This window comes from Vibrio penaeicida (assembly GCF_019977755.1).
In the GTDB taxonomy this organism is placed as follows: Bacteria; Pseudomonadota; Gammaproteobacteria; order Enterobacterales; family Vibrionaceae; genus Vibrio; species Vibrio penaeicida.
The window spans coordinates 3,570,264-3,627,934 of record NZ_AP025144.1 but is presented as its reverse complement, the minus strand read 5'-3'; the positions used below and the strand labels follow the sequence as shown (position 1 = coordinate 3,627,934).

General features: G+C 44.5%; 52 protein-coding genes and 1 other RNA gene (2 of these 53 cut by a window edge). 42 read left to right on the top strand and 11 right to left on the bottom strand.

From position 1 onward, the window contains the following. The 5 genes from serA to zapA form a co-directional block, all read right to left on the bottom strand. Positions 1–334: the 5' portion of a phosphoglycerate dehydrogenase gene (serA, locus tag LDO37_RS16305; RefSeq protein ID WP_126608893.1), read on the bottom strand. It extends 896 nt beyond the left edge of the window; only the first 334 of its 1,230 coding nucleotides appear in the window; its start codon is at positions 332–334; the stop codon falls past the left edge of the window. Between the two features lie 254 nt (positions 335–588). Further along, positions 589–1,245, bottom strand: a complete 657-nt coding sequence (gene rpiA / locus LDO37_RS16300; protein ID WP_101112544.1) for a ribose-5-phosphate isomerase RpiA — start codon at positions 1,243–1,245, stop codon at positions 589–591. A 122-nt stretch (positions 1,246–1,367) separates the two neighbouring features. Continuing rightward, positions 1,368–1,991 carry a 5-formyltetrahydrofolate cyclo-ligase gene (locus tag LDO37_RS16295; protein ID WP_126608894.1) on the bottom strand — a complete coding sequence of 208 codons (624 nt, stop codon included), beginning with the start codon at positions 1,989–1,991 and terminating at the stop codon, positions 1,368–1,370. A 3-nt stretch (positions 1,992–1,994) separates the two neighbouring features. Further along, a non-coding RNA gene (gene ssrS, locus LDO37_RS16290) (6S RNA) lies at positions 1,995–2,178 on the bottom strand. A 4-nt stretch (positions 2,179–2,182) separates the two neighbouring features. After that, complete coding sequence (gene zapA / locus LDO37_RS16285) at positions 2,183–2,485, bottom strand: cell division protein ZapA (protein ID WP_101112543.1); 303 nt, start codon at positions 2,483–2,485, stop codon at positions 2,183–2,185. Positions 2,486–2,722: 237 nt separating this feature from the next. On the opposite strand from zapA, the gene LDO37_RS16280 reads away from it, so the two are divergent. Genes LDO37_RS16280 through LDO37_RS16270 form a run of 3 tightly spaced genes read left to right on the top strand, consistent with a single transcriptional unit; the run spans position 2,723 to position 5,700 of the window. Then, positions 2,723–3,292: a YecA/YgfB family protein gene (locus tag LDO37_RS16280; protein WP_126608895.1), complete on the top strand. Its 570-nt coding sequence runs from the start codon at positions 2,723–2,725 to the stop codon at positions 3,290–3,292. A gap of 13 nt (positions 3,293–3,305) precedes the next feature. Further along, positions 3,306–4,484, top strand: coding sequence for a 2-octaprenyl-6-methoxyphenyl hydroxylase (gene ubiH, locus LDO37_RS16275; protein WP_126608896.1), 1,179 nt, complete (start codon positions 3,306–3,308; stop codon positions 4,482–4,484). A gap of 1 nt (position 4,485) precedes the next feature. Continuing rightward, entirely contained in the window at positions 4,486–5,700 is a 1,215-nt protein-coding gene (locus LDO37_RS16270) for an FAD-dependent 2-octaprenylphenol hydroxylase (protein ID WP_126608897.1), read from the top strand. A gap of 98 nt (positions 5,701–5,798) precedes the next feature. On the opposite strand, the gene LDO37_RS16265 is transcribed toward LDO37_RS16270, so the two are convergent. From LDO37_RS16265 to ygfZ, 3 genes are all read right to left on the bottom strand, one after another. Beyond that, on the bottom strand, positions 5,799–6,005 hold the full coding sequence (locus LDO37_RS16265) for a DUF1107 domain-containing protein (RefSeq protein ID WP_126608898.1): 207 nt from the start codon (positions 6,003–6,005) through the stop codon (positions 5,799–5,801). Positions 6,006–6,544: 539 nt separating this feature from the next. Further along, entirely contained in the window at positions 6,545–7,042 is a 498-nt protein-coding gene (locus LDO37_RS16260; protein ID WP_126606207.1) for an aminoacyl-tRNA deacylase, read from the bottom strand. Next, positions 7,032–7,997, bottom strand: coding sequence for a tRNA-modifying protein YgfZ (ygfZ, locus tag LDO37_RS16255; RefSeq protein ID WP_126606206.1), 966 nt, complete (start codon positions 7,995–7,997; stop codon positions 7,032–7,034). Before ygfZ ends, LDO37_RS16260 begins: the two co-directional genes overlap by 11 nt. 241 nt (positions 7,998–8,238) lie before the next feature. Here ygfZ and LDO37_RS16250 point away from each other — a divergent pair, with 241 nt between their 5' ends. Together LDO37_RS16250 and LDO37_RS16245 are read left to right on the top strand one after the other, a co-directional pair. Further along, positions 8,239–8,499: an FAD assembly factor SdhE gene (locus LDO37_RS16250; protein WP_101112536.1), complete on the top strand. Its 261-nt coding sequence runs from the start codon at positions 8,239–8,241 to the stop codon at positions 8,497–8,499. Beyond that, the gene (locus LDO37_RS16245) at positions 8,471–8,890 is read left to right on the top strand and encodes a protein YgfX (RefSeq protein ID WP_317982682.1); all 420 of its coding nucleotides are present in this window, start codon (positions 8,471–8,473) and stop codon (positions 8,888–8,890) included. Before LDO37_RS16250 ends, LDO37_RS16245 begins: the two co-directional genes overlap by 29 nt. Positions 8,891–9,184: 294 nt before the next feature. Here the strand turns inward: LDO37_RS16245 and nadB are convergent, their stop codons facing one another. Then, positions 9,185–10,795, bottom strand: coding sequence for an L-aspartate oxidase (gene nadB / locus LDO37_RS16240; RefSeq protein ID WP_126606204.1), 1,611 nt, complete (start codon positions 10,793–10,795; stop codon positions 9,185–9,187). 319 nt (positions 10,796–11,114) lie between these two features. Here nadB and rpoE point away from each other — a divergent pair, with 319 nt between their 5' ends. From rpoE to LDO37_RS16170, 14 genes are all read left to right on the top strand, one after another. Then, a complete protein-coding gene (rpoE, locus tag LDO37_RS16235; protein WP_101112533.1) occupies positions 11,115–11,693 on the top strand; it encodes an RNA polymerase sigma factor RpoE in 579 nt (192 codons plus the stop codon). Between the two features lie 25 nt (positions 11,694–11,718). Further along, complete coding sequence (locus LDO37_RS16230; protein ID WP_101112532.1) at positions 11,719–12,336, top strand: RseA family anti-sigma factor; 618 nt, start codon at positions 11,719–11,721, stop codon at positions 12,334–12,336. Then, complete coding sequence (gene rseB, locus LDO37_RS16225) at positions 12,333–13,292, top strand: sigma-E factor regulatory protein RseB (RefSeq protein ID WP_101112531.1); 960 nt, start codon at positions 12,333–12,335, stop codon at positions 13,290–13,292. The genes LDO37_RS16230 and rseB overlap by 4 nt, the downstream gene beginning before the upstream one ends. 6 nt (positions 13,293–13,298) lie before the next feature. Then, positions 13,299–13,802 carry a SoxR reducing system RseC family protein gene (locus LDO37_RS16220; protein WP_101112530.1) on the top strand — a complete coding sequence of 168 codons (504 nt, stop codon included), beginning with the start codon at positions 13,299–13,301 and terminating at the stop codon, positions 13,800–13,802. Between the two features lie 92 nt (positions 13,803–13,894). Next, complete coding sequence (lepA, locus tag LDO37_RS16215) at positions 13,895–15,688, top strand: translation elongation factor 4 (RefSeq protein ID WP_126606203.1); 1,794 nt, start codon at positions 13,895–13,897, stop codon at positions 15,686–15,688. 95 nt (positions 15,689–15,783) lie between these two features. Continuing rightward, a complete protein-coding gene (gene lepB, locus LDO37_RS16210; RefSeq protein WP_126606202.1) occupies positions 15,784–16,689 on the top strand; it encodes a signal peptidase I in 906 nt (301 codons plus the stop codon). 10 nt (positions 16,690–16,699) lie between these two features. Beyond that, positions 16,700–17,377 (top strand): ribonuclease III, encoded by a 678-nt coding sequence (gene rnc / locus LDO37_RS16205; RefSeq protein WP_101112527.1) that lies wholly within the window; start codon positions 16,700–16,702, stop codon positions 17,375–17,377. Next, the gene (gene era / locus LDO37_RS16200) at positions 17,370–18,335 is read left to right on the top strand and encodes a GTPase Era (protein ID WP_126606201.1); all 966 of its coding nucleotides are present in this window, start codon (positions 17,370–17,372) and stop codon (positions 18,333–18,335) included. Before rnc ends, era begins: the two co-directional genes overlap by 8 nt. 141 nt (positions 18,336–18,476) lie before the next feature. Then, a complete protein-coding gene (gene recO, locus LDO37_RS16195) occupies positions 18,477–19,205 on the top strand; it encodes a DNA repair protein RecO (protein WP_126606200.1) in 729 nt (242 codons plus the stop codon). Further along, entirely contained in the window at positions 19,202–19,933 is a 732-nt protein-coding gene (gene pdxJ / locus LDO37_RS16190; protein ID WP_101112524.1) for a pyridoxine 5'-phosphate synthase, read from the top strand. Before recO ends, pdxJ begins: the two co-directional genes overlap by 4 nt. A gap of 77 nt (positions 19,934–20,010) precedes the next feature. Continuing rightward, entirely contained in the window at positions 20,011–20,391 is a 381-nt protein-coding gene (acpS, locus tag LDO37_RS16185; RefSeq protein WP_126606199.1) for a holo-ACP synthase, read from the top strand. A 75-nt stretch (positions 20,392–20,466) separates the two neighbouring features. Beyond that, complete coding sequence (locus LDO37_RS16180; protein ID WP_126606198.1) at positions 20,467–21,717, top strand: hypothetical protein; 1,251 nt, start codon at positions 20,467–20,469, stop codon at positions 21,715–21,717. 8 nt (positions 21,718–21,725) lie between these two features. Continuing rightward, a complete protein-coding gene (locus LDO37_RS16175; RefSeq protein WP_126606197.1) occupies positions 21,726–22,136 on the top strand; it encodes a hypothetical protein in 411 nt (136 codons plus the stop codon). Positions 22,137–22,257: 121 nt separating this feature from the next. Continuing rightward, on the top strand, positions 22,258–23,727 hold the full coding sequence (locus LDO37_RS16170) for a sensor domain-containing diguanylate cyclase (protein ID WP_221768491.1): 1,470 nt from the start codon (positions 22,258–22,260) through the stop codon (positions 23,725–23,727). Positions 23,728–23,799: 72 nt separating this feature from the next. Here LDO37_RS16170 and barA read toward each other — a convergent pair whose 3' ends face one another. Continuing rightward, positions 23,800–26,583 carry a two-component sensor histidine kinase BarA gene (barA, locus tag LDO37_RS16165; protein WP_126606195.1) on the bottom strand — a complete coding sequence of 928 codons (2,784 nt, stop codon included), beginning with the start codon at positions 26,581–26,583 and terminating at the stop codon, positions 23,800–23,802. Positions 26,584–26,785: 202 nt separating this feature from the next. On the opposite strand from barA, the gene rlmD reads away from it, so the two are divergent. From rlmD to LDO37_RS16095, 14 genes are all read left to right on the top strand, one after another. Beyond that, the gene (gene rlmD / locus LDO37_RS16160) at positions 26,786–28,105 is read left to right on the top strand and encodes a 23S rRNA (uracil(1939)-C(5))-methyltransferase RlmD (protein ID WP_126606194.1); all 1,320 of its coding nucleotides are present in this window, start codon (positions 26,786–26,788) and stop codon (positions 28,103–28,105) included. Positions 28,106–28,233: 128 nt separating this feature from the next. Beyond that, entirely contained in the window at positions 28,234–30,453 is a 2,220-nt protein-coding gene (relA, locus tag LDO37_RS16155) for a GTP diphosphokinase (RefSeq protein WP_126606193.1), read from the top strand. A gap of 199 nt (positions 30,454–30,652) precedes the next feature. Continuing rightward, positions 30,653–31,459, top strand: coding sequence for a nucleoside triphosphate pyrophosphohydrolase (gene mazG / locus LDO37_RS16150; protein WP_126606192.1), 807 nt, complete (start codon positions 30,653–30,655; stop codon positions 31,457–31,459). Positions 31,460–31,674: 215 nt separating this feature from the next. Then, positions 31,675–33,315 (top strand): CTP synthase, encoded by a 1,641-nt coding sequence (locus tag LDO37_RS16145; protein WP_101112516.1) that lies wholly within the window; start codon positions 31,675–31,677, stop codon positions 33,313–33,315. 77 nt (positions 33,316–33,392) lie between these two features. After that, the gene (gene eno, locus LDO37_RS16140; RefSeq protein WP_126606191.1) at positions 33,393–34,694 is read left to right on the top strand and encodes a phosphopyruvate hydratase; all 1,302 of its coding nucleotides are present in this window, start codon (positions 33,393–33,395) and stop codon (positions 34,692–34,694) included. Positions 34,695–34,852: 158 nt separating this feature from the next. Then, positions 34,853–35,140 carry a cell division protein FtsB gene (ftsB, locus tag LDO37_RS16135; protein WP_101112514.1) on the top strand — a complete coding sequence of 96 codons (288 nt, stop codon included), beginning with the start codon at positions 34,853–34,855 and terminating at the stop codon, positions 35,138–35,140. A gap of 12 nt (positions 35,141–35,152) precedes the next feature. Next, on the top strand, positions 35,153–35,878 hold the full coding sequence (gene ispD, locus LDO37_RS16130) for a 2-C-methyl-D-erythritol 4-phosphate cytidylyltransferase (RefSeq protein WP_126606190.1): 726 nt from the start codon (positions 35,153–35,155) through the stop codon (positions 35,876–35,878). 10 nt (positions 35,879–35,888) lie between these two features. Next, positions 35,889–36,365, top strand: a complete 477-nt coding sequence (gene ispF, locus LDO37_RS16125; protein WP_104401358.1) for a 2-C-methyl-D-erythritol 2,4-cyclodiphosphate synthase — start codon at positions 35,889–35,891, stop codon at positions 36,363–36,365. A 3-nt stretch (positions 36,366–36,368) separates the two neighbouring features. Continuing rightward, positions 36,369–37,421, top strand: coding sequence for a tRNA pseudouridine(13) synthase TruD (gene truD, locus LDO37_RS16120; RefSeq protein WP_126606189.1), 1,053 nt, complete (start codon positions 36,369–36,371; stop codon positions 37,419–37,421). Between the two features lie 298 nt (positions 37,422–37,719). Beyond that, a complete protein-coding gene (surE, locus tag LDO37_RS16115) occupies positions 37,720–38,466 on the top strand; it encodes a 5'/3'-nucleotidase SurE (protein ID WP_126607371.1) in 747 nt (248 codons plus the stop codon). Continuing rightward, positions 38,467–39,093 (top strand): protein-L-isoaspartate(D-aspartate) O-methyltransferase, encoded by a 627-nt coding sequence (locus LDO37_RS16110; protein WP_101112509.1) that lies wholly within the window; start codon positions 38,467–38,469, stop codon positions 39,091–39,093. Positions 39,094–39,103: 10 nt separating this feature from the next. After that, the gene (locus LDO37_RS16105; protein ID WP_126607372.1) at positions 39,104–40,036 is read left to right on the top strand and encodes a peptidoglycan DD-metalloendopeptidase family protein; all 933 of its coding nucleotides are present in this window, start codon (positions 39,104–39,106) and stop codon (positions 40,034–40,036) included. A 59-nt stretch (positions 40,037–40,095) separates the two neighbouring features. Next, positions 40,096–41,082 (top strand): RNA polymerase sigma factor RpoS, encoded by a 987-nt coding sequence (gene rpoS, locus LDO37_RS16100; RefSeq protein WP_126607373.1) that lies wholly within the window; start codon positions 40,096–40,098, stop codon positions 41,080–41,082. A 190-nt stretch (positions 41,083–41,272) separates the two neighbouring features. Continuing rightward, positions 41,273–41,791, top strand: a complete 519-nt coding sequence (locus LDO37_RS16095) for a hypothetical protein (RefSeq protein ID WP_126607374.1) — start codon at positions 41,273–41,275, stop codon at positions 41,789–41,791. A 70-nt stretch (positions 41,792–41,861) separates the two neighbouring features. Here the strand turns inward: LDO37_RS16095 and mutS are convergent, their stop codons facing one another. Next, positions 41,862–44,393 (bottom strand): DNA mismatch repair protein MutS, encoded by a 2,532-nt coding sequence (gene mutS / locus LDO37_RS16090; RefSeq protein WP_126607375.1) that lies wholly within the window; start codon positions 44,391–44,393, stop codon positions 41,862–41,864. 377 nt (positions 44,394–44,770) lie between these two features. Here mutS and LDO37_RS16085 point away from each other — a divergent pair, with 377 nt between their 5' ends. The 9 genes from LDO37_RS16085 to alaS all read left to right on the top strand — a co-directional run. Further along, positions 44,771–45,415, top strand: a complete 645-nt coding sequence (locus tag LDO37_RS16085) for a DUF1449 domain-containing protein (protein ID WP_224055258.1) — start codon at positions 44,771–44,773, stop codon at positions 45,413–45,415. A gap of 30 nt (positions 45,416–45,445) precedes the next feature. After that, complete coding sequence (locus LDO37_RS16080; protein WP_126607284.1) at positions 45,446–47,599, top strand: flotillin family protein; 2,154 nt, start codon at positions 45,446–45,448, stop codon at positions 47,597–47,599. Between the two features lie 64 nt (positions 47,600–47,663). Continuing rightward, positions 47,664–52,535, top strand: a complete 4,872-nt coding sequence (locus LDO37_RS16075; RefSeq protein ID WP_126607283.1) for a DNA repair ATPase — start codon at positions 47,664–47,666, stop codon at positions 52,533–52,535. Continuing rightward, positions 52,536–53,246 (top strand): phospholipase D-like domain-containing protein, encoded by a 711-nt coding sequence (locus tag LDO37_RS16070; RefSeq protein ID WP_126607282.1) that lies wholly within the window; start codon positions 52,536–52,538, stop codon positions 53,244–53,246. Positions 53,247–53,267: 21 nt separating this feature from the next. Next, positions 53,268–54,320: a toxic anion resistance protein gene (locus LDO37_RS16065; RefSeq protein WP_399481249.1), complete on the top strand. Its 1,053-nt coding sequence runs from the start codon at positions 53,268–53,270 to the stop codon at positions 54,318–54,320. Between the two features lie 67 nt (positions 54,321–54,387). Beyond that, the gene (pncC, locus tag LDO37_RS16060; protein ID WP_126607280.1) at positions 54,388–54,891 is read left to right on the top strand and encodes a nicotinamide-nucleotide amidase; all 504 of its coding nucleotides are present in this window, start codon (positions 54,388–54,390) and stop codon (positions 54,889–54,891) included. A 371-nt stretch (positions 54,892–55,262) separates the two neighbouring features. Continuing rightward, positions 55,263–56,303, top strand: coding sequence for a recombinase RecA (gene recA, locus LDO37_RS16055; RefSeq protein WP_126607279.1), 1,041 nt, complete (start codon positions 55,263–55,265; stop codon positions 56,301–56,303). 113 nt (positions 56,304–56,416) lie between these two features. Further along, positions 56,417–56,878 (top strand): recombination regulator RecX, encoded by a 462-nt coding sequence (gene recX, locus LDO37_RS16050; RefSeq protein ID WP_126607278.1) that lies wholly within the window; start codon positions 56,417–56,419, stop codon positions 56,876–56,878. 255 nt (positions 56,879–57,133) lie between these two features. Next, on the top strand, positions 57,134–57,671 hold the start of the coding sequence (alaS, locus tag LDO37_RS16045) for an alanine--tRNA ligase (protein ID WP_126607277.1). Its footprint extends 2,045 nt past the window's final position; the window shows 538 of its 2,583 coding nt (coding positions 1–538); it begins with the start codon at positions 57,134–57,136; its stop codon lies beyond the right edge, outside the window.

The window sequence follows — 57,671 nt, the reverse complement described above, 5'->3', positions numbered from 1 at the left end:
CACTTCGAGTGTTGGAGAAAGGTGCGTTGAACACAGGAATACCGCGTTTTGCCGCAGCGCCAAGATCAACTTGGTTGGTTCCGATACAGAAACAACCGATAGCGACCAATTTTTCTGCCGCTTGGAATACTTTTTCAGAAAGGTTAGTACGGGAACGAATACCAATGAAGTGCACGTCTTTAACGGCTTCTAACAGATCTTCTTCCGCCATTGAGCCTTTTACATACTCGATGTTGCTGTAACCAGCCGCTTGAAAAACTTCAACTGAAGAAGGGTGAAGCCCCTCAAGAAGGAGAATTTTTATCTTATCTTTATCCAGTGATACTTTGGCCATTGATTATCGTCCTTAAACTTCGGGCTATAAGCTGAGTACAGAAGAGGTACGCAAACGTTTACCTTCTGTATATATTGAACAATAAAGTAACAAAAAATATTCGCTTTGGGTAAGAAAATTACGGAATAAGGCATAATTTCTTAAAGAAAAATAAGAGAAAACGGCACCTATAGGTACCGTTTGTAATCAAATGACGGAAATTAGTGCTAACCATCGCATAAAAATGCAATTATCGAATACTAAAATGTATGGTTTTACTCTTCGATTTTTGCACCATCAGGCGTGCCTGTAATCACGACATCTGCACCTCGGTGTGCGAACAGACCGACTGTCACGACACCCGCGATCGCATTGATTTTGTCTTCTAGATCTTTTGGATTTGTTATTTTTAATCCGTACACATCCAAAATCATGTTGCCATTGTCTGTTACCACACCTTCTCGATAAACCGGATCGCCGCCCAACTTGAGCAACTCTCTTGCAACGTAGGAGCGAGCCATAGGAATCACTTCCACTGGAAGTGGGAATTCGCCTAATACGTCTACGGCTTTTGTTCCGTCAACAATACACACAAATTTCTTTGAGATAGCGGCAACAATCTTTTCACGCGTCAGGGCTGCACCGCCGCCTTTGATCATTTCGCGACCTGGGTTAACTTCATCAGCGCCATCAACGTATACGTCTAGCTCGAATACGTCGTTGCATTCAAAGATTTCAATCTCAAGCTCTTGCAGCCTTTTAGTTGACGCTTCTGAAGAAGAAACAGCACCTTTAATCTCTTCTCTTATTGATCCAAGTGCATCGATGAAGTGATTGACGGTCGAACCCGTACCAACGCCAACAATGCTGCCCTTTTCAACATACTTCAGTGCGGCCCAGCCAGCGGCTTTTTTCATTTCATCTTGAGTCATGCCTTTCTCCAGAATTTAGGTGAACAAATTAAAGTCGCGCGATTATACCTGCAACTTATGTAAAGGTGCAGTGATCTGCGTGAATATATTGATGTCGGTTAGCTAACGCATTCATTTGTGACTTAACGAGGCTTTGTATCCCATTGCCATGTTTTTGAAGGGGTCACGATAGTTTGTAGAGGAATGTCCCAAGCTTCCACTGGAAGAAGAGGGACTTGCTGGCAATCATGAGCCAAGCCAATTGCCTGATTCCCTGATGTCGCTTCCCAAGACGCTAGGGTTCGATCGTAGTAACCCCCTCCCATACCAAGCCTTTGTCCTTGATCGTCAAACGCAACTAGTGGGGTATAGATAATATCAATTTCGTTAACAGGGACAATTTGAGACATTTTCAGCTTGGGCTCTGCAATCTTGTATTGATTGGCAATCATATCTGTCTTTGGTGTGTATTCTAAGAAAAGTAAGTGCCCGTTGGAGAAGGGGTGAAGCACGGGTAAGCAGACCTTTTTCCCCATGTTCCAGTACCATTCGATAACTGGTGTCAGGTCGAGCTCACCATCAACGGCAAGATATAATGCAACGGTGTTGGCATCGGTCGCGGCAGAGTGCTTTTTTAGTTGTGTCAGCAAACAATGAGAGGCTTCGATTTGTTTTGCATTGGAAAGGTCACGCCTTTTGCAGCGTATGTTCTTTCGGATGCATTGTCGCTGTTCAGCTGATGCTATTGAAGGTGTGAAAGATTTCATATGAGGAACCCCAGAGTGCCGTTGAGGATTGTGGCCCTTGAACCAGCTGGTTCAAGGCGGATCAGCAATGATAACCGTAGGCTTCTCGGTACGAGCCGAGCTTGCTCAATAGTTTTCAAGTACTAACCCTTAATTATTGCTTATCGGCTCAGGGACTTAAATCCGCTGACGCACACTCCAGGGTAAAACTTTTATTCGCGTCCTAGCTGTTTGAGCGCACCATCTAGTGACGCCGAGAGCAATTCCATTCGCTCTGTTATTTCTGTGGTTTGACCATGTACTTCTTGCTTAGATATTTGCAATTCGTAACAGATGTTCAAAGCAGCAATCGTTAATAGCTTTTCTGTATTGGTTACCTTAGTTCTTTCCGCCATTTCATTCAATCGCGTATTCAAATCTTCGGCGGCTTTTAGCAGTGACTCTTCTTGCCCAGGTGGACAATTCACTCGCGTAAGCTTCCCCAATATTTCAACTTCAACTGCTTGACTACTCATTACGGTACACTCTCGACCAAACCAAAGACAGGGAGTACAAGCTCACTTCTGTCAGGGAGGAAACTATAGGTAAACCGACCTTAAGATTCAAGCCCTTCCATCTTTGTTTCCTGATATTGCGGGACTAACTACACACGAAATCAACAAATTGAACACGCTATGTTCAGCTATACATTTTCGCTAAGCGCCTTAAGTGATAGGATTAGCCCAACTAACTTACATTATAGCGAATCCCTTATGAGTGAAGTGAATTATCCTGCTTTTCCGCAACTCGTTAATGAACTTAAGACAGCACAACTTGCGGTATCACCCGCTGAGTTACATGGCTTATTGACTGGAATGATAAGCGGCGGATTAGCGATTAACGACAACAGCTGGCAGCCTCTATTGTTTGATTACACAAATGATGGGTTAGGTTGGCCAATAAGCACTGTTGGTGTTGCTGAAAGCTTGCTAAAAGCAACATTAAGTGAGTTGGCAAATGATCAATTTGAATTGACGTTGATGTTATCGGAGTCGGATTCTGATTTGTTTGCTACCGCTGATGGGTTATCTGAATGGGTGAACCACTTTATTTCTGGTTTAGGGTTGGCCAATCAATCGATAAACAAAGCACCAGTCGATGTAAAAGAAGCGCTGGGTGATTTGGAAGAAATTTCTAAGTTGGGCATTGATGAAGAGGATGATCTAGAAGAGCAAGCCGATTTACTGGAGCAGGTGATCGAGCACGTTAAAGCGTGCGTATTTACGGTGCATGCAGAGTATGGCGTGAGACCGAGTGAAGACAAAAAGCCGACTATTCATTAAGTAGGAAAGCCTCATGACACAATATGATGTGGTCATTGCTGGTGGAGCAATGGCAGGTGCGACACTAGCATTGGCATTGAATCGACTGAGCAAGGGTACATTGTCTATTGCTGTTATTGAACCTTTTCAAGTCGAGCATACTCTCCATCCTGGCTTTGATTCTCGCTCTATTGCGCTTTCCCACGGCACTTCGTTGATACTGGAAAACGTCGGGCTCTGGGAGCAAATTCAGCCTTTTACGACCCCCATCGAGCATATTAACGTATCCGACAAAGGGCATGCCGGTTTAGCCGACATCACTAAGCAAGCTCTGAGTTTGAACGCGCTTGGGTATGTTGTTGAACTCGCGGATGTTGGGCGAGTTTATCAGTCGCTATTGGATAGAGCCGATAACATTGATTTTCTCTGCCCTGATTCCGTGAGTAATGTGTCGAGAGATAAAAATGCGGTGACGGTCACCCTGTCGTCAGGGGCTTCAATTGAAGCGAAACTGCTCGTGGCGGCAGATGGTGCGTTATCGCCATCTGCCCAGAATATTGGTTTACCGCTGCAAGAACACGACTTTGAGCAAGTTGCACTGATAGCGAATGTCTGTTTGTCCCAACCTCACCTTGGACGTGCGTTTGAACGATTTACTGAATCGGGACCTCTTGCATTACTGCCAATGTCTGACAATCGAATGTCATTGGTGTGGTGCTTACCCCCTGAAACAGTTGAGAATGTTGCCAAGCTTTCTAATGAGGAATTTCTTGCCAAATTACAGCAATGCTTTGGCTGGCGTTTGGGGCAATTCATAAAAGTTGGTGAGCGTACATCTTACCCTTTGCTATTGCGTTCCCGTGACCCCATCGTATCGCATCGATTTGCTGCTGTGGGTAACGCAGCGCAAACTTTGCATCCCATCGCTGGACAAGGATTCAACTTAGGTATTCGAGACGTAGCGACCCTTGCAGAGCAAATCTTAGTCAATATGGATGATCCCGGTCACTATAGCGTTCTCAGTGCTTATAGAAAGAGAAGAGAACAAGATCGAAAACGAACGATTGAACTGACGTCTGGTCTGGTTCATCTCTTTTCGAATGATTTTATTCCAATGAGAGTAGGTCGAAATATTGGACTGATGGGGTTTGAGGCTTTAGGTTCGATGAAAAGCCCTTTTTTGGCGAGAACACTTGGTATGGTAGAAAGATAATATGATGCAAAGTTTTGATATCGCCATCATTGGCGGTGGAATGGTAGGGCTAACGGTTGCAGCATTACTCCAAGACAGTGATTTAAGAATTGCTGTTGTTGAAGGGAAGCTTCCTGAAGAGCAGTTAAATGAACTGCCAGATGTTCGTGTCTCTGCATTAAGCCGGGCCAGTGAAAACATCCTCAAAAATGTTGGTGCATGGGCTGGTATTGAAGCTCGTCGGTCTTCGGTGTATGACGCAATGACGGTATGGGAGCAAGACAGTTTCGCGAAAATTGAGTTTTCAGCTTCAGAAATCCATCAAAAAGATCTAGGGCACATCGTTGAAAATAGAGTGATTCAGTTAGCTTTACTTGAGCAAGTTAAGAGCCAAGATAATGTCACGCTTTTCGCACCAGAACGATGTAAAGATGTGGTGATGGGAGAGACGGAAGCTTGGGTTACTTTAGAATCTGGTCAATCATTTACGACTAAGTTGTTGGTAGGGGCTGATGGTGCAAACTCTTGGCTACGTAATAAATCCGAAATTCCATTAACACATTGGGATTATGGTCATTCCGCTATTGTCGCAAACATCAAAACGGCAGAACCTCATGGCGGTGTGGCGCGGCAAATATTTACACCAGATGGACCTCTGGCATTTTTGCCTTTAGGCGAATCAGATCTTTGCTCTATTGTGTGGTCTATTGATCCGTTGAAAGCTGAACTGCTAATGGACTTGGATAGTGCCGAATTCAATAAAGCTCTAGCCACCGCTTTTGATGGGCAGCTTGGATTGTGTGAAGTGCAAGGAGAACGGCAAGCCTATCCCCTTAAGATGCGTTATGCGCGTGATTTTGTGCGTGATCGAATTGCGTTGGTCGGAGATGCTGCTCACACCATCCATCCATTGGCGGGACAAGGGGTAAACTTAGGTTTGCTCGATGCTGCTAGTTTGGCGCAAGAGATAGAGCGATTGTGGCAAAGTGGCGAGGATATCGGCCTAAGACGCAATTTACGTCCATTTGAGCGCTGGAGAAAAGCGGAAGCAGCAAAAATGATTGCTGCCATGCAAGGTTTTAAAGAACTATTTTCTGGTGAACATCCTGTCAAAAAATGGGTTCGAGGCGTTGGTTTGACAATAGGTAATACTGTACCGTTGGTCAAAAATGAGTTGATACAGCATGCTATGGGGTTGAAAGGAAATTTACCTGACGCGACCAAAGCGAAGCGCTAAGAAAATTACGTTGTAAAAAGCGAATCATTAAAAAGCTACAAGTATGAAAAAGGGTCGACAAGTCGACCCTTAAAAATTTCTTTTTACACATTCAATAATTATGCATGTGCACATCTTAACCGCATGATTTCTTGATTAATTTCTTTAACGGTTTTGAAATGTCGTTTCTCCGCTTTTTCAGGAAGAATTAACTTGCCATTATCGAATTCAAATTTCCCCACGCCATAAATATAAATCCTACCTTTAAACAACCGACTTACGTGTTTAGCTATCATACTTGGTGTATAGCGCTTAAACAGTCTCATACTTTTATCCTTATTATGTGTTGCGCCACGAATTATACGAAATTTCGTGTGTCAGTATTGTGACTGAACAGGGGTTAAATACAGCTTAACACTATGTTTTCAGCGTTTTGTGCCGCCCTTGGCATTTTGGTGATATAAACGTCTCATTGGTGTGACGCTCTCCTCATTTTATGCCGCTAGCCCCTGTAAATAATGCAGCAATACGGTGTCATGTTTTTATGATATTTATAAGAATAGACCATGTCAGAAATAAAAAAGTTTCATGAAAAAAAAGCCCGATATAAATATCGGGCGAATAGTCACAGATGCATTACACAAAAAGTGGATTTAACTGATTAATTCAGCGGATTCACTTTCCTTGTTAAATGAGGGCTTTAAGCTCAATTGAGCAAGGGGAACTCATAATAACAAGTAACATTTACACTACATTATAATTATCAGGATCACTATTTATTCATTTAAATAAGATAAAAATTCACTTGGTAAAATTATTAAATGTGATTAAGATCACCTGGCGGATGAAATTTGAGAGGGATTTATTAGTTTTGGATAGGGTTTTGACGCGAAATTTCACTGATCGTCGGTGAGGCTAGCTTCAAAAGGTCATCCAAATTAAGCTCAACCCCTGCCATATTAGACCCACTGCTGATGGTTACATGCTCTAATGAAATGATCTTCTTATCAAAAATAATGGGTATTGTCGTATCTAACAAAATAGGGGCGACACAGCCAATTGAATAGCCAGTCACAGATTCAACTTCCTGAGCGGATGCACAAGTGATTCGCCTAGAGCTCAATACAGCGCGTACTTTTCTAGGGTCGGCTTGATCATTGCCTGAGACGCATGCAAGTGCATAACGTCCCCCCATATCTTTGAGTAGAACGCATTTCACCATCATGCTTGGTGAAATCCCTCGTTGGCGGGCTGCATCTTCAATACTGATGGCTGGAGTTTTGTGAGGGAGCAAGTGAAAGGGCACTTGCTGCTCACTTAAGTATTGAGTAATACGAGTTTGTATTATCGGATTAGTCTTCATCTAAGGAATAAGGTAAAGGCAATATTGACCAAGTTGTGCCTTCTTGCCCTTTCACTCGAAGTTGTGTCCCTTCTTCAAGGTTGTTGGGCAAAATAATCAGCCCTTCAGCGGCACCGTCTTGATATTCAAATTGCGTGATTAGGTGACCAGCACCACGCCAATTTTCACCTACTGCACGCTCTATTTCTGCCTGCTCTGGAAGCGCCTCAAGAATATTGCCAGCTACACGGTACAGTGCTCGCTTATTCGTTCCTCTGTATTTCGCTCGTGCAACCATCTCCTGACCGGTATAGCAGCCTTTGGTAAAACTAATACCTCCCAAGGCTTGGAGGTTCATTGCCTGTGGAATATGTTGTGATTGCTCTTTCTCATCAACACGAGGAAGCGCTTCCACAATATCGTATTTATCCCATAGTGACTCATGAACCACGGCATCGCGTTGATCTTCAAATAAGCGTTCCGCGATCGATGACTCAAGCACCAATAACCAACGTTTATCACTTATACGAACGGCAGTACCACCGTCTATATCACGTACATTACTGCGTTCGTCATTGAGCGTGTCAATCCAACTTTCGGCATCCTTACCGCTAATACCAACCAGTACGTCAGCTCCTTCCTCGATGGTGACTTTAGAGAATACTGCGTACTTTTTAATCTCGGTGAGTTCAGTTGTCAGTGCACTTTTACGATGCACCATGGCATAACCTTCATTATGGTGGAACATGTTAAAAATACTCCACATTTTTCCCTTTGCATCACAATGAGCACCGTATGTCGACTCAGAAAGTTCTAATGAAACCACATCACACGTAACTTGACCTTGAAGGTACGACTTTTTGTCTTCGCCTACGAAAGTAATGGTGCCCCAAGAAGGAAGAGGGCAAATAGCGAATTCTGGTAACTCAGTCTGAGTGGATAGTGAGATGGAAGATAAGTTTTCAAGCCAATCCATTGTTTCTAAACCTTAAGAGATGTTTGATGTCAGTATGTTAATGCTATACCTAAGCAACCTCAAGGCGTTCGATGTTCACAACGAAGCAACTTTACTTTCTATACTTTTCATTAGCAGAGAGGAAGTTGACGTTGGTTAATCTAAATGACGAGAGCAAATCACACTCTGTGACTCGCATAATAGCTGTAGGGTAGTGAGATTGATACACTGCCCCCACAAAGGAGTCATCAAAGGAATAATAATGTACACCGCCGAAGAAAAAGCCCGAATTAAATGGGCATGTCGCCGTGGGATGTTAGAACTTGACGTAGTTATCATGCCATTTTTTGAAGAGCAATTTGAAAGCTTGTCGGAACAAGAACAAAAAGATTTTGTTTCTCTTCTTGAGTGTGATGATCCTGATTTATTTACTTGGATTATGGGACACGGAAGGAGTGACAATTTGAGTCATGCATCTATGATAGACAAAGTCGTTGCATACAACCTCAGCAAAGTTCGCTAATTTAAAATTATCCCTCAGTGCCCGGCTATGTCAGCTCTTTGTTCTGGCAACACTTAGTTGGGCACTTGCTGCTTCTCCAGCTCCAATTGCCCTAACGCTATTTGTGTTCACAGCAATTCTAATTCCTTTGCTATCTAAATTCATACAGCCTTCTTCTGAAATCTTACTGGCATGGAGCGAGAGTGGTGAGTTCAGAATCAATCAAGAAAAGAAGACATTGGATCGCGCTTGGTTAGAATGTTCTGCTTTGGTGACGTTACTCGTTTTTGATGACAAATCGAGACTATTGGTCTGGCGAGATGCCTGTTCTGACAAAGAATATCGAGCGTTACTCCGCCATTTACGTTGGCAAAAAGGCAATAAAAAAGAGCACTCAACAAGTGCTCTTTAAATGTATACCCAAGTGACCTCAAGATGCTTGGTTCAGCGAGAATTAATAGGCTTTCAGGCAAGGCATCGGCTTGAAGATCTAGAAGTCTAAATCAAGAGTCGGTAACGCAGCATGAAAGCCTATTAAACTCGCCCTTGGGAGCACATATTCTGTACCACTTCATCGTCAAAGAACTTGGAAAGGACCTGTCATTACGCTGCGTTCTTTTCCTTGAATTGGACCAGAATATGCTGCTCTGAATCCTACATCTTGAGGCCACTTGGGTATATTCATTCCACCGAAAAATAGTAAAAACTAAAACTTTTCGGGGATCAAAATAGTCGGTCCGCTATTTTCAGCCAATTCTGGATAATCCAATGTGTAATGTAGACCACGGCTTTCTTTTCGTTCCATAGCACAACGAACCATGAGCTCTGCTACTTGCAGTAGGTTACGAAGCTCTAAAAGGTTATTGGATACACGGAAATTACTGTAATACTCATGAGTTTCTTGTTGCAGCAATTGGATGCGGCGCAATGCGCGCTCTAATCGCTTATCGGTTCGTACAATTCCCATGTAGTCCCACATAAACAAACGCAACTCGTGCCAGTTATGTTGAATCACAACTTCTTCATCTGAACAAAGAACTTGGCTTTCATCCCATTCAGGTAAGGATCCCGCCAGTTCAGCATCACTAATTTTGCTAATGATGTCATCCGCAGCAGAGCGTGCATACACGACACATTCGAGAAGAGAATTAGAGGCCATTCGGTTTGCGCCGTGCAGGCCGGTATAGCTTACTTCGCCTATTGCATAAAGATGGTTTAAGTCCGTGACACCTTGTTGATCAACCATGACACCACCACAAGTGTAGTGGGCGGCTGGGACTATGGGGATCGGCTCTTTAGTCATGTCGATGCCAAGGTCTTTCAGGCGCATATCAATGGTTGGAAAGTGTTTCGTGACAAATTCAGGGTCTTTATGGCTAATGTCTAGGTACATGCAATCTGCACCCAGCCGCTTCATCTCAAAATCAATAGCACGTGCAACGACATCACGTGGTGCGAGTTCTTCTCGCTCATCAAAATCTTGCATGAAACGCGAGCCGTCTGGTCTTCTTAAATATGCTCCTTCGCCTCGCAGAGCTTCAGTTAGCAAGAAATTGCGAGCTTCAGGGTGGAAAAGACACGTGGGGTGGAACTGATTGAATTCTAAATTGGCAACGCGACAACCTGCTCGCCATGCCATTGCAATTCCATCCCCTGAGGATACATCAGGGTTAGATGTGTATTGGTACACTTTAGAAGCGCCGCCTGTCGCCAGCACAACAAACTTAGCTCTGACGGTTTCGACGTGCTCTTGATTCCTGTTCCATATATACGCACCAATGACTTTTTTCTTATCACCGCCAATTTTGTCTTCGGTGATAAGATCCAAGGCATTGTGGCGTTCCAATACATGAATGTTTGGATGGCTGTGCGCGTTATCCTGAAGAGATGTTTGCATTGCCATACCTGTTGCATCTGCCGCATGCAGAATACGTCGGTGGCTATGACCACCTTCACGAGTTAGGTGGTAGCGTGGGCTTTCGTCTGAATCGTTTTCTTCACGATCAAAGGGAACCCCACCGTCAATTAACCACTGAACGCTTTCTTTTGCATTCTCGGCAATGAACTTAACGGTATCTTCTTCGCATATTCCACCACCAGCGATTTGGGTGTCCTGAACATGCGATTCAATGCTGTCCGATTCGTCAAAAACAGCTGCAATACCGCCCTGAGCATAGTATGTGGCCCCTTCACTACGAGGTCCTTTACTCAACACAATGACTTTGCCATGTGGCGCTACTCGCAATGCGAGGGACAATCCTGCCGCACCACTGCCAACCACTAATACATCGCATTGATGTTCTCGGTTATCGTTCATATAACTTTAAAAATCCCAGGTTATCTTAGAGCCTGCCCAAATTGACTCTATAAGCAATTAGCTTTTGGCTAATCCCATAACGCATATCTTCTTGGTGGTGTTTATTATCTTTATCTGCACCCGTTTGAGCAAATACAATGAAGGTTACATCACATTGCCAGACAAATTTGTTAAAAAAAATTCGTCGGATTGAACTTTCTTTGACTATATCAGTCACAATAGTGCTCATGTAGGCGGTGGTGTCAATACTACATTTGACAGAACTTAATGTTCATACCTGTGAAGGTAGGGGCAAATAACAATAGGAGTGGACGCTCGAATGAGCGAGCAGTTAACCGATCAAGTACTAATTGAGCGTGTCCAACGAGGAGATAAACAAGCATTCAATCTTTTGGTTATCAAATATCAAAACAAAGTTTGCAACTTGATTTCTCGATATATAAACAACTCTGGTGATGTTGCAGACGTTGCACAAGAGGCTTTTATTAAGGCGTATAGAGCCATCCCAAATTTTCGGGGAGAAAGTGCGTTTTATACTTGGTTATACCGGATCGCCGTTAATACAGCTAAAAATCATATTGTTGCCCAAGGGCGCAGACCTCCCGCAACCGATTTGGATGCAGAAGAGGCCGAGTATTACGAAAGCGGTAGCGCATTAAAAGAAATATCGAACCCAGAGAACATTACGCTGTCCAAAGAATTGAAACAGGTTGTTTTCGAAGCGATTGAAGCGTTACCAGAAGATTTAAAAACAGCAATGACATTACGAGAATTGGATGGTCTTAGCTATGAAGAGATAGCCGAGGTTATGGATTGCCCTGTCGGGACGGTTCGTTCTCGTATATTCCGTGCTCGTGAAGCGGTTGAGAAGAAAATTCAACCACTTCTACAGCGTTAGACCAATGAGTTAAATGGTGAAAATAATGGCTGACAAAGAACAACTTTCAGCACTCATGGATGGAGAAAGCGTGGATCAGGCTCTGATTTCAGAACTGGAGCACGATGCAGAAGGTCTGAAGTCTTGGCAGAACTATCACTTAATTGGTGATGTAATGAGGGGGGAAGATCCAAAACGCGCTGATTGGGATATTGCAAACAGTGTTGCATTGGCGTTAGACAAGGAACCGGCTCATTCTCCAATGCACGTACCGGATCATGTTGTTACCCCTGCTATTGAGTCACAGCCGACTCCTGAGGTTGCACGTGTAAGTATGCCAGGTTGGATGACTCAATTTGGTCAAGTTGCCATGGCTGCCTGTGTTTCACTGGTTGTGATTCTCGGTGTGCAGCAATACAACGGTCAAAGCGGTGTACAGTCAGAAAATGAACTACCAGTACTGCAAACTATTCCAGTAATTGGTAGTGCAGAGCCAGTGAGCTTGGCACAAGAGCCGATTACGCCTTCCTCTAATGAAGCACAGTTGATGGAGCAACGTAAGCGTGTGAACGCTTTGCTTCAAGATTACAGTATGCAATTGCGCCTAAATAGTGCCGTTATGGATAAAGAAGCCGCGCACCCTACTAAATCGGATCTAGAATGAAAAAAATCCTGATCAGTGTGTTGGCACTGTTCAGTTTGAATGTACACGCCGCCTCTGCAGAGGAGATCTCTGCTGAGGCGTTGTTGCATCAAATGAACGAAGCAAGCCAGCAATTGAGCTATGAGCTGTCTTATATTCAAATAAAGAAAAACAGTATTGAGCCCCTCCTATACCGACATGGTCGCCGAGATGATAAGCAATTTGCTCGCTTGGTATACCTTAGTGGTCCTTCTCGTGAGGTTATTCGACGAGATAACGAAATAAGTTACTTTGAACCGGGAGTGGATCCATTTTCAATCGAATCTGGAGAAATGGTTGCGCCGTTGATCCCATTGATCAATACCAATGTAACGGTACTGGAAGATCACTATGATTTTGTCAAGCTGGGTCGAGCGCGTGAAGCTGGGACGCCTTGCCAAGTCATTCGTATCGTCCCGAAAGATGGTCAAAGATACTCTTATGTTCTTTGGGTCGATGAACGCACTCACCTTCCTCTTCGTGCCGATTTAGTTGATCGTGATGGCGAAGTTTTAGAACAATATCGCACCATTTCCTACGCAGTAAACGATAAGATTTTTGATCTGCTTTCAAGGTTAGGTGAAGCTCAATTACCTGACGCTATTTCTTTGCCTGAAAGTGAAGCAAAAAGTTCGTTCTGGCAAGTGGGCTGGGTTCCCAATGGGTTTAAAGCGAACCCAATGAATCGATACAGAATGGGGATGACCAATAAAGTGGTTGAAAGCCAGATGTTTAACGATGGTCTTTTTAGCTTTTCTGTTTATGTGTCTGAAAAAGATGATCTTTCTTTGAAAGGGCAACTGGTTCGCCAAGGTCGCCGTACTCTACATAGTTTTGTAAGCGGTAACGTAGAGGTTTCGGTCGTCGGTGATATTCCTCCCTCAACGGCCAAACGTGTGGCACAATCAGTCACCATGACGGCTAACAAAACCCAGTAACACATTATGATGACGGCACTAGCGACGGTGGTCGCAAGTAACCCTTCCAAGTCTGGATTCCGAATCCAATTAAGCTGTGAGCAACAAACCAGTTGCTCTAGCTGTTCATCTCAAAAAAGCTGCGGCACTGGTGTCGTATCAAAAGCCTTTGGCAATAAAGCACACGCTTGGTATTTAGAGTCAAAGCAATCTTTGACTCCAGGGCAAGTTGTGGAGATCGGTTTGCCAGAAAAGCAGTTGTTGCAGTCGGCTGCTTTAATTTATTTGTCTCCCATCGCATTTTTGTTTTTAGGGGCACTCTTGGGGCATTTCTGGCTTCAACCAATGCTAGGTTCTGGTGAACTGGCGGTCATAGCAGCATCAGTGTTGTTTGCATGGGTAGGAACCCTTTGCGCTAAGTATTGGACCGGGAAACTAGAGCGAGAATCTGAGGATAAAGTGTCCCTAATTCGCGTGCTAGGGAGTCCTTTGACAGGAATTGCTACATTTCCTGATAGCGACAAGCCCTGAAATTGGGTAGAATCTGCCAACTTGATCGAAATACCAACAAATGAACGGTATTTCTCCTATCCATTTTTGTAAGAGTTTAGTCACACCAACCTATGAAGCACATTCGTAATTTTTCGATAATCGCCCATATCGACCACGGTAAGTCGACCCTTTCAGACCGCTTAATCCAAGTTTGTGGTGGACTCAGTGATCGTGAGATGGAAGCTCAGGTTCTTGATTCCATGGATTTAGAGCGAGAGCGTGGCATCACCATCAAATCTCAAAGTGTGACGCTAAACTACACCGCAAATGATGGTGAAACCTACCAACTTAATTTCATCGATACTCCAGGACACGTAGATTTTGCCTACGAAGTTTCCCGTTCATTAGCCGCTTGTGAAGGTGCGCTATTGGTAGTCGATGCCGGGCAGGGCGTAGAAGCTCAGACCCTAGCAAACTGTTACACAGCCATAGAGATGGATTTGGAAGTAGTGCCAATCTTGAATAAGATTGACCTTCCTGCAGCGGATCCAGAACGTGTGTCTGAAGAAATTGAAGAAATCGTCGGCATTGACGCTATGGAAGCGACACGCTGTAGCGCCAAAACGGGTATTGGTGTTGACGATGTTCTAGAAAACATTGTCGCGTCAATCCCTGCACCAGAAGGTGATCCAGACGCGCCACTGCAAGCTCTTATCATCGATTCTTGGTTTGATAACTACCTTGGTGTCGTTTCTTTGGTTCGTATTAAAAACGGCGAGCTCAAGAAAAATGATAAAATCAAAGTAATGAGCACAGGGCAGATTTGGGGTGTAGATCGTCTAGGTATCTTTACACCAAAACAAGTCGACACGGATGTTCTTAGAACGGGTGAAGTAGGTTGGGTTGTTTGTGGCATTAAAGACATTCTGGGCGCTCCTGTAGGTGATACGCTAACATTGTCAAAGCATGGCTCTGAAGTCGCACTTCCTGGCTTTAAGAAAGTTAAGCCTCAGGTTTACGCGGGCTTATTCCCAGTATCGTCAGACGACTACGAAAACTTCCGTGATGCGTTAGGAAAACTGAGCCTAAACGATGCTTCCTTGTTCTACGAACCAGAAAACTCCGCAGCATTAGGTTTCGGCTTCCGTTGTGGTTTCCTTGGCATGCTGCACATGGAAATCATTCAGGAACGTTTAGAGCGTGAATACGATCTGGATCTGATCACGACCGCACCGACAGTAGTTTATGAAGTCGAAAAGACGGATAAAACGATGCTTTATGTTGATAGCCCGGCTAAGTTGCCAGCGATCAATGATATCGAAGAAATTCGTGAGCCAATCGCGCGCTGTAACATTTTGGTTCCGGCAGACTACTTGGGTAACGTGATTACACTGTGTGTTGAAAAGCGTGGTACTCAGGTAGATATGGTTTACCACGGTAATCAAGTCGCGGTAACTTACGATATTCCGATGGCAGAAGTGGTACTTGATTTCTTCGACCGTCTCAAATCAACCTCTCGTGGTTATGCTTCACTTGATTACAACTTCCAACGCTTTGAACCATCGAACATGGTACGTGTTGACGTTCTTCTGAATGGTGACAAAGTGGATGCATTGGCAATGATCACGCATCAGGCTCATTCGCAGACACGTGGTCGTCAGCTTGTAGAGAAAATGAAAGAATTCATTCCTCGTCAAATGTTTGATATCGCTATTCAGGCAGCGATTGGTAACCATATCATCGCGCGATCAACAGTGAAGCAGCTTCGTAAGAACGTTATCGCAAAATGTTACGGTGGTGACGTGAGCCGTAAGAAGAAACTTCTGAAGAAGCAGAAAGAAGGTAAGAAACGCATGAAGCAAATTGGTAACGTGGAACTTCCACAAGAAGCATTCCTTGCCATTCTTCATGTAGGAAAAGATTAAACTTTTTCGTACTTTTACACTCAAACAAAGACTTAGGCAGAAAGGGTATCGGATACCCTTTCTTCTTTTTCACTAGAGAATACGAAGGGAAGTAAATGGCAAATACATTTTCACTCATACTTGTGATGGTTACATTAGTGACAGGCATTGTATGGGCGCTTGAAAAGCTGGTCTTGGCAAAAAAGCGTCAAGAAAAACTGGGTGCGATTGAAGGTCAGACTAACGAAGGCCTTGATGCATCTTTACAAGCGAAAGTGGCTGCCCAACCTTGGTGGGTAGAAAACAGTGTCTCTATCTTCCCTGTGATTGCCTTTGTTTTGGTTCTGCGTTCTTTTATTTATGAACCGTTTCAAATCCCATCAGGTTCAATGATGCCGACGTTACTCGTGGGTGATTTCATTTTGGTTGAAAAATACGCTTACGGACTGAAAGATCCTGTATGGCGCACTCAATTGGTTGAAACAGGTAAACCTGAGCGCGGTGACATTGTGGTATTTAAATTCCCGCCTAATCCAGGTATTGATTACATCAAACGTGTAGTCGGTCTGCCGGGTGATGTGGTTCGTTACAGTGAAAAGAAAGAACTGTGCGTGCAGCGTCAAGGGGAAGCCAGTTGTAATGCGATTGAAACCTCTAATGTGACAGAAAGTATTTTTCAAGATGAACGAATCGGTATTCCGATGATTCAGATTGATGAGAAATTGGGTGAAGAAACTCACCAAATTTTGGTACATCCATTAACTCGCGATGACGTGAGAGCTTACCAGCCACGTCCAGGTGTTCGTGAGTGGGTAGTACCACAAGGTCAGTATTTTGTTATGGGCGATAATCGTGATAATAGTGCTGACAGCCGTTTTTGGGGGTTTGTCCCTGAAGGCAATTTAGTAGGCAAAGCGGTCGGAATTTGGATTAGCTTTGAATTTGAACGAGATCAAGACAGCGCCTTGCCGTCTTGGATTCCAACTGGTGTGAGGTTTAACCGCATCGGTGGCATACATTAATAGAGAGAGTATGAATACTCCTATCAGTAAATTAGAAAAACAGCTCGGCTATCAATTTAATGATGCTGGGCTGATCCATTTGGCGCTGACCCATCGTAGCGCCAATGGTAAACATAATGAGCGTCTTGAATTTCTGGGCGATTCAATTTTAAGTTTTGTCATTGCTGATGATTTGTATCACCGCTTCCCGAAAGTGAACGAAGGTGATATGAGCCGCATGCGTGCAACATTAGTTCGTGGCAATACCCTTGCTGAACTAGGTCGTGAATTCGACTTGGGAGAGTACTTAAAATTAGGTCCAGGTGAGCTGAAAAGTGGCGGATTCCGTCGAGACTCCATTCTTGCAGATGCCGTAGAAGCCATCATTGGCGCGGTTTACCTTGACAGTGATCTCGAGATGGTTCGCAAGGTTGTTCTGAGCTGGTACCACTCAAGGTTGGTCGCCATTCAGCCTGGTGTCTCGCAAAAAGATCCTAAAACACGGTTGCAAGAATTCCTACAGGGGAGAAGAAAACCTCTCCCTGCGTATTCTGTGACTAAAATTAAAGGTGAAGCACACAACCAAGAATTTACGGTGGCGTGTGAAATTGCAGGACTGGATGAGCCTGTTATCGGCAAAGGTACAAGTCGACGCAAAGCGGAGCAAGCAGCGGCTGAATTAGCATTAGGATTACTCACCAATGTCTGATGAAAAAGAATTTGATTTGGACGCGTATTTCGAATCTGAGAAGCAGGAATCGTCGGCTGAAAACCAACATTGCGGGTTTATCGCGATTGTTGGTCGCCCAAATGTGGGCAAATCAACATTGCTCAACCAATTGTTGGGACAGAAGATTTCTATTACCTCTCGTAAGCCGCAAACGACGCGCCATCGCATCATGGGTGTGGATACGGAAGGTGACTATCAAGCCATTTTTGTTGATACGCCAGGGCTTCATATTGAAGAAAAACGTGCAATTAACAGGTTGATGAACCGAGCAGCTAACAGCTCGTTGAGCGATGTTAATCTGGTATTCTTTTTGGTTGATGGTACGCACTGGACGAATGATGATGAGATGGTGTTTACCAAGCTCAGCAAGTCAAACTTCCCAGTTGTGTTGTGCGTGAATAAAGTTGATAACGTAAAAGATCGCAACGAAGTGATGCTTCATATGCAGTCTTTGTCGGAAAAAATGGACTTTGTGGACGTCGTACCTATTTCGGCGAAACACGACAAAAACATTGATGTGCTGCGTAAGCATGTGCGAGAGCATTTGCCAAAAGCGACACACCATTTCCCAGAAGAATACGTCACCGACCGCTCTCAACGCTTTATGGCGTCGGAAATTGTCCGTGAGAAACTCATGCGTTTCACTGGTGAAGAATTGCCTTACTCGGTAACTGTTGAGATCGAGCGATTTGATTACAACCCTGAAACCGATGGTTTCCACATCAATGCGCTGATCTTAGTTGAACGCACTGGTCAGAAAAAAATGGTAATCGGGAAAGGTGGCGAGAAAATCAAAACCATTGGTCGAGAAGCCCGCCTTGATATGGAAGAGCTTTTTGAGCGTAAGGTTTACCTAGAAACGTGGGTGAAAGTGAAATCTGGTTGGGCTGATGATGAGCGTGCTCTCCGAAGCCTCGGTTACATTGATGACCTTTAGAGCGAAATTGGTGTAAGTTAGAAGGGAGTGTAATACTCCCTTTTTTGTGCCTGCTATACGAGCTTTATGTTTGCTGATATAACGCACAATATTTGTCCAAGGTTAATTAATACAGTTCAAGGTTACTTAAGAGAGTCGTGTATGTCTGATGGGTTACAGCGGTGTTTTGTTTTGCATCGTCGACCATACAGTGAAACCAGCCTGATTTTGGATGTGTTCAGTGAAGAGCATGGTCGAATGTCGGTTATGGCAAAAGGCGCGAGAAGCAAACGTTCCAACCTAAAAGGTGCATTACAGCCGTTTACGCCACTTTTGATGAAGTGGTCGGGCAAAGGAAGTATGCGAACATTGCGCCAAGCCGAGCCTATCAGCCTTGGGCTTCCTCTTTCAGGTATACATCTCTATTCTGCGATGTATGTGAATGAGTTGATTGGGCGAGTATTGGAAAGCGAAACGCCCTACCCTGCATTATTCCACGACTATTTACTCGCTTTGACCGAACTTGCGCAAGCCGATAACCCCGAGCCAGCATTGCGGCGATTTGAGCTCGCTTTGCTGTCATCCTTAGGCTACGGCGTAGATTTTATGCATTGCGCGGGAACTGGGGAAATGGTCGAGCCAGAAATGACTTACCGTTATCGAGAGCAAAAAGGTTTCATTGCCAGTGTGAGGCGAGACAATCTGACATTCATGGGAAATGAGTTAATTGCAATTAGTGAGCGGCGCTTTACAACCAAAGAACAACTTAAAGCAGCAAAACGCTTTACACGTGTAGCACTAAAGCCTTATCTTGGCGGCAAACCACTAAAAAGTAGGGAACTGTTTCTCCCAAGAACAGGCTTTCCCGGAGCACGGAGTATTGAAAAATGAGCTCAATTCTACTCGGGGTAAACATTGATCATATCGCCACTTTGCGTAATGCACGTGGAACCAAATATCCAGATCCAGTGCACGCAGCAGAAATTGCAGAACGTGCTGGTGCCGATGGCATTACCATTCACCTTCGTGAAGATCGCCGTCATATTGTAGATCGTGATGTTAGGATTCTACGTGAAACGCTGCAAACCAGAATGAATTTGGAAATGGCGGTAACAGATGAAATGGTCGAAATTGCGTTGCAAACGAAACCTGAATACGTTTGCCTAGTGCCTGAAAAACGCGAAGAGCTGACAACGGAAGGCGGTTTAGACGTGGTCGGCCAGCTGGAAAAAGTAAAAGCCGCGACGCAAAAATTGACGGAAGCGGGCATTAAAGTGTCTTTATTCATTGACGCTGATCGTGAGCAAATTGATGCATCAAAAGCATGTGGTGCACCTTACATTGAGCTTCACACTGGTCATTATGCCGATGCGACGACGGAATGCGAGCAAACCAACGAGCTGAAAAAGATCGCTGCTGGTGCAAGCTATGCCGACAGCATTGGTATTAAAGTCAACGCAGGGCATGGCTTGACGTACCACAACGTTGCGCCTATTGCGGCATTACCAGAAGTGTATGAACTTAATATCGGTCATTCCATCATGGGACGTGCGGTCTTTGATGGTTTGCATAAAGCAGTTGCTGATATGAAAGCGGTTATGCTTGAAGCTCGTCGTTAATTTCCATTCATAACGTCAGCCACTGTATTCAGCAGTGGCTGTTTGTTATTTCGCATTAATTTTTAAGCGGAGAATTTATGGCCATCGTTGGATTAGGAACGGATATAGCGGAAATAGATCGCTTCGAAAAATCCTTATCTAAACTTGGAGAAGCATTTGCGAAACGCATTCTAACAGAGCTTGAGTTAGTCACGTTTCATGCCACGAAACAGCAATCTCGCTTTCTCGCTAAGCGTTTTGCCGCAAAAGAAGCGGCGTCAAAAGCATTGGGTACAGGAATTGCGAAGGGAGTGACCTTTCATGATTTTGTTGTCTCTAATGACGCCAACGGAAAACCTGTACTTTCTCTTCATAATCAAGCGCTAGCATACGCAACGAGCGCTGGTGTGACCCACATCCATCTTTCTATTTCTGACGAACGTCATTACGCGGTTGCTACCGTAATCTTTGAGCGATAACTCAATCACTGTTCTACACTCATATTAGTGGTGACTCATGCAGTTGAGCCAAAATTAATACTATGAGATGGGTGTATGAGGTTAACAGGGATAAGTTTACTATTCGCATTGCTTTCTTCTTCGGTTCTTGCTGAAGACTGGGATTTTTCAGGATTTGGTAACGTTGGCTACAGCTACGACACCAGCGACAGCTTTGGCTATATGCGTGACCTTACGCAAAAAGCCGACCCCGATAGTGATGGATCATTTCTACCTGATTCCAAAATCGGTGCTCAGATAAACTACAACATCAATTTTGAATGGGATGTGACTGCTCAGTATGTTATCGCAGAGAGGGCGGGGGATGAGTTGCTGGATGGCTTAGAGCTTGCCTTCTTAGCATATCGCCCAACGTCTGATTTCGACATTCGTGTTGGTCGATTGGGGTACAACGTATTTTGGTTCGCAGAAACCCGCCGTGTAGATTTCGGCCATCTCTGGGTGAGACTACCTCAAGAAATATACAGCTGGATCCCTTTGCAAAATATTGATGGAATCGATTTCACCTATCGTTTCTATGTCGACGATGTCAGTTTTTCTTCTGCTTTCCAATACGGTTCAACACAGGCGACAACCGATTTACATGAGGGCTATGAACCTAACCGATTCTATAGCAACAGTGCGCTTTCCTTGAGCTTAGTTGCGAATTGGGACGTGTGGCGAGCACGTGCTTCTTACGCGCAGTTACGGGTTGATTCAGATCTTCCTCCACAGCTAGATGACTTAAAAGGTGGTTTAGACAAAATTGGCAGTTCGGGGTTGGGATCTATTAGCGATGAAGCCAATTATTATAGCGAAACAATGAATCTTTCTGGAGCCGTGGTTCGGTATGGTCAAATTGGGGTTGAATACAATGATGGAAGTTGGCATTTGCTGAGTGAGCTTGTAAAGGTAAAAGCCGATAATGCATTGTTGCCTCAAGGTCAGGGGGGATATATCAGTCTTGGTCGGCGGTTCTATTCGATTACACCTTTTATGAGTCACTCTTGGTTTAACCCTGAAGTTGAAAAATTAGAAGCTAAGTACGATTGGAGCATTTTACCTGATCCACAAATAGCGCAATTGCAGCAAGGAGCAATTACATCAATCAATGCGACTTTAATCGACCAGTCTACTTGGTCTTTTGGTACACGTTGGGATGTTACTGAGCACGTTAGCCTTAAGGCACAAGTTGATTTGGTACATATTGAAGATACGGGGCACGGACTCTGGGCAACACAATTGTTGCACGCAAAACCTGATACTAGGGTACAGGTATATTCACTTTCAGCCAGTTTTATCTTCTAGGTGGTCAAATGAGATTAATTACTTTAATTTTGTTGCTGATAAGCCCTTATTCGGTTGCGGATATATACATTGTAGTGGGCATTCAAAGTGACCTAGAAGGCGTTACCAAAGAGCAGATTTCGGGATTGTACCTTGGTCGAAATAGAGGGATGAAAAATCGTAGGCTCACGATATTGGAACGTAGCGGAGATGTAAGGGAAATGTTCTATGAAGAGATCAGTGATTTGTCGTTGAGCCAAGTGAACGCACATTGGGCAAAACTGAAATTTTCCGGTCGAGTTCGTGCCCCTTTGGTGATGAAAACGGAAGAAGAATTGATAGAGCGATTACTGAAAGATAAGTCAGCGCTTGGATATGTTCGGAACAAACCTACACATTCAAAATTAAAAGTGATTTTAACAATTAATGATGATGAATAGACAAGCTCTCGCCAATCGACTTTTGGTTACAGTGATTTTGTTTTCGCTAATGTATTTAATACTGGCGGCAAGCTTCTTATCACTTTTTTATTTTGAGAGAGCGAGATTGAACGTTAAAGGAATGGAAGAAAAATTGGTGCTCACCGTCTCTAATTCTGCCTCCATCGCTCTTTATGTTGATAACCCAGAAATCGCTGACGAAGTGATGAGTTCACTGCTGCTTCATGATGAGTTTAATGGCGTGAAATTGAAGGGGTTAGATGGTGTGGAGTATAGCCTATCTAAGCTTGTGAGCGATGATAAGCAGTGGAAAAACTTGACCCGATTTCCATTGGTATCTCCCGTGAAAGATGAAGTGATAGGGCATCTTCTTCTTGATGTTAACCAGAAATATTTGGATTCCGTAACGCAAGAGAAAGTGTTTATTCAGCTGGTAATGTTGGTCAGTCAGTTGTTGATGCTAATGGTGGTAACCGCGTTTGCTGTTCGTAAAGTCGTGGGAGCTCCTTTAAAGGAGTTAGCTGAAAATTTATCTAAGGTGAAGCCTGGTCGGGACGACATGCTGCCATACAACAATGAAAACCGAGACAATGAAATCGGTTTAGTTACCGCAAGTGTCAACCGCTTTGTAGAGGCTTCGCATCAAGCCATTGAGACTGAAAGAAATTTGCGAGCTACTATTGAGCGAATGGAACGTCACTACCGCCACATATTTGAAACAACGCAAGTGGGTATTCTTGTGTTGGACAAGAACGGTCACCTGATCCATAGCAATCCCACTCTGTTTGGTCGCCTGATAAAAGAAAGCTTCGAGCTAACGGCTATCTTAGAAACTCAGCCATTCTTTGAACATGTTTTCCAAAACCCAGAATTGGCGTGGCAAATGTCGGAACAAACTATTTCAAGTGGGGATGTGGCGGCAGGCGATCTGCGTATCAATAAAAAATACAATAATGAGCAATGGGTGCATTTACTGCTGTCTGCCCACAAGGATGAACACAGCGGTGAATGGATAATCGAAGGAATCATGTACGACATAACTGTCCGAGTGCAAAAAGAGCGAGATACCATGTTACTCGCCTTAGAGGATAATCTTACAGGGTTAAAAAACCGTCGTGGTTGTGAGCGCTTCTTTGCCCGATTAGTCAGCCAAAAAGAGGCGGGTTATATCGCAACAATGATGGTGGACTTAGATGGGTTTAAAGTCGTCAATGACACGCATGGTCACGCCGCAGGTGATGAGGTGCTTTGTACTATTGCACGGCGACTAAAGCGAGTTGCGAGGGGACGACAGGATGTAATAGGCAGATTGGGAGGGGACGAGTTGCTCGTTATTTTAGCGTTAGAGCAAATGACCCCAGATGTACTGACCGACATCGCTGAACAGATTGTTGAAATTTGTGCTCTACCTATAGAACTGCCCTCTCGTACTTCCGTGAATATAGGAGGAAGTGTCGGAGTCTCGTATGCTCGCTTAGCGGACATCGAATTCGACGTATTGCTTCAGCAGGCGGATGAGGCAATGTATCACGTGAAGCAAAACGGTAAGAATGGGTACGCTTTCTATAGCCCCGAATTACGCCGAGCATAACGTAAAGTTTGGTTATGCTCGTGGAATGCTGTAATCAAATCTGTCACTAAAGCCAACTACGCTATTGTACGCCTAATTAACATAATGCTGTGCGCTAGCAATGACTTTCTCCATCTCATCTTGAAGTTCAAACAGCTCCGGTTCAACCGTTTCTATATCCGATCCGGATCTCAATGCTTTTTCTATTTCAGCACAGACTTTTTTGAGTCTTGGTACGCCACTGTACGAACAACTGCCATGGAGTTTATGAATGTGATGAATCAGTTGTTCATTATCTTGCTCGTCACCATTAATAACGCCTTCAACAAATTGATCCACTTCTTTAATGTAATCCACCAGCATTTGCAGCATCTCTCTAGCTAAGTCTTCTTTGTTTGCCGCTTGCTTCAATGCAAGGTTCCAATCAATGATGACCGTACTGTTTCTTTCGTCGGTAGAGTTATCTGGCTGAACTTGCTCGCTAATTTCCAATTTATCGACTTGGTTTTCGTCAGTGTGGGGGCTCCAATGCACCAGTACTTGCTGAAGAATATGCTCTTCGATTGGCTTGGTTAAATAGTCGTCCATTCCTGCTTTTAGAAGGCGATCTCGCTCTCCAGCCATGGCGTGCGCGGTTACAGCAATGACAGGTGTATGAGAGTTAAGCTTGGTTTTCTTTACTTCCAGACACGCCATCACTCCGTCCATTTTTGGCATTTGAATATCCATTAAGACAATATCAAATGCTTGTTGCTGTGCAGCAGCGACGGCTTGTTCACCATTGCTACACGTTACTACATGGTCCACTCTTTCTTTTAGCAATGCTGCAATGAGTTTAAGGTTGGCTGGGTTATCGTCCACCGCCATGATTTTAAGCGGAAGCTTTTGCTGATGATCGACTGAATCAATAATAGGAAGAGCCAACTCTTGAGAAGAATGGTACTGAGTGAGTGCTTGCAATAACTTACGTCGTGATAGGGGTTTGGTTATGCACTGTACGTGGTGCTCCGTAACCAATTGTTCAGATAGCGCCAACTCGGTACTTGGCAAACCTAGTATTATATTGTTCGCAATTTCACGAGCCCTTGCTATCCAATGCTCAACAGAAGTTATATCGCATTTTTGGTTTGGTGGCAGGTTTAGCAACACGAATTCATGGCTTTCTATGTGCTCTGGCATGTTTGAACGGTAGGTGACCAGCAGCCCTTCGTTGATGAGCTGCTGTTGAATTACGGAAGCAGCTTGCATGTTTGGTTCAATCAGTAAGAGCTTTTTGCCTTTGAGTACTTGCGTGTCTATATCGCTAGCGACAGGCATATCGCTGGTGGCTAAACGCAAAGTAAACCAGAATGTCGAACCTTGGTGCAGTCGACTTGTTAGGCTGACTTCTCCACCCATTTGACCGACTAACTTCTGAGTGATAACTAGACCCAGCCCCGTTCCGCCATATCGGCGAGAGATACTGGCATCGGCTTGGCTGAATGCTTGGAATAGCTGCGCTTGTTGACGCTCAGAAATACCAATACCCGTATCACGCACCATGAATTGGAGTTCTATGAAGTCTTCTTTAAACGTGCGTAGCTCGACGCTGATATCGATATTACCGCGCTCGGTAAATTTGATTGAGTTACCCACAAGGTTGGTCAGCACTTGCTGAATTCGCAACGGATCGCCTACGACACCCGCAGGAATCTTAGGATCAATCTTAAGTGTCAGTTCTAGCCCTTTCTCATGAGCGCTGGTGGCTTGTAAGCTCGCGACTTCTTCAAGGCATTCTTGGAAATCGAATGGAATATTTTCTAGCGCCAACTTCCCTGCTTCAAGTTTCGAGAAATCGAGAATGTCATTGATGATACTCAGTAAGTTGTTGGCACTGCGCTCAATCGTTTGGAGGTAGTCCTGCTGGCTAGACGATAAGCGAGTTTTTAGCATTTGTCTGGTAAACCCAATCACACCGTTTAAAGGCGTTCTGAGTTCGTGAGACATATTCGCTAAGAATTCGGATTTAACTCGTGCGGCTTCCTGCGCACGTTTTTTCGCAATATCCAACTCAACATTCTGAATCTCAAGCTGTTCGAGCGTTTCACGCAGATCCGACGTTGCCTGATCGATACTGTGTTGCATCTCAACATGGTATTCAGACAGTGACATCGCCATCGCGTTGATGCCGTTTTTTAAGGCGTCTAACTCACCATGCATTTTCCCTTCGATTCGCACATCTAAGTGTCCACGTCGAATTCGATCCACCATGTTCTTCATATGAGTGATAGGCAAGGTCACATCGCGCATTAGGCGGTAGGCAAACAAAGCCGACAGACCTAACCCTAAAATTAATACCAATAACGCGGCAAAAATTTCTTGGTATTGTTGCAATCGAACCGCAGATAAGTCGAGCTCAATCGCGATATAGCCCAACGCTTGGTTAAGCTCGGTTTGAGGTCCATTGGAATCGGCGTATTTTCCTTCTGCCAGAATAGGTGTGCGTATAACCAAGTCGGTGTCGACCAAATCAATCGTGCTGAGTAATGGTATGGGCTGATCTTTTGGAAACGTTAACGACTCGAAATCTGGGTGGAAATTAGATGTCACAAACAAATCATGATCGGATGTGAAAACGGCAATACTCCGAACGATGTCGGAATTCTTTCGATGGGCGTAGCTTATTAATCGACGAACGGCCTCACGACTGCGTTGATCCATGCCGATTTCACTGGCGATAGCGATAGGTTCAATAATGCTTTTACCGGTTGAAATCAGTTGTGATTCAAGGTCGTTATAGCGATTGGACGTAAAGAAGGCGCTCAGCAATAGACCGACAATAAGAGTTGGGGCTAAGGTGAGGGTAATTACGCGTGCTCTTAAGCCGTATCGTGTCATGTTCTCATTACTGTCTGGATATGGGAAAATAGAAGCTAATGGCTCAAGCTTTCTTACATTACGTAAGACCAATTAAGCTATACAACCCATTATAAACGAATAAACGGTTAGCTTAATCAAGTCTGCCGAATTCGACAATCTCTGAGGGGGGAAATAGTGACCCTGAATGAGAAAACACTGAAGCAAAATAGGCAATTAAAGTATGGCGCGTTTTTATCAGCCAAAGAAAAAATCATCTGTTGAAACTAAGCATCAGGTTTTCAACATCGAAAAGCTTGACCATCATGGAGCGGGCATTGCTTATCATAACAAGCGACCTGTATTTATTGATGGTGCGTTGCCCGGTGAATCGGTTGTGGGCCAGTTTACCGAGCAAAAAAGTAAATTTTCACGCGCAAAACTCATCAAGATAAAGAAAGACAGCCCAGTACGAGTCAGTCCGTTTTGCAAACATTATGAGTCATGTGGTGGCTGTAACCTTCAGCATTTGGAGCAAAAGGCTCAAGTCGAACACAAAAACCAGACACTACAACAGCTGATGAAAAAGTTTTCAGGCAGCGAGCTCGCCCTTGAAAAAGAAGTAACAGGCGTAAGTGTGGGTTACCGCCGCCGCGCTCGAATCAGTGTGCAGGTAGATAAAAAAACGCGTGAGCTGAATTTTGGCTTTCGTGAAAAAATGAGTAAACGCATTGCGAATGTTGATAGCTGCGCTGTGCTTGCCTCAGAACTAGAAGCGCTATTGGTGCCAACAAAAAACTTACTTAATTCTTTTTCTCGAAAGGAAAGCATTGGGCATGTTGAACTCGTAAAAGCAGACAACACTCTAGTATTTTTGCTTCGCCATACTTCTGAATTGAGTGACAAAGACCAGAAACAGTTGATGGCATTTGCAGAAGAGCACGCTCTTACCCTATATCTAATGCCAGCAGCAGATGTATTGAACAAGGTATCTGGCGTGCAGCCTATCTATAAAGAAGTTGGGGTTGAATTGCCGTTTGAGCCAACAAACTTCATTCAAGTGAATGCTCAAGTGAACGAAAAAATGGTGGCTCAAGCTTTAACATGGTTGAACACAAAGGCTGATGAACGTGTGTTGGACCTATTCTGTGGGCTTGGTAATTTCAGTTTACCGTTAGCGAAACAAGCGGGCTCTGTCATTGGTGTGGAAGGTATTCAAGATATGGTGGAAGTTGCTACAAACAATGCGACCTTAAACCAGCTCAACAATGTCCAATTTTATCAAGCTAACTTAGAAGAAGACATGTCCAAAGCGCCATGGGCAAGCAAGCGATTTGATAAAATATTGCTCGATCCTGCACGCGCAGGTGCGGCAGGTATTGTCGACCAACTTTCGCGATTAGGAGCAAAAGCGGTCGTGTATGTTTCTTGTAATCCTGCTACGCTTGCACGTGACAGTCAGAGCTTACTTGAACAAGGCTACAAACTTAAAAAAATCGGGATGCTTGATATGTTTCCCCATACCAGCCATTTAGAAAGCATGGCGCTATTTGAAAAAGATTAACTTCACGCATACTAGGTCAACAAACCCTAATATCTGTCAAAGCACGGTAATGTTCCGCCGCTTGGGTATTTTGCTGGAGAATCGACAGGTGACTCACCTGTATGTCTGTTGCTAGATAGGAAAGAAACATGGTCGCTGTACGCGGTGCGCATTTAAATACTGAAGAATTTGAATTAGACAGTTGGATAGCCAGCTTAAAACAAGATGAAAAAACCAGCCATAAGTTGCTGGCGGTTTATCGTCACTGTGAAGAACTTCTCGGTGATGAACCCCAAGCGCAACTTTTACTGTGGCGCGGTCGAGAAATGATCGAAATTCTCATCACATTGTCTATGGATGCGCCGACGCTTATTTCTGCTCAACTATTCCCCGTGGTCACATCAGGCTTTTATGACCGCGAAGAGTTAACCGAAAAATATGGCAAAGAGACATTAAAGCTGATCGATGGTGTCGAAGAAATGGCAGCGATCGGTCAACTTAATGTCACGCTGGATGGATCGGCAGCGTCTGGGCAAGTTGATAACGTACGACGAATGCTTCTCGCAATGGTTGACGATTTCAGATGTGTCGTCATTAAGCTATCTGAGCGGATTTGTAATTTACGCGAAGTGAAAGACGAGTCTGATGAAGTGCGTCAAGCAGCAGCCAAAGAGTGCGCCAACATATACGCGCCCTTGGCCAACCGCTTGGGTATTGGCCAGCTAAAGTGGGAAATTGAAGATTACGCTTTTCGCTATAAGCATTCAAAAACCTACAAACAAATTGCTAAACAACTGTCTGAAAGACGTATTGTTCGTGAGCAATACATCGAAGACTTTGTCACGGATCTGTCCAAAGAGATGAAGGTCTGTAATATCAATGCTGAGGTCAGTGGTCGCCCTAAGCATATTTACAGTATTTGGCGAAAAATGCAGAAAAAGAGCTTGGCATTTGATGAGCTTTTTGATGTTCGAGCAGTACGAATTATTGCCGACAAACTGCAAGACTGTTATGCCGCTTTAGGCGTCGTGCACACTAAATACAAACACTTGCCAAGTGAATTTGATGACTATGTTGCCAACCCGAAACCGAATGGCTACCAGTCTATTCATACAGTAATCTTAGGGCCAGAAGGCAAAACCATCGAGATCCAAATCCGAACCAAGCAAATGCATGAAGATTCGGAGCTTGGAGTTGCGGCGCACTGGAAATACAAAGAAGGCGCGTCCAGCGGTCGCAGTGGTTATGATGAGAAGATCACATGGCTACGTAAGCTTCTGGATTGGCAGGAAGAAATGTCTGATTCCGGTGAAATGCTGGATGAATTACGAAGCCAGGTCTTTGATGACCGCGTTTATGCCTTTACCCCACGAGGTGATGTGGTCGATTTGCCGATGGGCGCAACGCCACTTGATTTTGCTTATCACATTCACTCAGAAGTCGGGCATCGTTGTATCGGCGCAAAGGTGGCGGGGCGAATTGTGCCATTTACGCACAAACTTACCATGGGTGACCAAGTTGAAATTATCACCTCAAAGGAGCCAAATCCCTCTCGTGACTGGTTAAACCCTTCACTAGGATTCGTGCACTCAGGTCGTGCACGCGCCAAAATTAATGCATGGTTCCGCAAGCAAAGCCGAGAGAAAAACCTCGAAGCAGGGCGTGAAATATTGGAAACCGAATTAGCGAAAATCGGTGCATCCCTAAAAGATGCGGACCAATATGCGCTGAAACGATTCAATGTGAATACGCCAGACGAGCTCTATGCCGGTATCGGCAGTGGTGATTTGAGAATCAATCAAATCGTCAATCACATCAATGCATTGGTGAACAAACCCACCGCCGAAGAAGAAGACCAACAAGCGCTAGAGCGCCTTCAGGAAAAAGAGAACAAAGCCCCAGCTCAAAGCCGCCCGAAAAAGGACGCGGTGGTTGTTGAAGGTGTGGACAACTTAATGACGCACCTAGCGCGTTGCTGCCAGCCCATACCGGGCGATGAAATCTCAGGTTACATCACTCAAGGGCGTGGTATTTCTGTTCACCGAAGCGACTGTGAACAGCTTGAGGAGCTAAGGCACCACGCGCCAGAGCGTATCATTGATACCGTCTGGGGAAGTGGTTTCGTCGGTTCCTACATCATTACAGTTCGGGTTGAAGGTCTAGAGCGAGGCGGCTTGCTAAAAGACATCACCACCTTGTTTGCCAACGAGAAAATCAAAGTCACCAGCATGAAAAGCCGGACGGATTACAAAAAGCAAATGTCGATAATGGATTTCGATTTAGAAGTCACTAATGTGGAAATATTTACTCGGGTGACGAAGCGAGTTGAGCAGATCAAGGATGTGATGTCGGTGAAACGATTAGGCTAACTTTCACTTCGCATTTGCCATTTTTACTGCGTTAACGGCGCTTATTCGCTCCATCACATAGCCAGCTATGCTCAGGAGTCTCACTCGCTTGTTGCCTTGTAAAAACGGCAACTGCTTTGCGAAAGAGAGCAGTCAAATGAAAGGCGAGCAGTTATATTGCTCGCCTTTTTCTTTATATAACTTTGTCAAAGGAACAAAAATGAGTCATCCAATTGAACAGCTTAAGCAAATTATGGAACAACTAAGAGATCCTGATGGGGGCTGTCCTTGGGACTTGAAGCAGGACTTTGACACTATTGTGCCTCACACCATTGAAGAAACGTACGAAGTGGTGGATGCCATTCATAAGCGTGATTGGAGCAACTTGAAAGAAGAGTTGGGTGATTTGCTGTTTCAGGTCATCTTCTACAGTCAATTGGCAAAAGAGCAAGATTTGTTCGATTTTGATGATGTAGTAGAAGGTGTGAATGAAAAACTGACTCGACGTCATCCACATGTTTTTTCAGATGCAGAATTTGCCAGCGACGCTGAAATCAATGCGAATTGGGAGCAAGAGAAAGCCAAGGAAAAAGCGGAGAAAGGCACCTCTGAAGAGAGTATTCTCGACGCTGTGCCCACGTCTTTACCCGCGATGTCCCGTGCAAACAAAATTCAGAAAAAATGCGCCCAATACGGTTTTGACTGGAAAACGTTAGGTCCCGTCGTTGATAAGGTTCAAGAGGAAATCGATGAGGTTATGGAAGAAGCACTGCAAGTCACGCCCGATCAAAATTTAGTGGAAGAGGAATTGGGTGACTTACTCTTTGCCGTAGTCAATTTCTCTCGTCATTTGAACGCAAACCCTGAATCTGCGCTCAGCAAAGCCAACACTAAATTTGAACGCCGCTTCAGGCTGGTGGAAGAGAAAGTACGAGCGGAAGGCAAAGTCCTTGGGGAGTGTTCTCTTGAAGAACTCGATACGCTTTGGGACGAAGTTAAAGTGGATGAAAAAAGAAAAAGCGGATAATTCACTGGTTCTACCAATACTGAAAAACACGAATTTCTTTTGCAGTAGCACGTAAAGTTATCTAACGTATTGAAGTTTGCTGATTTGATTTGAAGCAAAAAATAAAAATATTGAGTGTGATAAGTTTCACGTTGTGGCGGTAACGGCCTTCTGGTATATTTGCATCCCGTCCAGAAGAATTCCATTTCCCTCATTCAACCAATTTCAGGTTAAACATGACGACAAATTACATTTTTGTTACTGGTGGGGTTGTATCCTCTCTAGGTAAAGGTATTGCAGCAGCTTCTTTGGCCGCTATTCTTGAAGCTCGTGGTCTTAAAGTGACTATGATGAAGCTTGACCCTTACATCAACGTTGATCCAGGCACAATGAGCCCTACTCAGCATGGTGAAGTGTTCGTCACGGAAGATGGCGCAGAGACAGACCTAGACCTTGGTCACTATGAGCGTTTCATTCGCACCAAGATGACTAAGCGTAACAATTTTACTGCAGGTCGTGTTTATGCAGATGTTCTACGTAAAGAACGTCGCGGCGATTACTTGGGTGCAACGATTCAGGTTATCCCTCACATCACCAACTCAATCAAAGACCGCGTAATTGCAGGTTCTGAAGGTCACGATGTGGCTATCGTTGAAGTGGGTGGCACAGTAGGTGATATTGAATCTCTACCGTTTATGGAAGCCATTCGTCAGCTAGCTGTTGAATTAGGTCGTGAGCGTGCAATGTTTATGCACCTGACTCTTGTACCATACCTTGCAGCAGCGGGCGAAGTGAAAACCAAACCGACTCAGCATTCTGTTAAAGAGCTGCTGTCTATCGGTATCCAGCCAGACATTCTTGTTTGCCGTAGTGACCGTATCATTCCTGCAAACGAGCGTAAGAAGATTGCCCTTTTCTGCAATGTGTCAGAAAAAGCGGTTATCTCGATGAAAGACGTAGATTCTATCTACAAAATTCCTCAGTTAATTAAAGCTCAAGGTCTTGATGATCTTGTGTGTACTCGTTTTGGCATAGATGCTCCAGAAGCGGATTTGTCTGAATGGGAACAGGTTATTTACGAAGAAGCGAACCCAACTGCAGAAGTTACTATCGGCATGGTGGGTAAGTACATCGAACTTCCTGATGCTTACAAATCGGTGAACGAAGCGCTGAAACACGCGGGTCTTAAGAATCGCCTGAGCGTGAAAATCAAATACGTCGACTCTCAAGACGTCGAAACCAAAGGTGAAGAAGCGCTTGAAGGTTTGGATGCTATCTTGGTTCCTGGTGGGTTTGGCGATCGTGGCATCGAAGGCAAAATCCGTGCAGCGCAGTATGCACGTGAAAACAACGTACCTTACCTAGGTATTTGCTTGGGTATGCAAGTCGCATTGATCGAATACGCACGTAATGTCGTGGGTATGGAAGGTGCGCATTCAACAGAATTTAACAAAGAGACACAGTACCCTGTGGTAGGTTTGATCACTGAGTGGGTTGACGGTGAAGGTAAAGTTGAAGAACGTACCGAAACTTCAGATCTTGGTGGTACTATGCGTCTTGGTTCACAGCTATGTCACTTAGCGAAAGGGACAAAAGCACGTGAAATGTACGGTAGCGCAACGATTCATGAGCGTCATCGTCACCGTTATGAAGTGAACAACAATCTTCGTCCACAAATCGAAAAAGCAGGTCTAAAAGTATCTGGTTTGTCAGCAGACAAGAAACTGGTCGAAGTGATTGAGAACCCAGCTCACCCATGGTTTGTAGCGGCTCAATTCCACCCAGAGTTCACTTCAACACCTCGCGATGGTCACCCACTATTCGCAGGTTTCGTAAAAGCGGCTGGTGAATTCCAGCGTGACGAATTAGAGAAGTAAAAGGATACGGGTAGTCGCGAACGCAGTGCGGCTACCCTTTAAATTTGACATTTATATTTGAACGAGAGGAAACATTAATGTCTAAGATCGTTAAAGTTCTAGGTCGTGAAATCATCGACTCACGTGGTAACCCAACTGTAGAAGCTGAAGTACACCTAGAAGGCGGTTTCGTAGGTATGGCGGCTGCACCATCAGGCGCATCTACTGGTTCTCGCGAAGCTCTTGAGCTGCGCGACGGTGACAAAGCACGTTTCCTAGGTAAAGGTGTTCTTAAAGCAGTTGACGCTGTAAACGGCCCAATCGCTGAAGCTCTAGTGGGCAAAGACGCGAAAGCTCAAGCTGACGTTGACGGCATCATGATCGACCTAGACGGAACAGAGAACAAATCTCAGTTCGGTGCTAACGCTATCCTAGCAGTTTCTCTAGCGAATGCTAAAGCAGCAGCAGCAGCGAAAGGCATGCCTTTGTTCGAGCACATTGCTGAGCTTAACGGCACTCCTGGTCAATTCTCTATGCCTCTACCAATGATGAACATCATCAACGGTGGTGAGCACGCAGATAACAACGTTGATATCCAAGAGTTCATGATCCAGCCAGTTGGTGCTAAGACTCTTAAAGAAGCGCTACGTGTAGGTGCTGAAGTATTCCACAACCTAGCTAAAGTTCTTAAGTCTAAAGGCTACAGCACTGCAGTTGGTGATGAAGGTGGCTTCGCTCCTAACCTTAAGTCTAACGCTGAAGCACTAGAAGTTATCGCAGAAGCTGTTGCTAATGCTGGTTACGAGCTAGGCAAAGACGTAACTCTAGCTATGGACTGTGCTGCATCTGAGTTCTTCGACAAAGAAGCTGGCATTTACAACATGAAAGGCGAAGGTAAGACTTTCTCTTCTGAAGAGTTCAACCACTACCTAGCTGAGCTAGCTAACCAATTCCCAATCGTTTCTATCGAAGATGGTCTTGACGAGTCTGATTGGGCTGGCTTCAAGCACCAAACTGAACTACTAGGTGACAAGCTTCAACTAGTAGGTGACGATCTATTCGTTACTAACACTAAGATCCTAGCGGAAGGTATCGAGAAAGGCGTTGCTAACTCTATCCTTATCAAGTTCAACCAAATCGGTTCTCTAACTGAGACTCTAGCTGCAATCAAGATGGCTAAAGACGCAGGTTACACAGCTGTAATCTCTCACCGTTCTGGCGAAACTGAAGACGCAACTATCGCTGATCTAGCGGTAGGTACTGCTGCAGGTCAAATCAAGACTGGTTCTATGAGCCGTTCTGACCGTGTTGCTAAGTACAACCAGCTAATTCGTATCGAAGAAGCTCTAGGTGAAAAAGCACCTTACAACGGTCTTAAAGAAGTTAAAGGTCAAGCTTAATTCTTCACTGAATTAAACGCTTAGCTTTCATGCTTTAAAAAATGCCTCGCATATGCGGGGCATTTTTGTATCTGCTTGACCAAACCTCTGCCGTTCTCTTCGCTCTAACCGCCTGAATATGGTATATATGCCCCTACGTTTTTTTCTTGGATGACACCATGCGATTCTTTGCCATAGTCTTAGTCGGATTACTGATTGCTTTGCAATATGCTGTTTGGTTCAGCAAGAATGGCGAGCTAGATCTGGCGTCAACTCAAAGAGACATCGCCATCCAAGAAGATGTGAATGAGAAGCTGCGTCAACGCAACCAAGAAATGTTCGCGGAAATTGATGATCTTCGCCAAGGTTTGGATGCCATCGAAGAACGAGCTCGAAATGAGCTAGGGTTAATTAAAGATGACGAAACTTTCTTCCGTATTATTGGCGAAGAAAGCAGTTCCAGATAATCAGATAAAGTAATGAAAAAAACAGATTCTCAAACAGGTTCTCATGCAGATGGTGTGATAGCCATCGTTCCAGCGGCAGGTGTTGGTAGCCGCATGCAAGCAGATTGCCCAAAACAATATCTCACCATTGGTACTCAAACCATACTAGAGCACACGGTTCGCCTTCTTCTCTCTCATCCACAGATCGAGCATATCGTGATAGCAGTGAGCGAAAATGATGAGTATTTTTCTGACCTTGCTATTGCGGAACACTCGAAAATAACACGAGTAGCGGGTGGCGTTGAGAGAGCCGATTCGGTTCTTTCTGGATTGAATCATATAAATACTCACTTTGCACAAAACGAGTGGGTTCTGGTACATGATGCCGCGCGTCCATGTATCACACTTAGTGATATTGATAAGCTTATAGCGGCATGTAAAGAACACGCTGTTGGCGGAATTTTGGCTGCGCCTGTCAAAGACACCATGAAACGCAGTGATGCTAGCAAACATATTAAAAATACAGTGGAACGTGAAAACTTGTGGCATGCGCTAACACCACAAATGTTTCGCTGTAAAAAGTTGCAAGAGGTTCTTAATGAGGCACTTGTACAAGGTGCGCTTATTACAGATGAAGCCTCGGCTATGGAGCGATGTGGTTATCAACCTCTATTAGTAACAGGTCGCTCTGACAACATTAAGATTACTCAACCAGAAGATTTAGCACTCGCTGAGTTCTATCTGAGCCGGAATGATTAAGGAATACAAAATGATTCGAATTGGACACGGGTTCGACGTGCATAAATTTGGTGGTGAAGGACCGGTTATCATTGGTGGGGTCAAGGTGCCTTACGAATTTGGTCTTGTTGCCCATTCCGATGGTGACGTGGCGCTTCACGCTCTATCCGATGCACTACTTGGTGCTATCGCGGAAGGTGATATAGGTCGTCATTTTCCTGATACCGATGATAAATGGAAAGGTGCAGATAGCCGTGCATTGTTGCGAGACGTATACCGCCTAGTTAAAGAAAAAGGCTATGTCATTGGCAACGTCGACGTCACGATAATTGCTCAAGCACCTAAAATGGCACCTCACATTAACGCAATGTGTGAATCCATAGCAGAAGATCTAGAAACTGATATCAGCAACGTTAATGTGAAAGCGACGACGTCTGAACGTCTTGGTTTTACTGGTAGAAAAGAAGGCATTGCGACAGAAGCAGTAGCTTTAATCATCAAGAAGTAAATTATGAACGATATTCTCGCCCCATTTGCGTATTCGAATGGAAAGCCTCAAGCCGAGGCAAAGCTAAAAGCACAGCCGCAACATTTTGTTGTGAAAGAAGACTTGGGTTTTTCATTTACAGGTGCTGGAGAGCACTTAATGCTGCTCATTCGAAAAACAGGTGAAAATACCAGTTTTGTTGCGAATGAATTGGCTAAAGCATGTGGCGTGAAATCAAAAGACGTCAGCTGGGCTGGCTTAAAAGATAGACATGCCGTGACTGAACAATGGTTAAGTGTCCATTTGCCCAAAGGCGATACTCCCGACTTTTATGCATTTTTAACGCAGTATCCCAGCATCGAAATTCTCGATATAACCCGCCATAACAAAAAATTAAGACCGGGTGATTTGAAAGGCAATTTCTTTGAGATAACACTGACTCAGGTGACGGATATTCCGAGTGTGATATCACGCTTGGAGAATGTTACTCGCCATGGTGTGCCAAACTATTTTGGTGCGCAACGTTTCGGACGTGATGGGAACAACGTAGAAGAGGCTCGACGTTGGGGACGAGAAAATGTGCATACTCGCAATCAAAACAAGCGCAGCTTGTATCTTTCTAGTGCACGTTCGTGGATATTCAATCACATTCTTTCCAAGCGAATTGAATCGGGCGTGTGGCAATCTCCACTGATTGGCGACATCCTTTTAAATGCAGAAGGCACACTTAAAGTGACAGAGACCAACTTTGCAGACAGCGAGCAACTTGTCTCTAACGGAAAAGCCGAAATAACAGCGGCAATGGCGGGTGATAACGCACTGCCAACATCCGATACTGCACTGAATATAGAGCAGCCTTGCTTGGACGCTGAGCCTGATTTGATGGCACTTATTCGCGGCAACAGAATGCGACATGAACGTCGGGTAGTACAGCTTTTCCCTAAAAAATTAGCGTGGGATGTACAGGATAATGAGATCGCACTCAAATTCTGGTTACCTTCCGGATGTTTTGCTACTTCTATTATGCGTGAATTGGTGAATGCTGAGGAAGAAGAGCGTCAATTTTCGCCTTCTTAGTGCTTAACCTGAACTCGGGATAACAACTTGCCTTCTAATGGCTCTTCTCACTGAATACTGCGTTGAACCCTCTCCCAATAACCCGTTATTGGTTCGTGGTTTCGCCTTGTCTTAAGTGAAAATTTCTCATTAGAATGTCTCGATATAAAATTTTTATTTATTTTATTGGGTTCGCTAACCTCTTATCCCGAGTTCAGGTTACTTAATCTAGAAAGCACTTAACATAGAAAGTACATAACCTTAAAAGCGCATAATCTTCGTAGCGTATTAACCCTTTCGGTATTGGGTAGAGATATAGATGAAAATATTATTGAGCAATGATGATGGTGTTCATGCTCAAGGCATACATGAACTAAAGCGTGCACTGTCAGATATTGCTGACGTTATTCTTGTTGCTCCAGATCGGAATCGTTCCGGTGCGTCCAATTCCCTGACGCTTGAAACACCCTTACGAGTCATTGAACTAGAAAAAAACGTGTATTCAGTGCAAGGAACACCAACAGACTGCGTGCACTTTGCGTTGAATGAGTTGTTGAAAGAGGATAAGCCTGATCTTGTTGTCTCTGGGATAAACCATGGTGCAAATTTAGGTGATGATGTCCTGTACTCAGGAACCGTTGCAGCAGCGATGGAAGGTCACTTTCTTGGGGTTCAGTCGATAGCAATATCGTTGGCGGGAAAACATCATTTTGAAACCGCTGCACATGTCGCAAAACAATTAGTTGAGCAGCATCTTATCCATCCTATTCCGACCAATAGACTGATTAATGTGAATGTTCCCGACATTCCGATTCATGATCTTGAGCCTTTCAAAGTAACAAGGCTCGGTGCTCGCCATCATGCCGAAGACATGATTAAGCAAAAGGACCCAAGAGGACATGAAATTTATTGGTTAGGCCCTCCTGGAAAAGAACAGGATGCAGGGGAAGGAACCGATTTCCATGCAATTTCAAATCGATTAGTGTCTATAACGCCACTGCAAGTAGACTTGACGGCGCATGAATCTTTACCAGGCATGGAGCGTTGGTTAAAGGGGAATAGGTAGATGAGTCATCCACAAGCCAATAAATTAATTGAATTTTTGCAGGGAATGGGTATCCAAGATATCAATGTATTGGATGCTATTCGACGATTGCCAAGAGAGTCTTTTGTTTCGCAAGCAATGATGCATCAGGCTTACGATAACAACGCGTTGCCCATTGGAGCAGGACAGACCATTTCTCAGCCCTACATTGTGGCAAAAATGACTGAACTCCTAAACCTCCGTACTGACAGTAGAGTACTTGAGGTGGGCACGGGATCGGGCTATCAAACTGCAGTATTGGCCCAACTGGTGGATCATGTCTATTCTATAGAGCGTATTAAATCGTTGCAGTGGGATGCGAAACGCAGGTTGAAACAACTGGATATCTATAATGTTTCGACCAAACATGGTGACGGTTGGAAAGGCTGGGCAGCAAAAGCCCCATTTGATGCCATTATTGTTACAGCCGCAGCCAGTGAAGTACCAACAGCGCTCGTGGACCAGTTAGATGAAGGGGGGATCTTAGTGATCCCTGTCGGCGAAGCCGAACAAACTTTGATAAAAGTACAAAAACTTAACAATGAGATAGTTACAGAAGTGATTGAAATGGTTAGATTTGTACCATTGGTTGCGGGTGATTTAGCTTAAAGGGTATTGAGTGTCACTGAAAATAACAGCTTCGCTTTTTCAAATAATTCTCGCTACTACTCTGGTAGGGTGTGCAGCGCACAGCCCTGCACCAGTTTCTAGCCTAGGGAAGAATTACGAGCAAGTAGAACGTGGCAGCTATCGCGGTAGCTATTACGAAGTCGAAAAAGGTGACACCCTATTTTTCATTGCTTATGTCACGGGCAAAGATGTTAATCAACTCATTAAATACAATAGACTTTCCTCTCCCTACACGATTCACCCCGGTCAAAAAATCCGATTATGGCAACCTGCTTATGTCGCACCAGATTTAGCTGGCTCGGGTTCTGATTCCGTTAAAGTAGCGGCAGCGACAACCGCATCGGCAGCAACGGTAGCGACAGCAGGGGCTGCCACAGCGACAGCTGCGAGTGTTCCCAATTCAAAAGCGAGTGAGCCGAAAAAGAAAGAAAAGTCACAGGTTAAAAAAGAATCAACAAAGAAGCTTGATCAATCCAGATCAAAGGAGTATGTTGAAAATAAAAGTAAACAGGTTGTTAACAAACCTGTTAAGACAACAAAAAAGAATAATACTAAGATTTCTAAGTGGTTATGGCCTACCAAGGGTCGAATCACAAAAGGTTTTTCCACAGGAGAGCAGGGAAATAAAGGGATAGACATTGCGGGACAGCGAGGTCAATCCATAGTCTCTACTGCGGAAGGAACAGTCGTTTATTCAGGTAACGCGCTGCGCGGATATGGCAATCTTGTCATCGTCAAACATAATGACAACTATCTCAGTGCTTATGCCCATAATGAACGCTTGCTAGTAAAAGAAGGACAAAGTGTAAAAGCTGGTCAGAAAATCGCAACAATGGGTTCATCTGGCGCCAACAGTGTTCGTCTACACTTCGAAATTCGCTATCAGGGAAAGTCAGTGAATCCTAAGCGCTACTTGCCCTAGTTACAATTCAACGACATTGATAGTAGTAATGTCTTGCGAACTCGCCAGGGGGAGGCACTATGAGTATCAGCAATGCAGTAACGAAAGTCGAAGAAGAGTTTGAAGTTGAAGCGGTTGCAATGGAACAACCTTCCGCAGAAACAAGAGCTCTGACACCTGAAAAACAATCTGAGCAAAAAGAAGACTTTGAAGTCACGTCGAAAAGCTTAGATGCCACTCAACTTTACCTAGGAGAGATTGGTTTTTCTCCACTGCTTACGGCCGAAGAAGAAGTTTTGTATGCGCGTCGCGCACTTCGCGGTGACGAAGCTGCCCGCAAACGAATGATCGAAAGTAACCTGCGATTAGTTGTGAAAATTTCACGCCGTTACGGTAACCGTGGTCTTGCGCTACTCGATCTTATCGAAGAGGGTAATTTAGGTTTAATCCGTGCAGTAGAGAAATTTGATCCAGAGAGAGGTTTCCGATTCTCAACTTACGCAACTTGGTGGATCCGTCAAACCATTGAACGGGCGTTGATGAATCAAACAAGAACCATCCGACTGCCTATTCACGTAGTAAAAGAGCTGAATATTTATCTCAGAACAGCTCGAGAGCTTTCTCAGAAGCTTGATCACGAACCGACGGCTGAAGAAATCGCACAAAAACTTGATAAACCTGTTGATGACGTGAGTAAGATGCTTCGTCTTAACGAGAGAGTCAGTTCTGTGGATACGCCAATTGGCGGTGAAAGTGAAAAAGCACTACTCGACATCATTCCAGACATCAATAACTCTGATCCTGAAGTTTGTACGCAGGATGACGATATAAAACATTCTTTAATTGACTGGCTTGATGACCTGAATCCTAAGCAGAAAGAAGTGCTTGCACGACGTTTTGGTCTTCTTGGCTATGAACCATCCACTTTGGAAGAAGTGGGACGAGAAATCAATCTAACTCGTGAGCGCGTTCGTCAGATCCAAGTAGAAGGGCTTCGCCGCTTAAGAGAGATCTTAGTGAAACAAGGTCTGAACATGGAATCGCTATTTAATGTCGAAAACGACTAGGCGTTGAAATGTGAAGTAAGAGCTGCCGATGGCAGCTCTTTTTGTTTGCCCATAGAATTTGTATTTTTGGGATCTAAGTAGTCTTATTTTGTTAACACTCCTAATGTATTCATTGAATGTATGTTTGATTTGGGTTTAATTTTTGAGCAAAATGTTTTGCGATATTAATAAAAAGATTCAAAGGACTTCAATGAAACGTTTAATTCTTCCCACTATTGTATCGGCTTTAGTTTTAACAGGATGTTCTTCCACGCAACAAAATCAAATTGTTAAGGATATTAGCAATTCAACTATTGATGCGGTGTTTGGTGGTTCTTCGTCATCTACGGATAACGCAGTTACAGACACTCGTTCTACTAAAAAGACAGCGTTTTACATTACCGAGGCAACCGTTCATTCACCAGATTTTGGCAGGGTTTCGGTATCTAAAGCGAAAAACCCCAAAGGGTTGACTGAAGTGAAAATTGGTAAATCGATACATTTAGACAGTGGCGGAGAATTGGGGGCTACGATGTACCTATATCCAATTACGTCTGAAGGTTATATCGTAGATAAGCCAGAAACCTTCCATAGAATGAGTCATTTGGCGGTCGTCAACAGCGGTCGATACTATGTAAAAGCGGAGGCGTCCGGAAACAGTCTCTATGCATCAGGTTACGTGGACATAGAAAGAGGGGTAACAAACAAGGTGAATCTTTCTTTCGAATAATGAATATTAAGCAAGAAGGGCGAGAAACATCTCGCCCTTTTTGTATGTTAAATTACAGCCGCTGCTTCAATCACAGCATCTTCTTCAATCGATACAGCGCATCCAGTGCTTGCCTTGGCGTGAGATCATCAGGATCGATATCCGCAAGTGCCAACTCAATATCACTCGGCTCCGGAATCAGGCTCAATTGATTTGCTACATCCACTTGGCTAGGAGAGTTAGGTTGTTGGTCGCTCAATTGCTCAAGTTGATTCAATTTAGCGCGTGCATTTTTAATGACGGTTTTTGGCACACCGGCCAAACCCGCAACCGCCAAACCATAAGATTTGCTTGCGGCACCTTCTTGAACAGCATGCATAAAGGCGATAGTGTCACCATGCTCGACGGCGTCTAAATGCACGTTAGCCAATGCTGGTAACTGGTTTGGCAGTTCGGTTAGCTCAAAGTAGTGGGTTGCGAATAAGGTCATCGCGCCAATGTTTTTTGCCAGCCATTCAGCGCTTGCCCACGCTAACGATAGCCCATCATAGGTGCTGGTTCCGCGTCCAATCTCATCCATTAACACCAAACTGCGTGCCGTGGCATTGTGAAGAATGTTCGCTGTTTCAGTCATCTCGACCATGAAGGTTGAGCGACCAGAGGCTAAATCGTCCGATGCGCCAATTCGGGTAAAGATTCTATCTGTTGACCCGATAACAGCTGATTCAGCAGGTACATAAGAACCAATGTGTGCCATTAGCGTGATTAACGCAGTTTGACGCATATAGGTGGATTTACCACCCATATTAGGGCCGGTAATGATCAACATTTTACGCTCTTCACCCAGAACAATCGGGTTGGCGATAAAGGGATCATCCATCACTTGCTCAACCACAGGATGACGACCAGCCTGAATGTGGATGCCAATTTCATCTTTTAACGTCGGGCGGCAATAGTCTAGGCTTTCTGCTCTCTCGGCTAAATTTTGCAAAACATCCAGCTGTGATAATGCAGAGGAAAGGTTTTGCATGGCTTCAAGGTGAGGCAAAAGTAGGTCGAACAATTCTTCCCAAAGTTTTTTCTCTATCGCAAGCGCTTTGGATTTCGAACTCAGAACTTTGTCTTCATGTTCTTTTAGCTCAGGAATAATGTAACGTTCTGCATTTTTTAATGTTTGCCTGCGAACATAATGAGGTGGAACAAGATGGCTTTGCCCACGGCTCACTTGAATGAAAAAGCCATGAACATTGTTGTAGCCGACTTTGAGTGTATCGATGCCATGTCGATCGCGTTCTTCAGCTTCGAGCTTTTCTAGATACTCCGTTGCGCCATCCGCGAGATCGCGCCACTCATCGAGTTCAGCACTGTAGCCTTGAGCAATCACACCGCCATCACGAATAACCACTGGTGGGTTTTCTTTTATGGCACGTTCTAGCAAATCACAGAGATCACTTTGAGGAGAGGTAAAACCGGCAAGCTTTTTAAGGTAAGGATGAGCCACACTCTCGAGGATCTCTGAAAGCTCAGGAAGTTGCTGCATCGCATGGCGAAGGCGAGCCAGATCTCGTGGTCTTGCACTGCGAATAGCCAGTCTTGCCAGAATTCGTTCTATGTCGCCGATCTGTTTTAATACAGGGTGTAATTCACCAAACAGTGCGCTCTCTTTTATTTCAGAAATCGCATCTAATCGTTGGTTCAAGGTATCCAACTGACGCATCGGCTGGTGCAGCCAACGTTTGAGCATACGGCTACCCATAGCGGTTGCCGTATAATCAAGCACTTCCGAGAGGGTATTTTCCGACCCGCCAGCCAGGTTTTGAGTTATTTCTAGATTACGTCGAGTGGCGGCATCTAAGATCACAGAGTGATCTTGTCGATCGTAGGTCAATGATCGAATGTGTGGCAGAGCGGTACGCTGCGTGTCTTTTACGTACTGAATCAGGCATCCGGCGGCACATAAGCCTAACTCTGCTTTTTCAACACCAAAGCCAACCAGGTCTTTCGTGCCAAATTGCTGATTAAGCTGCTGCTTTGCGGTGTCCAGTTCAAATTCCCAGATAGGGCGGCGACGGTTGCCATTTCGGCTTGCCATCAAATGAACCGGTGCAAAATCCTCAGGGAAAAGCAATTCTTTAGGGGAGGTACGCTGCAGTTCGGCCGCCATGGCCTCTTCTGTATCGGGTTCCATGAGCTGAAAACGACCCGACGTCATATCGAGTGTAGCGTACCCAAATTTATCATTGTGGTAGTAAATAGCGGCAATGAGGTTGTCGACTCGTTCAGCAAGAAGAGCTTCGTCAGTGACGGTGCCGGGTGTCACTATACGAACGACTTTACGCTCTACTGGTCCTTTGCTGGTGGCAGGGTCGCCAATTTGCTCACATATCGCTACCGACTCACCGAGTTGAACCAGTTTTGCCAAGTAGCCTTCTACAGCGTGGAAAGGAACCCCAGCCATAGGGATCGGCTCACCGCCAGAAGCGCCACGTTTTGTCAGAGAAATATCCAGTAACTGAGACGCCCGCTTTGCATCATCATAAAAGAGTTCGTAAAAATCCCCCATGCGATAAAAAAGCAAGATGTCAGGATTTTCCGCCTTGAGCCTCATGTATTGCTGCATCATCGGCGTATGTTTTTGCGTCGCGGTGCTGGTTGTCACTGGTTTTTCCTTTTTGATTGTCTTATCAGACAAAAATGTGGCGTAAATGATATTAACCAGCCAGCCAGAAAGCAATGGCGTTTTAGGCTTGGTTGTAATCCAACAGACAGGATGAGAAACGTACATGTTAGCGCGAGCTTAAATGGAACACGATTTTGTTCCACGGAATAGCAATTCTTAAATATGAATTCTGAACTAATTTCTCATTGATAATAAATTCAATGTATTTTTTTGAAGCGCATCAATAAACCCTGTAACTGACTTTTATTTTAATAGGTCGTTCTGTATCGTTTTGAAAATAAATCTTAAATAGATAACGTTAGCATTAGCCCGGCTAGGCAGTGACTAACAACAAATTGGATAAACGCATGGCTTTTGAACTGTTTTTGTCGGTACTACTTTCGTTTCCGACGAACGTCTTTTTTATTCCTTTTATCATCTTCTTTGTCATCATGCTCATTGATTTGGTCTTTGATGTATTTGAAGGCTTATTAGGTGAACTGGATATTGTTGATTTGGATAATATGACAGGTGGCAGCCTCATTTTGCCTCCTATATTAACCAAGGTTCCACTGCCTATTGCGTTGTGCGTTAGCCTGTTTGTCGCAACGATTATCGAGTACTACCTCGATACTATTCTACTTTCTTCTTTATCCGATACGCTGTCTATTGTCTTTGGTGCTATTTCATTGCCGATTGTTGCTTACATAGCTCTATACATAGCATCGATCTTGCTTAAACCATTGGCTCCGTTTTTTAACAAAGAAAACGCTTTTGCCAAGATTGACTACATTGGGCTCAGAGCAAAAGTGCACAGTAGCCAAGTTAGCCAAGATGTTGGTGGAGAGGTCATTATTCTGCATAACGGCAATGAAGTGTTGTTGGATGTGCTATCCAGCAGTCAGCAAGACATTCAATATGGCGATGAAGTGGTCATCGTGTCTAAAGATAATGAATCGCAGCGCTATGTCGTTGCGAAAGCATAAATACAATTAAAACCCTTTAAGGAGTTGGTCATGGTTTTATCACCCAGTATGGTGTTCATATTAGCCGGTGTCGTGCTATTTTTAATGGTTCTTATTTTCCTTACTTCTCGCTATAAAAAAGTCAGAATTGAAGGTGAAGCCTTAATCGTAAATGGCATCGACAGAACACGAGCATCACTAACGGGTACCTTTGTTTGGCCGGTTGTAAACCGATTCGAATATATGGATATCACACGTAAGAAAATCTCGGTTGTTCGCAGTGGTCGTAAAGACCAAGAAGGCGAAGAATACGAAGGCTTGCATTGTAGCGATAATATCCGCGCAGACTTGAAAGTGGATTTCTACATTGGTGTTAACCATGAAGAAGACGACATTGTTCGCGTAGCGAAACTCTTCACAGCAAATGAAGCATCTAACCTAGACCGTCTTAAAGAGCACTTCCAACCTAAGTTCTCTGAAGCATTAAAAACAGCGGTTAAGCAGTTTGAGTTTGAAGAGCTGCTAACCAACCGACGCGCATTCCGTGATGCCGTTGTACAAGTTATCGGTAGCGAAATGGATGGTTTCAAAATCTATGATGTTGTTATTGATAAGATTGACCAAACATCACTTGAAGCACACAACCCAGATAACATTCTAGATGTTGAAGGTATTCGCAAAATTTCTTCTATTACTGCTCAGAAGAACACCGAAACTAATGCGATCCGCCAAGACGAGCGCACAACCATCAAGAAAAAAGACGTTGAAGCAGAAGCAAACCGCCTTCAATTGGATAAGCAAGAAAAAGAAAGCATTGCACGTACTCAGCGCGAAATTGAAATTATTGAAGCGCAAGAAAATGCACTTTCTGAAGAGAAGCGTCAAGAATACGAACGTGTTTCTCAGCTTGCGAAATTAGAAACCGAAGAAGAAGTCTCTAAGAAACGTGAAAGTGTAGAGATGGAAGTCGAAATGACGCGTATCGCGAATAAGCGTCAGGTAGCGATTCAAGAAGAAGAGCTAAGCCGTGCGGTTGAAACTGAAAAAGTTCGCACTTCTTCTGAAGTGGTACAAAAAGAGATGGAAAAAGAAACATCTGTAGAAGAAGCACTTAAATCCGTCGCTGAAACTCGTTCACAACGCGTAGAAATTGAAAGAAAGATTGCACGTGAAGAGGAAGAAACTGAAAACTTGCGTGTCAATGAGCAAGTTAACCGTAAGAAGCGTGTTTCTATGGTTGAGGCTGAAGCCGTTGCAGAAGCGAAACAACTTGAGTTACTTGTCGCAGCACGTGCTGAAAAAGACGCAGCGAAAGAAAAAGCAGAGCGTTTGTTGATCGAGAAAGACGCAGAATTGAAAGTGAAAACTCGTGATGCTGAAAACGAATTAGCGGTGAAAACTCGTGAAGCAGAAGCTGCACATATAGTGGCAACCAAACAAGCGGATGCAGAAAAAGTTGTGCGCCAGCGTCAAGCGGAAGCTGAACTAGAAGCTGCAGCGAAAGAAGCAGAAGCGCAATACTTGTTGAAAGAGCGTGAAGCCGCTGCGAAAGAGCGCATGGCACTTGCAGAGAAAGAAGAAATCAGTGCAACTGGTTTGGCGCAAGTGGAAGTGGATCGTGAACGCGCCCAAGCGATACGTGAAACCGGTGAAGCGGAAGCATACACATTGCAAAGTGCTGGTGAAGCAGAAGCGAACGCACTACGCGCGAAAGGTCTGGCTGAAGCAGAATCGCAAACCGCACGTTTTGAAGCGGCTCAGAAATACGATGACCAAACTCGTGAACACGACAAGTGGGTTATGCAGCTTCAGCAAGAGAAAGAGCTGGATCTGGCGCGTATTGATGCTCAAAGAGACGTTTCAAGTGAAAGCGCGAAAGCGTTGGCACAAGCCTTGGCAGCCGCAGACATCAAGCTATTTGGTGGCGACGGTATGGAGCAAATTCGCCGCACTGTGATTGATTCTGCGTCGATGGATGTGAAATTTGAAGAGTCGAAAGTCTTGAACCCATTCGTTGCGGAATACATGAATGGCGACCGCAGCTTGCCGCAAGACATCAAAGACATTCTAGGAAATACAGACCTGAAAAGCAGTGATTTAAGTAATGTAGCTCTGGCGAGCTTACTTAACTCTCAAGGTGGTGCAACAGAACTTCTGAAGAAAATTCAGCAGACGGTAAACACCTCTGATAGCACAGAATCTTAATCGCCCCTATTGAGTCCAACACCCACACTGACTTCCTGTAAGTGTGGGTTTTAAAGGTATAAGCATGTCAGAAACAACTCAGCAGGCTGTCACTGAAGGCGGTGCCTACGAGGTGCTGAAGTCTCGCCTTTCTCAACAAGGCAGCAAACTTAAAGACATTTCTCAACAATTCAATCAGCAACGTCAGCAGGTTTTTGGCGGTCAAGAACTCTCTTTGATCGGCAAAGCGAATGTACAGACGGAAGCGCGATGTGTACCAGTCGATATGGCGCAGGTTAACCAGCAATTATTGTTCGGTTACGAAGTACATGTCGGCATGAAATCGCAACCCGCGTTAGAAGATGTATTTGGTCTTTACCAACTGCATGAAAATGATGGCACATTCAGAATAGAACCCATCAGTTTGAAAGAGAGCTTTCTCTCTGAACCTCGTTTTGTGCATGAATTCACCGAGCTGTTTACCTATTATCAAGATGCCAAGTTGGCACAAATTTCTCGGCAAGAAAGCACACTGTATATCGCTTTCCAAATTGGAATGCGTGCGGAAGATCGCAAAGTATTCCGATTCCAACTGAACAAGCACTCTATTGAATATATTGATTCGCTTGGACACACCTCATTAGAGTCAGCAACTCAACATGATTTTGACTGGATTGAAACCACACGTGACGATCATGTTCTAGGGAAATACCCTCACGTCTCTATCAAAGATAAGCTTTTTGTGGAATGTGTAGGTGGCGACCTTACCATCAAAGTAGAAGACAATACCGAAGAGGGGAAAGGGATCTACCGCGAAGAGGTGGATGACCCTCACCAAAGTGTTGCCGATGCGAGTATTGCTTATGCGTTTATTGGTGATCTGATTGCTCTTAGAGTTCTACCGAACCGAGAAAAGCAAGAACGCTATTTTCTATACAACCCACTAAACCAAGCCGTGACACGTGCGGATGCGTTAGGTGTAAGTGCAAAAGAACTGCCTGAAGAGCACGGTATTCTTTACTCTCATGGCTTTGTTCTAGCCAATGGAGAGAGCAAGCATTTCGATATGCCATGGGAGGATCTTAAATTCTTCCAAAAGATAGCCTCTCCGAATGGTGAAGATCTGATGTACATCTTTTTCAACATGGTCAAAGGGTATTACGTTGTTTATACCTACAACATGATTGAAAAGCAGTTTTCTGCGCCAATGGAAAGCCACGGCTACAGTTTGTATCCAGACGGGCGTTTATTGGTATTCCAACTTTCTGAAAACGCAGAAGCTTCTACAATTCACCCGATGAGAATATGGGAAACCCCGTATTCAACCCCGGATTACTACAGCCGCCACAGCGCGAAAAGTGATGCATCGAGCCCGTTGTTTAATCTGGGCAATGCAGAATTAGTACGAGCTTTGTCGTCGGTGCTGTCGATTTGTCATTTTGCGTCGACGGAGGAAGTTACCCAAGCGGCATACGAAGCGTTGCTGAAACAGTGTCAGGCAACATTGGATCATTACCATTGGTTAGCTCACGACTATGCGCTAGGGCTCGGTGATGCCATCCAAGAGGTGATGGCTACATCCGATAAAATCATTGATGAATTTGCCAAAGTTCAGCAGCTTCAAGTCCATGCGTTACACGCGCTAGAGCAAGAATCTGAAGCCGTCACGGCATTGATTGGCAAAGTAAAGCTAGCGCCCAAAGATCAAGCCGCAAGCCTGTTAACGCTTCTTTCCGAAGTGAAAGCGCAGGTGGGTAACACCATGGCGCTGCGACAACATCATTACATCAATACGTTGAAGGTCGATGAGCTGTTAGCGTCGCTGGATGAACAACGACAATATTTGAATCTGCAGTTACTCGAGTTACTGCAAGATGAAAAAGCCTATCAGCCATTTAAGAAGCAAATCCAATCGGTTGAAGAACAGCTAGAGACGGTAGAAAAAACGTCGGATATTCAAGACCTTCAAGAACAGGTCGAACAACTACGCTCAGAGCTTCAGTTAGTGACAGAAGAAGTCACCGACATTGAAACGGAAGATCCGACACAGTCGACTCGAATTCTAGACATGACTACTGAAGTGTCGTCCATGTTGAATGCGGTATCGGCGAAGCTCAGAAACAAAAATAGTGGTTTACGTAGCGACGAAGCCAAAGCGGAATTTGGTGCTCAGTTCAAATTACTTGCACAATCGGTCAACAGTGCCATGGAGCAAGCGACGACACCGGATGAGTGTGATAACCAGCTCGCCAAATTAATCGGTCAGCTTGAAAAGCTCGAATCGAGATTTGCGGACTTTGATGAGTTTCTTGGAGAAATCTACACCAAGCGCGATGAAATCCAGTCCACGCTGGAGAACCACAAACAGCAGTTGGTGAGTGCTCAGCAGCGCCGGATTCAAAACTTGTTACAAGCGGCTAATGTTACCTTCAATAGCATTGAAAAACGTGTTGCTCGATTTGATGATGTGGCTGGGTTAAACAGCTATTTTGCTACAGACGCAATGGTGATGAAGTTGCGCCAGTTGTCGGATTCCATACGCGATTTGGGTGACAGCGTAAAAGCAGACAGTGTTGATGCAAAACTGAAATCGGTGCAAGACCAATCGCTTCGTTCTCTGAGAGATAACCAAGACATCTTTGAAGACGGTGGCAAGATTCTACGTCTAGGTAAACACCGATTCAGTGTAAACCAGCAACCGTTGGACATCACATTGGTGGAGCATGCTGGTGAGCTGAACACCCATATCTCTGGAACGGATTTCTATCAATCTATTGAAGATGAAGAATTCCTTGCACTGCAAAATATCTCCAAATTGGATGTTGCCTCTGAAACAGACACCATCTACCGTGCAGAATATTTATCCTACTTGATCTTACATTCCGCAATGAATTTGGCGGATGTCTTTGATGTTGATGCGCTACTGGCAGCGAGAAAATCGGGTCAATTACTCAGTTTGGTTCAACGTTTTTCAGCGCCTCGCTACAAAGAGGGCTACGTCAAAGGTATTCATGATCACGATGCAGAAAAGATTCTAAATCAACTCCTTCCTGTTTTTGAGCAAGCTGGATCGCTTCGGTTTGGACAAAAAGAACGCGCGACTGCTTGGATGTGGCTCATTGCCCAAGAACGCAAAGATCTTTCTGATTGGAAGGCGAAAGCAAACAACGCGAATTTGCTTAAAACGCACTTACAATCGCCCGATGTGTACCAACAGCTGCAAAAGGAATTGGAGCCCAACCTCACTCAGTTTGGGCGTGGCGTACTGATTGATGCCAGTGACTATTTGATTCAACTCCTAGCCAAATCGGACGATCGAATTGAAGTCAGCCGTGATGCGATGGAGTTATGTGATGACTACTTACAATTCCGCCGCAGCTTGGGTTGGAGCTCTAGCAAAGCGGCACCTGAAGTCAGTATGCAAGATCACCTTCAATGGCTAACAGCCTACACAGTTCAGCAAAGCCGTGGAGAAGCGTTTGTCGTTGAAGCCGCTGCGATAGCAGTTTGGAAAGAACAGCCTGAACCTTCCCTTAGCCCTGTTGAATTTTCACTGACTTGTGAGGTTGAAGGGTTACTGGGTGAACATGGAAATCTAGAGCAAGGTAAGTTGAACTTGGTTCTAGACGATTTTCTGCAGCGCTGCGAACTTCACCGTAGTATTACGATTCCGCAATTTGAGTCGTACCTCAATAAGAGAGCGGAATTGCTGCAAGAAGCGAAATCAGACTTCCGACTTGGCGAATTCAAACCAAGGCCGCTTACCTCTTTTGTCCGTAACAAGCTGATCAGTGAAAGTTATCTTCCGCTGATTGGTGACAACTTTGCCAAGCAAATGGGCACGGTCGGAGAAAATAAGCGCACCGACTTGATGGGGATGTTGCTTCTTATTTCCCCTCCTGGTTATGGTAAAACCACCTTGATCGAGTATGTGGCGCATAAGTTGGGCTTGGTCTTTATGAAGATCAATGGCCCGTCGATTGGGCATCAAGTTACATCGCTTGATCCTCGTGATGCACCCGATCAAAATGCCGCTCGAGAGATTGAGAAGATCAACCTCGCGTTTGAAATGGGGAACAACGTTCTTCTTTATCTCGATGATATTCAGCACACTCATCCCGAATTCTTGCAGAAATTCATATCTCTGTGTGATGGCACAAGGCGAATTGAAGGCACGTGGCGTGGGGAAACTAAGACTTACGATATGCGCGGCAAGAAGTTCTCAGTCGTGATGGCCGGTAACCCATATACGGAATCTGGCGATATGTTCAGAATCCCAGATATGTTGGCAAACCGTGCAGACATCTACAACCTAGGTGACATGTTGTCGGATCAGAAAGAGGCGTTTGAACTCAGTTTTGTAGAGAACTCGCTGACTTCTCACCCTGTTCTTGCTCCTCTTGCGACCCGTGATCTGAACGACTTGTATCGCTTTGTACGAATGGCGAATGGTGAAGGCATTCCATTGAGTGATATGTCTCACTCCTACTCTGCGACTGAGTCTTCTGAAATCGTATCGACTTTGCAGAAGCTGCTCACTGTGCAGCAAACCGTACTTAAAGTTAACCAACAATACATCGCGTCTGCCGCTACCGCGGATCAATACCGTGTAGAACCGCCATTTAAGTTGCAGGGTTCTTATCGGAACATGAATAAGTTGGCAGAGAAGATCTCATCGGTGATGACCGAAGAAGAACTTCAAACACTTTTGCAAGATCACTATCAGGGCGAAGCCCAAACACTGACAAACGGCACTGAAGAAAACTTGCTGAAATTGGCAGAACTTCGTGGCGGAATGACACAGGAGCAACAAGCTCGCTGGAATGAGATCAGAGAAGGCTATCAGCGGAACCAGTTGATGGGAGATTCTGAAGATAGGGCAGGGCAGGTTGTACAACAACTTGCCGCGCTTAACCAAACAATGAGTCGCGTCACTCAAGGATTAGGAGATAAATAGGTGAATAGGGAACAACTGCATGAACTGCTTAAGTCATCGATTGAAGATCACCGCTTGGATGATTCTGAGAGACGTGAACTTAACGACAAGTTAAGTAATGCTGAACTCAACCAGGAAGATCGCTCATTCCTACGCAATCAAAGTTTTAAATTGGCTCATCAAAATATCAATGACGGTGCCGATGCAAGCAGCATCGTACGCTGGCTTGAAAAGACCATCAAGGTGCTGGATAACGCAAAATCGGATGCGGGTGGTGATTTAGTTGGGTGCTGGTTTTCTCCCGGACGTTCTTGTGCGGAAGGGATCATTAAGCAGCTTAATCAAGCTCGTCACACGATTGATATCTGCGTCTTTACCATTGCAGACGACGAATTGACGAAGCACATCATTAAAGCCCATCAACGTGGTGTAAAAGTTCGAGTTATAACAGACAACGATAAGATCTTTGATAAGGGTAACGATGTGAATTATTTGGTGGAGAAAGGTGTGGAAGTGAAGGTTGATACCACTTCTTATCATATGCATCATAAATTTGCGATTTTCGATGGTGTTCGCTTGCTAAATGGCAGTTTTAACTGGACGCGTAGTGCGTCTAAGTACAATGAAGAAGACATTACGCTGACGGATGACGCGCGCTTTGTTAAGCCGTATCAAAAGCAGTTTGAACAGCTTTGGCAAAAGTTTCCATTCCATCAACCTGAACTTGCATAAGGAGAGTTCTCAATGACCGATATGGTTAAAACCGATGAAGCAACAGAAGACGCCCTCAGTCCTCAGGTTCTGGAATTAGCACAAAATTTCGACCCGTTCGATAGCGTGGCTACTATTACATTTGGTAAAGAAGCACTGGAAAGCATTACCAATTTTTCCGATACCGTACTTGATCAAGTGCGTATTAGAGATACAGGTGAAGCTGGTGAAATCTTACAATCAATGGTCAGCTCGATGAACAGCGCAGAGTTTGACTACTTGAAAGAGAAAAGCTTTCTTTCCAGTTTGCCACTCATCGGTGAGTTGTTTGATTCGTTCAAAAAATTCTCAGACAGCTTTGATACGGTGAAGCAACATTTAGAACAGCTTTCAGGAAAACTGGAAGCACAGGAGCTTAAGCTAGGGCACGACATTAGCCGTCTCGATACACTTTACGATGAAAACTTAGCGTTATTGAATGGTCTGGATGACTACATTGCCGCAGGTAAGTGGAAACTGAGCCAAATGAATTCCGATGTGCTTCCTTCCCTATTAGTGGAAGCTGAGAAGTCGCCTGATGCATTGGATGCACAAAAACATCGCGATGCGGTTCAAGCGGTCGCCCGCTTAGAAAAACGCATACACAATCTTGAGCTGACTCGAATGGCAGCGATTCAAACTGCCCCTCAGATTCGTTTGTCTCAAGAAGGCAATAAGATGCTGATGGAAGACATTCAGGATATCGTGCACAACACATTCCCATTGTGGAAGCGCCAATTCTTGATTGCGATTTCTAATTACGAAAAAGAGAAAGCCCTCAAGGTGACCCGTGCTGTAAAAGATTACACCAATCAACAATACGTAAAGAATGCTGAGAAGCTGAAAGTGCTAGAAGAGCAAATCTCTGAAAACTACCAGCGTGGCATTCTGGATTTAGAGTCGCTAGAAACCGTGAATCAGTTGACGATTGAAACACTGAACAACACGCTTTCGAGAGTGAAAGAAGGGCGAGAACAACGTGCGCATGCACAGTCTGTTATCGAAAAAGCGGAGCAAGAACTGAAAGAAGCGCTGTCTCAGACTCTTGAAAATTAACGGTTGTTGCGAATAAATAAAATGCCCAGAATAGCGTTGTTCTGGGTATTTTTTATGGGGTTGAAATATGGTGTCTCAAAGAGAATTAAGCCAACAATTAGGCGAAGCGCTTCAAAGACATAAAGCCGTTATGACAACGGCTGAGTCGTGCACTGGTGGTGGAGTTGCGACGGCGATGACGGATATTGCAGGCAGCTCAGCTTGGTTTGATAGGGCGTTTGTCACTTACAGCAACGAAGCCAAAATGGAGATGCTGTCAGTCAAGCCGGAAACCCTTGAGTCATACGGTGCGGTAAGTGAACCAGTGGTGATTGAAATGGTCAGCGGTGCACTGCAACATTCTCTGGCTTCCATTGGTGTCTCAATCAGTGGAGTGGCCGGTCCGGGTGGTGGTACTGAAGAAAAGCCTGTAGGGACTGTCTGCTTTGCTTGGATGTCAGAGCAAGGATGGAAAAAAGTTGAAACTTGTCATTTTGAAGGTGATCGCGCTCAAGTCCGTGAATACGCAGTCGAGCATGCCATGCAGACTTTGCTACAGTACCTAACAGGTGAAAAAAGTGAGCACTCCTAGGGTCTGTTGAACTTTCGTGGTTAAATTTTGTTCGAGTTCTATGCCTTTTAATCGCGACGCAAGGTGTGACGCCTAGTCATTCTAAGCAAATACCTTGCAACAAAGAGTAAAAGGCATAGAAGCGAACCCTTTGGGCAGCATTTGTGGCTTATTTCTACTGCGTTATCGCTTATTGATGTAGAGCGCTACACCGAATAAGCTCTGCCTTGTATAAATCACCCACAAATTGCTGCAAAAATCATCTCGAAAGATCAACAGACCCTACAGAGTTAAGTGCTCTATCGAGAAATTTTTTCATACAGGTATAGACACTGTATGAATCAACAGTATAATAGCCAGCATAATCACGAACACGTTGTGTGGAGATACGGATGGACGATAACAAACAAAAGGCGTTAGCCGCAGCACTTGGACAAATTGAAAAGCAATTCGGTAAAGGCTCTATCATGCGCCTTGGTGATAACCGTACGATGGATGTTGAAACCATCTCTACAGGTTCACTTTCACTGGATATCGCTTTGGGTGCTGGTGGATTGCCAATGGGGCGTATCGTAGAAGTCTATGGTCCAGAGAGTTCGGGTAAAACCACGCTAACTCTAGAGCTTATCGCAGCAGCACAACGTGAAGGTAAGACCTGTGCGTTCATAGATGCAGAACATGCGTTGGACCCTATCTACGCGAAGAAACTGGGTGTCGATATCGATGCTTTACTTGTTTCTCAGCCAGATACGGGTGAACAAGCGCTAGAAATCTGTGATGCACTAGCCCGTTCAGGTGCCATCGACGTTATGGTTGTTGACTCCGTAGCAGCACTGACACCAAAAGCAGAAATTGAAGGTGAGATGGGCGACAGCCACATGGGTCTTCAAGCACGTATGCTTTCTCAAGCCATGCGTAAGCTAACGGGTAATCTTAAACAATCAAATTGTATGTGTATCTTCATCAACCAAATCCGTATGAAGATCGGCGTAATGTTTGGTAACCCAGAAACCACTACAGGTGGTAACGCACTGAAATTCTACGCATCTGTTCGTCTTGATATTCGTCGTACGGGTTCCATCAAAGATGGTGACGAAATCGTCGGTAACGAGACTCGCATTAAAGTAGTTAAGAACAAAATTGCTGCACCGTTTAAGCAGGCTGAAACTCAAATTATGTACGGTCAAGGCTTTAACCGCGAAGGTGAACTTATCGACTTGGGTGTGAAGCATAAGTTGGTTGAGAAAGCCGGTGCTTGGTACAGCTATAATGGCGACAAAATTGGTCAAGGTAAGGCGAATGCAGGTAAATACCTTCGTGAGCATACAGATGTAGCGAAAGAGATCGACACCAAGCTTCGTGACATGCTTTTGGTTGTAGCACAACCTGAAGAGCCAGAAGTTGGCGAGAAGCCAAAAGAAGAAGAGTTTTAATTCTCTTCATTGATTTAAAAAAGCCCTGCAATGCAGGGCTTTTGTGTATTAAGTTAAAGCACTTATATCTAGTTAAAGCACTTATATCACCTGTTTTCGTTGAAGTTTTGAGTATGTATCCAAAGAAAAATCCTCCTACCCTTTCAAGTAAAGAAGCTGCCATTCAACTGCTCAGTCGACGTGATCATGGTGAATACGAACTCTACCAAAAGCTGGCTTTTAAAGGGTACGATGAAGAGCAGATTCAAGAAGCGATGAATTTCTGTATCGATCATAATTATCTCGATGATCTTCGCTACGCCAAAAGCCAGATACGTCAACACGTTTACAAAGGTCATGGCGAGCGCCGTATTCGACAAGAGTTAAGTCAAAAACGCATATCGGAATCGGTGATTGAAGAGGCAATGCAAGAGGAGCCACAAGATTGGTTTGAATTGGCAAAAGCGGCAGCAGAAAAAAAGTTTAAAGGCATAAAAGCTAAAGACCAGAAGGAATACGCTAAACAAGTGCGTTTTTTGCAATATCGTGGTTATAGTTTTGACCAAATCAGCTATGCGTTAAGTGATGAAGAATAGGGCGGGACCCTAGGCACTCCAACACACATTCTGTTCTAATCCCTATTTCTTCTTCGTAATACCAATTGCTGTACCTTATCTTCCTTTTTCTATCAATAATCGTCTAATTCGATCTTCCTAAGATTCTGTTTTCATTTTTCTTTTAGAAACGGTGATTCGTTGCGCGAATAAATTCTTGTTGAATCTCGCATCTTTAGGTCGGTTGGGTATACAATGTGGCAAAATTCTAACTCGACTATTTTCAGGAAGAGCTGCATGTACATGAGCACTGACGAGGTTCGCAACGCGTTCCTCAAGTTCTTTGAAAGCAAAGGACACCAAATCGTAGACAGTTCATCGTTAGTACCACATAACGATCCAACCCTGCTGTTCACTAACGCAGGAATGAACCAATTTAAAGATTGTTTCCTAGGCTTAGAAAAACGAGCCTACACCCGAGCGACTACGTCTCAACGCTGTGTACGTGCTGGCGGTAAGCACAACGATTTAGAAAACGTGGGCTTTACTGCTCGCCACCACACTTTCTTCGAGATGTTGGGTAATTTCAGTTTTGGTGATTACTTCAAAGAAGATGCTATCGCGTTTGCTTGGGAATTTCTGACGGTCGTATTAAAACTGCCTCAAGATCGCTTGTTGGTGACGATTTACGAAACCGATGATGAAGCGTTCGAAATCTGGAACAAGAAAGTGGGTGTTCCAGCTGACCGTATCGTTCGTATTGGCGATAAAGAAGGCGGTAAGCCATACGAGTCAGATAACTTCTGGCAAATGGGCGATACAGGTCCGTGTGGTC

Excerpts from the sequence above, each read along its gene's own strand:
- rpoE (WP_101112533.1), top strand. The coding sequence starts at position 11,115 with ATGAGCGAGCAGTTAACCGATCAAGTACTAATTGAGCGTGTCCAACGA.
- LDO37_RS16075 (WP_126607283.1), top strand. The coding sequence starts at position 47,664 with ATGTCAGAAACAACTCAGCAGGCTGTCACTGAAGGCGGTGCCTACGAG.
- mutS (WP_126607375.1), bottom strand. The coding sequence starts at position 44,393 with ATGATGCAGCAATACATGAGGCTCAAGGCGGAAAATCCTGACATCTTG.
- ispF (WP_104401358.1), top strand. The coding sequence starts at position 35,889 with ATGATTCGAATTGGACACGGGTTCGACGTGCATAAATTTGGTGGTGAA.
- LDO37_RS16145 (WP_101112516.1), top strand. The coding sequence starts at position 31,675 with ATGACGACAAATTACATTTTTGTTACTGGTGGGGTTGTATCCTCTCTA.
- ubiH (WP_126608896.1), top strand. The coding sequence starts at position 3,306 with ATGACACAATATGATGTGGTCATTGCTGGTGGAGCAATGGCAGGTGCG.
- nadB (WP_126606204.1), bottom strand. The coding sequence starts at position 10,795 with ATGAACGATAACCGAGAACATCAATGCGATGTATTAGTGGTTGGCAGT.
- acpS (WP_126606199.1), top strand. The coding sequence starts at position 20,011 with ATGGCCATCGTTGGATTAGGAACGGATATAGCGGAAATAGATCGCTTC.
- LDO37_RS16295 (WP_126608894.1), bottom strand. The coding sequence starts at position 1,991 with ATGAAATCTTTCACACCTTCAATAGCATCAGCTGAACAGCGACAATGC.
- ispD (WP_126606190.1), top strand. The coding sequence starts at position 35,153 with ATGAAAAAAACAGATTCTCAAACAGGTTCTCATGCAGATGGTGTGATA.
- barA (WP_126606195.1), bottom strand. The coding sequence starts at position 26,583 with ATGACACGATACGGCTTAAGAGCACGCGTAATTACCCTCACCTTAGCC.
- LDO37_RS16220 (WP_101112530.1), top strand. The coding sequence starts at position 13,299 with ATGATGACGGCACTAGCGACGGTGGTCGCAAGTAACCCTTCCAAGTCT.
- LDO37_RS16175 (WP_126606197.1), top strand. The coding sequence starts at position 21,726 with ATGAGATTAATTACTTTAATTTTGTTGCTGATAAGCCCTTATTCGGTT.
- mazG (WP_126606192.1), top strand. The coding sequence starts at position 30,653 with ATGAGTCATCCAATTGAACAGCTTAAGCAAATTATGGAACAACTAAGA.
- LDO37_RS16230 (WP_101112532.1), top strand. The coding sequence starts at position 11,719 with ATGGCTGACAAAGAACAACTTTCAGCACTCATGGATGGAGAAAGCGTG.
- ftsB (WP_101112514.1), top strand. The coding sequence starts at position 34,853 with ATGCGATTCTTTGCCATAGTCTTAGTCGGATTACTGATTGCTTTGCAA.
- recO (WP_126606200.1), top strand. The coding sequence starts at position 18,477 with ATGTCTGATGGGTTACAGCGGTGTTTTGTTTTGCATCGTCGACCATAC.
- relA (WP_126606193.1), top strand. The coding sequence starts at position 28,234 with ATGGTCGCTGTACGCGGTGCGCATTTAAATACTGAAGAATTTGAATTA.
- LDO37_RS16180 (WP_126606198.1), top strand. The coding sequence starts at position 20,467 with ATGAGGTTAACAGGGATAAGTTTACTATTCGCATTGCTTTCTTCTTCG.
- rpoS (WP_126607373.1), top strand. The coding sequence starts at position 40,096 with ATGAGTATCAGCAATGCAGTAACGAAAGTCGAAGAAGAGTTTGAAGTT.
- zapA (WP_101112543.1), bottom strand. The coding sequence starts at position 2,485 with ATGAGTAGTCAAGCAGTTGAAGTTGAAATATTGGGGAAGCTTACGCGA.
- LDO37_RS16065 (WP_399481249.1), top strand. The coding sequence starts at position 53,268 with ATGGTTAAAACCGATGAAGCAACAGAAGACGCCCTCAGTCCTCAGGTT.
- LDO37_RS16270 (WP_126608897.1), top strand. The coding sequence starts at position 4,486 with ATGATGCAAAGTTTTGATATCGCCATCATTGGCGGTGGAATGGTAGGG.
- LDO37_RS16260 (WP_126606207.1), bottom strand. The coding sequence starts at position 7,042 with ATGAAGACTAATCCGATAATACAAACTCGTATTACTCAATACTTAAGT.
- LDO37_RS16080 (WP_126607284.1), top strand. The coding sequence starts at position 45,446 with ATGGTTTTATCACCCAGTATGGTGTTCATATTAGCCGGTGTCGTGCTA.
- pdxJ (WP_101112524.1), top strand. The coding sequence starts at position 19,202 with ATGAGCTCAATTCTACTCGGGGTAAACATTGATCATATCGCCACTTTG.
- lepA (WP_126606203.1), top strand. The coding sequence starts at position 13,895 with ATGAAGCACATTCGTAATTTTTCGATAATCGCCCATATCGACCACGGT.
- rnc (WP_101112527.1), top strand. The coding sequence starts at position 16,700 with ATGAATACTCCTATCAGTAAATTAGAAAAACAGCTCGGCTATCAATTT.
- surE (WP_126607371.1), top strand. The coding sequence starts at position 37,720 with ATGAAAATATTATTGAGCAATGATGATGGTGTTCATGCTCAAGGCATA.
- pncC (WP_126607280.1), top strand. The coding sequence starts at position 54,388 with ATGGTGTCTCAAAGAGAATTAAGCCAACAATTAGGCGAAGCGCTTCAA.
- rlmD (WP_126606194.1), top strand. The coding sequence starts at position 26,786 with ATGGCGCGTTTTTATCAGCCAAAGAAAAAATCATCTGTTGAAACTAAG.
- LDO37_RS16265 (WP_126608898.1), bottom strand. The coding sequence starts at position 6,005 with ATGAGACTGTTTAAGCGCTATACACCAAGTATGATAGCTAAACACGTA.
- rpiA (WP_101112544.1), bottom strand. The coding sequence starts at position 1,245 with ATGACTCAAGATGAAATGAAAAAAGCCGCTGGCTGGGCCGCACTGAAG.
- ygfZ (WP_126606206.1), bottom strand. The coding sequence starts at position 7,997 with ATGGATTGGCTTGAAAACTTATCTTCCATCTCACTATCCACTCAGACT.
- eno (WP_126606191.1), top strand. The coding sequence starts at position 33,393 with ATGTCTAAGATCGTTAAAGTTCTAGGTCGTGAAATCATCGACTCACGT.
- LDO37_RS16280 (WP_126608895.1), top strand. The coding sequence starts at position 2,723 with ATGAGTGAAGTGAATTATCCTGCTTTTCCGCAACTCGTTAATGAACTT.
- lepB (WP_126606202.1), top strand. The coding sequence starts at position 15,784 with ATGGCAAATACATTTTCACTCATACTTGTGATGGTTACATTAGTGACA.
- recA (WP_126607279.1), top strand. The coding sequence starts at position 55,263 with ATGGACGATAACAAACAAAAGGCGTTAGCCGCAGCACTTGGACAAATT.
- LDO37_RS16250 (WP_101112536.1), top strand. The coding sequence starts at position 8,239 with ATGTACACCGCCGAAGAAAAAGCCCGAATTAAATGGGCATGTCGCCGT.
- LDO37_RS16170 (WP_221768491.1), top strand. The coding sequence starts at position 22,258 with ATGGAAGAAAAATTGGTGCTCACCGTCTCTAATTCTGCCTCCATCGCT.
- recX (WP_126607278.1), top strand. The coding sequence starts at position 56,417 with ATGTATCCAAAGAAAAATCCTCCTACCCTTTCAAGTAAAGAAGCTGCC.
- LDO37_RS16095 (WP_126607374.1), top strand. The coding sequence starts at position 41,273 with ATGAAACGTTTAATTCTTCCCACTATTGTATCGGCTTTAGTTTTAACA.
- era (WP_126606201.1), top strand. The coding sequence starts at position 17,370 with ATGTCTGATGAAAAAGAATTTGATTTGGACGCGTATTTCGAATCTGAG.
- LDO37_RS16110 (WP_101112509.1), top strand. The coding sequence starts at position 38,467 with ATGAGTCATCCACAAGCCAATAAATTAATTGAATTTTTGCAGGGAATG.
- rseB (WP_101112531.1), top strand. The coding sequence starts at position 12,333 with ATGAAAAAAATCCTGATCAGTGTGTTGGCACTGTTCAGTTTGAATGTA.
- truD (WP_126606189.1), top strand. The coding sequence starts at position 36,369 with ATGAACGATATTCTCGCCCCATTTGCGTATTCGAATGGAAAGCCTCAA.